Origin of the sequence: Achromobacter marplatensis, from assembly GCF_002209535.1 — a bacterium.
GTDB lineage: Bacteria > Pseudomonadota > Gammaproteobacteria > Burkholderiales > Burkholderiaceae_B > Achromobacter > Achromobacter marplatensis.
Window position 1 is genome coordinate 1 of sequence record NZ_NJIG01000025.1, and the last position, 56,443, is coordinate 56,443.

The window sequence follows — 56,443 nt, forward strand, 5'->3', positions numbered from 1 at the left end:
AACCAGTACCGCCCGCACGAATCGTTGGGTGGCCTCCCGCCGGTGCAATTCATGCCTCGGCTAACCTTCGCTCCGATCGTCTATCAACCAATGTCTACTTGACGGGGGTGCTTACGCAATGGCGCCAGCTCGTTGGCTGATCTGGTCAAGGCCACCGTCATCGACCAGGCCACCGTGCGCGGCGTGGTTGACCGGTTGAAGCAGCGCGAACTGGTCCAGGTGGACCACGACCCGATCGACCGCCGCAAGGTCGTCATCAATCTGACGCCCATCGGGCAGGAACTGGTTGCCCAGATGGAGCCGTTCGCCAAGCAGATCACCGAGAGCACGTACGGCAACCTGAACCCCGCCGAACGCCTGGCGCTGGATTTCCTGCTGACCAAAATGCTCAACGGCGACGAACAGGCATAAGGCCCGTTGGTCGCCGTTCGTCGCCGCTGGTCTTTCTGCCTGGCAATCAGCCAGGCGATCCATCAACCGTAGATCACTCCAGCGCGCGGTTGCGCGACTCCACGTCCACCGACCAGATGGCGACGGCGCCCGCCACCAGCATGCTGGACAGCACGACCAGCGACAGCGTGAAGTGGCTGGTCATGATGGGCGCGATGATGGCCGGCGCAAACAGGCCGCCGAAGCGTGCCACCGCCCCCGCCATGCCCATGCCGCTTGCGCGCAGATCGGTCGGGTAGACCTCGGGCGTGAACGCGTACAAGGCGCCCCACGTACCCAGCAACGAGAAACTCATCAGCAAGGTGGAACCGATCACGACGGCCGGCGACGTGCCCAGGCTGTACAGCATGCACCCTACCGCGCTCAGGATCAGGAAGCCGACCAGCGTGGGCTTGCGGCCCCAGCGTTCCACGCCATAAGCCGACAGCGCAAAGCCGGGCAACTGCACCAGCGCCAGCAGCACCAGGAACTCCTGGCCGCGCATGAAGGCGAAACCTTCGGTGCTGAGCTTGACGGGCAGGTAGACGAAGACGCCGTAGTAAGCGATGGAGATCAGCGCCCATGCCAGGAACAGCCCGATGCTGCGGCGGCGGTAGCTGGCCGAGAACAACGCGAACATGGACTTGTGCACCGGCACTTCCGGCTGCAGGTGGGGCAGATCAACGTCGCGGCGGTTGACCCGCGCCACGCGCTCCAGCACCTTGCGCGCCTGATCCGATTTGCCGTTGCGGTTCAAGTACATCGGCGACTCCGGTATGTAGAAGCGCAGCACCACGCCGATCAAGGCGGGCAGCCCGGTCACGAAGAAGATCACGCGCCAGGCGTCATCGCCCCAGGACGTTGCGGCCAGCGCCAGCAGCGCCAGGAAAATGGTGCCCACGGCCCAGAACGATTCCAGCAGCACCAGCCAGCGGCCGCGACGGTCGCTGGGCAGGAATTCCGCCATCATCGTGTAGTCCACAGGCAGCGTGCCGCCCACGCCGATCCCCGTCAGGAAACGCAGGAACAGCAACCACGTGAACTCCGGCGCGAACGCCGATGCCACGCCGGCGCAGGCGTCGATGACCACGGCGATCATCAAGACCGGACGGCGCCCGATGCGGTCGGCCATCCGGCCGAACACGAACGCGCCGATCAACATGCCGATAAAGAAGAACGTGCCGCTTTGCAATGCCTGCGGCACGGTGATGCCGAAGGTCTTGGCGATCGACGGCGCACTGAAACCGATCGACAGCACCTGCATGGCATCCGCCATCCAGACCAGGCCGAATATCACGAAGAGCCGATACTGGAACTTGCCGACACCTGCCACCTGGATGGCCTTGTCCACTGAAACCAATGAAGCTGACATAGATGAAAAACCCCTTGTTGTGATCAACACAAACTGCTGCACGCGTTGTGGCCGCGCTTCCTTTAGTTCAGCTCCGCGTGCTCGCGCAGCCTGCTAATCGTGTTCGTCGGGTCCGGCCAGGGGTCTTTGCCTGGCGCATGGCGTTCCCGCAAGTAGCCGACCAAATCCGCGATCTGCCTGTCGTCCAGCGCGTCCTTGAAGCCCGGCATGTAGCCCAGCTCGTCGTTGGCTGGGGTCTGGATGCCGTTGAGGATCACCTGGATCAGGTTGTCGGGCGATGCGGCGTGCAAATTGGTGTTCGAGCTCAACAGGGGCTTCACGCCGAACAGCGTGGGGCCGCTGCCGGCCTCATGGCAGACGGCGCACGCGTTCTGATAGACGCGTTCGCCGTTCGCGCGCCGGCCCTGAAGGGAGTGGATCGTGGCAGCGGCAATCGCGGGTTGCGCCGCTGCGTGCGATGCGGGCTGCGCTCCCGACGCTGGTGCCGGCGTGAAATCGGCGGGCGGCTGCGCTACCGTGGCACCCGCCCCTTGCGGCAGGTCCAGCAAATAGGTCGTGATGGCCTTCACGTCGCTGTCGGGCAGTTCGGCCAAGCCGTGGATCACCGGCGCCATCGGCCCGGCCGCCACGCCGTGGCGCGGGGAATATCCCGTGCGCAGATACTGGAACAGTTCGTCTGCCGTCCAGGCGCGCGCGCCGGTGGCCAGCTGGTTCAGGGCGGGCGCGGTCCAGCCCTCGGCCTCGCCGCCGGCCAGGTAGTGCTCGCCCGTCTTCTCCGCGCCCAGACGGTTGCGCGGCGAGTGACAGGCCGCGCAATGGCCGGCACCCTGCACGAGATACGCGCCGCGCAGCCATTGCGCGCTGCGCGACGAATCCGGCGTGAAAGGCGTAGCGTCGTGGAACAGCGCATTCCAGCCCGCCAACAGCGGACGGAAATTGAACGGGAATGCCAGCTGCGTCTTGGGGGGCTCGGCCCGCACGGCGGGCTGCGACATCAGATAGCCGTACAGCGCCTGCATGTCCGCATCGCTCAGCTTGGCGTAGGCCGTGTAGGGGAACGCAGGATACAGCTGCCGCCCGTCCTGGTGCACGCCGTGGCGCATGGCGCGCTCGAACGCGGTGTACGACCAGCGGCCAATGCCGGTGTCGTTATCGGGCGTGATGTTGGTGGTGTAGATCGTGCCGAAGGGCGTATCCAACGCCAGTCCGCCCGCATTGGCTTTGCCGCCGGGCGCGGTGTGGCAGGCGACGCAATCGCCCGCGGCCGCCACCAGACGCCCGCGTTCGATAGCGCGCATTGAATACAGCGACACGTCCGGGCCGGCGGTCAGCGGCAGCGCCGGCTTCATCGGCCACAGCGCGGCGGCCATGCCGGCCAGCCCCGCCATGCCGGCGGCCAGCCACACCCAGCCGCGCGCCAGCGGATTGCGTGTACGCTCGCGACGGCGGTCAGCCAGCGCCAACCGCAACTGCTCGGAATCAAACGGCACCTGCCGCAGCCGCACACCTGTTGCGTCCTGAATGGCATTGGCGATTGCGGCAGCGGCCGGTAGCGTTACGACGCCGTCCAGACCCAGTTGCCCCTGCGTCACCAGACCGTCTGCGGCGGGATCCACGCGGGACAGGTCCTTGGCGCCTTCGCGTCGACTCAATGCGCCGGTCTGTTCGTCCGCGGCGTTGATGGCCGGGCTTGACCAGTCATCAAATGCTGGCGGGCCCGCCAGCAGGCGGCGGGCGTTAGCCAGCAATCGCGGTGTCTGTTGCTCGATTTCGGGCAGGATCGGCGCGCGCTGCGCCGGATGCAGATGTTGGCTATCGTGGCCGGCGACGACGCGTGTCACGTCGACCTGGCCGGTTTGAGGCTGGACGGTGACCTCCGCCACCCAGGCGCTCCACACCATGCGGGCCGTACCGCTCTCATCCACACACTGCACCTGCGCCGTGGCGAAGCCCGTGCCCCGCAACATACCGGGGCGCGGCGCGCCCCCGTCATCCGCTGCAGGCAACCCCGCCTGCTCCACGACCTGACGCGCCAGCGCTCGGCCCTGGCCCTCGGGCAGGTGCTGCAAGCGCCACGCCATCGGATCTTCATCACGGGCCAGCGCCTGCTCATGCCAGAGGCTTTCCTGGGCGAACACCTGGGCCGCGTTCAGCTCGTCGACGCTGGCGCGTAGCGGAACGGATGCCTGCTTACCGGCTTGCACCGCCACATCGCTGTGCACCGTGGGCTGCGCGGCCGCCCGCGCCTGCGCCGGCTGGCTCAACAGGCGCGCCAAGCTGGGGCGCATCGCCCAAGGCGCATCGGCCGCAAATACGGTGGTCAACGCCTGATCGCCATCAGCGCCGGGCGCCATCGCAGCCGGACTTGGAACGGGCTCGATCAAGTCCGCCGCTTGCGGCACGTACAGCACCAGTTCATCAGCCGCCTCGGTGTGGCAGGCCACGCAGACCGGCCGGCCGACCGCTTGCGACAGCAGCGCCGCATCGGCGGCCGCATCCATCAGATCCAGCGGATGCACCACATCTAGCTCGCCGACGAGCGCGTCATCGGCGCCAACAACCGCCAGCCGTATCGTGGCCTCGGGCTGTTGCAGCACGGCAGCCAGCTCGCGTCGCAATATCTGTTGGACAGCCTGCGTGCAGGCCGGCAGCCACACGCTGGTATGCCCGTTCAGGCTCCATGCGGTGACTCGGGAGCCAGGGCTGGGGTCAACTGAAGGAAGCCGCAGGCCGTAGCGGACCTGATCGGCGTCGGGCGGGCCGGAACGCGGGGTCTCGAACGCATGGGCGGCTTGCCAAACGGGCGCGAGATCCGCCGCGGCCTGGCGAGCATACAGCGGCGATACCGCCAAGACGCCCACGAAGTGCATGTGCTGCACCGTTGCCACCACGCCGGCCAGGGTTCGAACCTCGGCCAGGCGCGCGCCCAGCAATTGGCTCCCGCGGTAACGCGTCCCGTCCCACGCCAGTTCAGGCGCACGCAGCGCAATGCCGTGCAACAGATCGGCGGGCAGCGCAGCCGGCAGGCCAGCGTTACCCGACGACGCCGCGCAAGCGTTCGCGCTCATCGGGCGGGCTCTTCCGTGATGGCAGCCGCGCGCAATTGCACGGCCCGCAACGCCGCCTGCATGATTTCCACATGCGTACCGCAGCGGCACAGGTTGTGGTGCAGTTCGCTGCGCAGCGCTTGCTCGGTGGGGCAGGGATTGCGGCGCAACAGGGCCTCCACCGTCATGATCATTCCGTTCAGGCAATAGCCGCACTGCGCCGCCTGGCAGTCGATGAACGCCTGTTGCGTCGGCCCTGGCTGCTGCCGCGTGCCCAGTCCTTCCAGCGTGGTCACTGCCCGCCCCTGCGCCGCCCTGACCGGGATCACGCAAGACCGCGCCGCCACACCGTCAACCAGTACCGTGCACGCACCGCATTCGCCCAGGCCGCAGCCGTACTTCGGGCCGTTCAGCTCAAGGTCATTGCGCAGCACGTGCAGCAGCGCTGTATCGGGCGCTACCGGCACGTCGTACACGCCCCCATTGACCGTCAAACGGATCGGTGGCGGGGCGCTGCTTGGATTGACTGTGGATCCCATGGGCGTGGCGCGTGGCTACAGGTTGAAAGGGTGAAAGGTTGCCGCTACGCGGGCCAGGGATCAAGTCCCTTCTTTTGCCGGGGCCCTTTGTTGCCCGGCGTCGCGGCGCCCATCATGCTGCAGCCCGGGCTTTGGGTTCTACGAGCGGCTCGCTGAACACGTCGTAGCCGAAGCACCACGACGGGTCTTCATTGGTGCGCAACCAGGTGTTGTCGTGCGAAATGCGCTGCACCTTGCTGGCGCGTTCAGCGCGGTTCGCTTCGTACAGCGCAAACGCCAGTTCGTGATTATTCACGCCCACTTCCTTGAAGCACCGCGCCAGCATCGCGCCGTCTTCAATGGCCATGGCTGCGCCCTGTGCCATATGGGGCTTCATCGGATGGCAGGCGTCGCCCAGCAGCACCAGGCGGCCGCGGCTCCACAGCGGCAGCGGATCTCGCTCCAGCAATGACCACTTGGTTACCTCTACCGTAGCGTCGATCAGCGCCTGCACCGTGGGGTGCCAGCCGCTGAAGGCCTCGCGCATTTCGTCCTTGCTGCTGGGCAGCCAGCGGTCGTTCAAGTCCCAGTGTTCTACGGGCACACCGGTGACGTAATAGAGCTCGTCGGCCTTGCCGGTCACGAAGTAGGTCATCATGTGGCGGTCATCGCTCCACCACTTCACGCAGGCATCGAAGGGCAACATGCCGCCCTTGACCTGCGGCGTCGGGAACACCGCGCGGTGCGCCAGATACCCCGCGTATTTCGGCAGTTCCGGCCCCAGCAATTCTTCGCGAATCCGCGAGTTCACGCCGTCGGCGCCGATGACGATGTCGGCCTCTTCCGACGTGCCGTCGGCAAAGTGCATCACCACCACGTCACCCCGGTCTTCCACCTTGGTCAACGACTTGTCGTAGACGACGGCGCTTTTCGGCAGGGCGTCGATCAGCAAGGCGTGGAAGTCGCCCCGATGCACCGTGAGATAGGACGCGCCGTAGTTTTTGACGGCGTAATCGCCCAGCGGAATCTGCGCCAGGATGTCGCCCGTTTGCCAGTGGCGGCTGTACCAGTAGTCGGGATGGGAGCCCTGGGCGTTCAGCGCGTCTTCCACGCCGATGCGACGCAGGATCTTCATGACGTTGGGCCCCACATGGATGCCGGCCCCTAGCCGCGAAAAGCCCGGCGCCTGCTCATAGACGCGGACGTTCAGTCCTTCGTTGAGCAGCAGCGCGGCGGTTGCGGCGCCGCCAAGACCGGCGCCGACGATGGCGATACGGGGGGATGTAGACACGGGGCTTCTCCTTGCTGGATGGTGAATGACTGGATTAGTAGATGCTTGAACACGTTGCCGGCCACCGCCAGGGCGACACCTGCGCACGGCCTTGGATTTGAAAAATTATGAAGTACACACTTCATTTTTAGATATCAAATTTTTCAAAACCCGCGTAAACCCGAAGACAGATCACCAAAATAGTGCATGTTTTTCACAGTATTAGGTGAAAACCACTACGAAAACCAGGTTGGCTATCTGCCTCGCTCTTTGCAAGAATAGAGCGTATACGCTTCTTTTGAATTTATCGGAAACCCTAGTCCCACCCTTTCAAGGCACCTCATGACGAAGAATTTTCGAATCGGCCAGATCGTCCCCAGTTCCAACACGACCATGGAAACCGAAGTCCCCGCGATGCTGCAGGCGCATTCGTCCCTGCGGCCCGAGGACCGCTTCACATTCCATTCCAGCCGGATGCGCATGAAGAAGGTGCAGAAGGAAGAGCTGGCGGCCATGGATGCCGAGAGCGACCGCTGCGCGCTGGAGCTCAGCGATGCGCGAGTCGACGTGCTGGGCTACGCCTGCCTGGTGGCCATCATGGCGATGGGCCGGGGCTACCACCGCGTCTCGCAAAAGCGCCTGTCTGAACGCACCGCCGAAAACGGCGCGGCCGCGCCCGTCATCACCAGCGCCGGGGCCTTGGTTGACGCACTGCACGTCATGGGCGCAAAGAAGATTGCGCTGGTGGCGCCCTACATGGTGCCGCTGACCGAACTGGTCATGGACTACATCGCCGCCGAAGGCTTCGAGATCGTCGACTGGCGTGCCCTGGAAATTCCCGACAACCTTGAGGTGGGCCGCCACGACCCCGCCCGCCTGCCCGGCATCGTCGCCGGCATGAATGTGGCCGACGCCGACGTGATCGTGCTGTCCGCCTGCGTGCAGATGCCGTCGCTGCCCGCCGTGTCGCAGGTCGAAGCCGAAACGGGCAAGCCCGTACTGACGGCCTCCATCGCCACTACCTACGCCATCCTCAAAGCGCTTGGCCTGGACCCCGTGGTGCCCGGCGCAGGCGCCCTGCTCTCCGGCGCCTACCCCTATTCCAGGAACCCGCAATGAGCCACGCAGCCAGCACTTACCCTGCCAGTACCTACCTCTACGGCGGCCACGTCCACGCCAACGGCATCCGCCAGCACTATCTGCGCTACGGCGGTAACACCGGCGAACGCGCCGAACGCCTTGCCGTCATCGTCATCCCCGGCATCACCAGCCCCGCCGTGACGTGGGGTTTCGTGGCCGAACACCTGGGCCGCCAGTTCGATACCTATGTGCTGGACGTGCGCGGACGCGGGCTATCGGCATCCGGGCCCGACCTGGACTACGGCCTGGACGCGCAAGCGGCCGATGTAACGGCCTTTGCCCAGGCGTTGGGGCTGGAGCGCTACGCACTGGTCGGCCACTCCATGGGTGGCCGCATCGCCATTCGTGCTGCCCGCCAACAGCCGCAGGGCCTGGCACGCCTGGTGATCGTGGACCCGCCCGTGTCCGGCCCCGGCCGCCGCGCCTACCCCGCCAATCTGGCCTGGTACGTGGATTCCATCCGCCAGGCCACCCGTGGCATGACCGCCGAAGACATGCGGGCGTTTTGCCCGACGTGGACCGAAGCGCAGCGCCAACTGCGCGCCCAGTGGCTGCACACGTGCCACGAACCCGCCATCGTCCAAAGCTTCGAAGACTTCGGCCGTGACGATATCCACGCCGACCTGCCCGGCATCGCGCTTCCCCTGTTGCTGATGACCGCGGAAAAAGGCGGCGTCGTGGGCGACGACGACGTGGCCGAATGGCAAACCCTCGCGCCACAGACTCAGCACGTGCGCGTGCCCGGCGCGGGTCACATGATCCCCTGGGACAACGAAGCCGGGTTCTACGCCGCCTTCGGCGACTTTCTCGGTCGCCCGGTGGACTGACGCGCCGCCCTCTTTCCCCCAAATCTGCCGACCCAAGGAATCCCCATGTCCGTCAGCGATATCGATCTGATCCACGCCTGGAAGCAGGTGCTTACGCTCTCCCGGCTTGAAGCCGGCCAGATTGTCACGGTGCTTACCGGCGCCGACACGCATCCGCAAACCCTGCGCTGCGCCATCGCCGCCGCCACCGACATGGGCGCCCGGGTCAACCGGCTGGACCTGCCGCCCGTGAATGCCGACAAGTCGATCAGCCGCGACGCCCTGGCCTACCTGGGCACCACGCCGCTGACCGGCAACCCGGCTGCCATTGCGGCGCTTACGGCCAGCGATCTGGTGCTGGATCTGATGACGCTGCTGTTCTCGCCGGAACAGCACGAGATCCTGCAGACCGGCACCAAGATCCTGCTGGCGATCGAACCGCCAGAAGTGCTGTGCCGGCTGGTGCCCACCGAGGCGGACCGCACCCGCGTGCAGGCCGCCGCCCGCCAGATCGAGGCGGCGCGCCAGATGCACATTACTTCCAAGGCCGGCACCGACCTGCGCTGCCAACTGGGGGAATTTCCGGCGATCTCGGAATACGGCTTCGTCGACCAACCCGGCCGCTGGGACCATTGGCCCAGCGGCTTCGTGCTGACCTGGCCCAACGAAGGCCAAAGCGAAGGGCGCGTGATACTGGACCGCGGAGACATCCTGCTGCCCATGAAAGACTACGTAACCGAGCCGATCGAGCTCGTCATTGAAAAAGGCTACGTCACGCGCATCAACGGCGGGTTGCAGGCCGACATCCTCAAGGAATACATGGCCGCCTACGAAGACCCCGAGGCCTATGCGGTGTCTCACATCGGCTGGGGCCTGCAACCGCGCGCGCAGTGGTCCATGCTGGCCCACTACAACAAGGAAGCCCACATCGGCATGGACGCCCGCGCTTTCGAAGGCAACTTCCTGTGGTCCATGGGCCCCAACAACGAAGCCGGCGGCAGCCGCAATACCGCCTGCCATATCGACATCCCGATGCGCCACTGCAGCGTCGCGCTGGATGATCAGCCTGTCGTAGTCAACGGCGTCGTGCAGGACGAACCGGGATTGGCCCGCGCCGCCCGCCGTAAGGAAGACAAATGAACGCAACCGTCCAGACCATCCCCTCCCAAGGCGCTTCCGGCGACATTTCCGCCTATTCGCGCCAAGGCTTCGGCACGCCGCTGCCGCTCAAGGCCCCCTTCGGGCTGCTGATCGTCGACTTCGTCAACGGCTTTGCCGATCCGGCGGTGCTGGGCGGCGGCAACATCCCCGAGGCCATCGCGCAGACCCGCCACCTGCTGGCGCACGCCCGCGCACAGGGGTGGCCGGTGGCGCACAGCCGCATCGTCTTTTCCGACGACGACGCCGACAGCAACATCTTCTGCCTGAAGGTGCCCGCGATGCTGGCCCTGAAGGAACACAGCAGGAACAGCGCCATCGTGCCGGAACTGGCCCCGGCTGCGGGCGAATACGTGGTGCGCAAGAGCACCCCGTCCGCCTTCTTCGGCACCATGCTGGCGCCGTGGCTCGCGCAGCGCGGCGTGCAGACCCTGCTGGTTGCCGGCTGCGTCACCAGCGGCTGCGTGCGGGCCAGCGTGGTGGACGCGATGCAGGCGGGTTTCCGGCCGCTGGTCGTGTCCGACTGCTGCGGCGACCGCGCCTTGGGGCCGCACGACGCCAACCTGTTCGACATGGCGCAGAAGTACGCCGCCGTCATGCCCCTGGCCCAGGCCATCTCCGATACCGACGCCCTGGCGCAAACCCCGCTGTCTGGCGCCAGGTAATGCCGGCATAATCATTCCCCTGGCCCGAATGCCCTCTGCCCCATGACCCTGCCTCAGCCTCAAGCATTGGTTGGCACGCTGCTCGCCCACCCCGACGCGCTGCTGGTCGTGCGCGAGCCGTCGGCGCCCCCGCGCCCTGCGCCGGGCCAACCCGGGACCGCGACCGACTACGTCCAGGCAACGCCGGAAATCTTCATCGCGTTACTGGGCGGCACCGGACTGCCCCCCGAAGGATCAGACCCTTCCGGCTGGCGCGTGCTTGCCTTCAACGGCCACGTGGATCTGGGTACGGGCATCAAGACCTCGTTGGCCCAGATCGTCGCCGAAGAACTGGATGTTCCGATGGCACGCCTGGAGATGGTGCTGGGCCACACCAACGCCGCCCCCAACCAGGGGCCGACGATCGCCAGCGCCAGCATCCAGATATCGGCGGTTCCCTTGCGGCGCGCCGCCGCTCAGGCCCGAGAGCATCTGCTTGCCATGGCAGCGCAACAGTGGAACCTGCCGCGCGATGCGCTACGGGTGCGCGACGGCGTGATCCGGCCCCGGGACGACAGCGACTCGCGTCAACTGCACTACGGCCAGCTGGTGCGCGGCCAACACACGCGGCTGACGTTGGCGGCGCCCGACCAGCCCGTCCGCCTGAAACCCGCCGAAGACTATCGGATCGTCGGGCAAGGCGTAGCCCGGGTCGATATCCCGGCCAAGGCCGCCGGCGAACTCAGCTTCGTGCACGACGTGCGCGTGCCCGGCATGCGCCACGGGCGCGTCATCCGCCCGCCTCACCCGGGACGCGACGCCGGCGACTTCATCGGCCGCTGCCTGATCGATCTGGACCTTGAATCCGTCGCCCACCTGCCCGGTAACGTGCAGGTCGTGGCGCAAGGCGACTTCATCGGCGTGGTGGCGGATCGCGAAGAACAGGCCATCGCCGCGATGCGGGCGCTGAAGGTTCGCTGGAAGCCGGTGCCGCCCGCACCCCGCCTGGACAATCTTGCCGAGGCCATTCGCGCCCAGCCCGCGCGCGCCCGGCCGCTGATCGAAGACGGCGATGTCGACACCGCATGCGCCGACGCCGCCACGCACCTGCGCCGCAGCTACGTCTGGCCCTACCAGATGCATGCCTCCATCGGCCCCTCGTGCGCCGTCGCCGACTTCCGAGACGGCCGCCTGACGGTCTGGACCGGTTCGCAGAATCCGCACATGCTGCGCACCGATCTCGACCGCCTGCTGAAACTGGGCGAAGGCCAGATAGAACTGATCCGGCTGGAGGCCGCCGGCTGCTACGGGCGCAATTGCGCCGATGACGTCTGCGCCGACGCGGCGTTGCTGTCGATCGCGGTGGGCGCTCCGGTGCGCGTGCAGCTCACCCGCGAACAGGAGCATCAGTGGGAACCCAAGGGCACCGGCCAGCTGATGGACGTGGGCGCCGCGATCAATGCCAACGGCGATCTGCTGGCCTACGACTTCGCGGTGCGATACCCCTCCAATGACGCGCCCATCCTGGCGCTGCTACTGACGGGTGCGATCTCTACCGAACCGCGCACACTGGAAATGGGCGACCGCACGGCGGCACCGCCCTATCGCTATCAGAACCGGCGCGTCGTCTGCCACGACATGGCGCCTTTGGTGCGCGCATCGTGGCTGCGCGGCGTGTCGGCGCTGCCCAATTCGTTCGCGCATGAATGCATGATCGACGAACTCGCCCACGCCGCCGGCGCGGATCCTGTGGAGTACCGCCTTCGGCATCTGGATGATGCGCGCGCCGTCGCGCTGATCGACGCCACGGCCCAGCGCGCAGGCTGGCGTCCCTTCACGCCAGGCAGCCGCGGCACACCCGACGCCGACGGCCAGTTGCATGGGCGCGGTGTCGCTTACGCCCGCTACGTGCACAGCAAGTTCCCCGGATTCGGCGCCGCGTGGGCGGCGTGGGTCATCGACCTGCGCGTTGACCCGGCCAGCGGCCGCATCACCGTCGAGCGCATCGTCGTCGGCCAAGACACGGGCATGATCGTCAACCCCGACGGCGTGCGCCACCAGATCCACGGCAACGTGAACCAGACGCTAAGCCGCAGCCTGCTGGAAAAAGTGGATTTCGATACCGCGGGCGTGGCCAGCCGCGAATGGGGCGGCTACCCCATCATCGGCTTCAAGGACTTGCCGCCCATCGACGTGCTGCTGATGCCGCGCCAGGACGAACCGCCCATGGGCGCGGGCGAGTCCGCCTCCGTTCCGGGCCCCGCCGCCATCGCGAACGCCCTCTTCGACGCCACGGGGCAGCGCTTCTATGAAGCGCCCTTTACGCCCGACGCAGTACGCTCCGTGCTGGCTCAGCAAGCTCAGACGCTATCGAGCTGAGACCGGTCTACTTGCGCCGCCGCCGATTGCGCAGCCCGAATTTCCTCAAGGAAAACGGGCGCGCACAGACCTGCGATTATCGCCGCCAGGTCATGATCGGCCTCGTCATAGGCATGGCGGCCGGCCAGCAAATTCAGTGAACCGATCACCCGGCCTTCGTGGCGCACCGGAATATTCAACGCCGATTGCAGGCCGCGATCGATCAGCATCGGCGCTTCCGAAAACACCGAGCGCACATCGTCTTCGTTACTGGCCACGTACAACCGCCCCTGCTCCAGCACATGGCGCGACCAGGGGCCGTTTCCCGTCGCCTTGAAGCCGCCCAGGGGGCTGATGCTTTCATCAGACGTGTACAGCCGCTTCATCAGACGGTGTTCCTCCAGGTACAGCAGCGCGGTGAAGAGCCGGTGCCCGAAGGCTGCTTCCAGCAATCCGGACACCACGTCCCACTGCGCCTGGCGGCCACTCGCCAGCCCCAAGGCACGCGCGTACCCGGCCCAAGGCGAAAACACGGATGCGGGCGTCATGCGTTGATCTCCTCAAGCACCACGCCGCGCGTGTTCTTGCCGAAGAACAGGATGCCCAGGCCGCCGACCAGCAGAATCGCCGTCATCATCGCGAATACCCCCGCAAAGCCCAGCACCGGATACGCCACGCCCACGATGGTCGGCGAAGCGATCGAGCCGATCCGTGCGAAGGCGGAGGCCGCGCCCATGCCGGTCGCCCGGATCGACGTAGGATAGATTTCAGCCGTGTAGGTGTACTGGCCCGCGATCACGCCATTCATGCCGAAGGACAGCAGCATGCTCAACATGATGATCTGATGTTCGCCGCTGGCCAGCGCCAGGCCCAGCGCCGACAGGCACGACAGCAGCATGTAGATCAGGATCGTGTACTTGCGGCCGATCTTGTCGTTGAAGTACGCGGCCGAGAAATAGCCCGGAATCTGCGACAGGTAGATCAGGATGGTGTACGAGAAGCTCTTGGTGATGGTGAAGCCGCGTTCGACCAGCAGGCTGGGAATCCACACCAGGAAGGCGTAGTAGCAGAACAGCACGGTGATCCAGAACACCCAGACCAACACGGTCGTGCCCAGATACGTCTTCGAAAACAGCGAGGCCAGCTTCGCCATTGCGCCTTGGGGCTCGGCGGCAGCGGAAGCGGCCTTGCGGGTGGCAATCGGCGTGGGCAGCGGACGGCCCAGCTTTTGCTGCACTTCGGCTTCGATCGCCGAGCAGATGCGGTCGGCTTCGGCGGTCTGCCCGGTATGCTCAAGCCAACGGGGCGACTCGAACAGCGACTTGCGCCACCACAGCAGGAACACGACGGGCACCGACGCAATGATCATGATCCAGCGCCAGCCGTCATCGCTCAACGGCACGATGAAATAGCCCAGCAAGGCCGACAGCACGAAGCCAAACGAGAAGAAGCCGGCCAGCGCGCCGGTGAAACGGCCGCGGTACTTGCTGCTGACGAACTCCGCCAGATACGGCGCGATGATGGCGCCTTCCGCGCCCATGCCGATGCCTGCGATCATGCGCAGGATGTAGAACTCGTGATAGTTGCGGGCGAAGGCGTTGAAGAACGTCGCCACGCAGAACAACAGCAGCGCCCACATCATGATCTTCTTGCGGCCGTAGCGGTCGCCCAGAATCCCCGAGAACAGCGCGCCGACCAGGAAGCCCACGTAGGTGCTGCTGGCGATCCAGCCGATCTGGCCGGTCGACAGGCCCCACTGCACGCGCAGCGAGGGGATGATGAAGGCGATGATGCCGGCGTCCAGCGCTTCAAAGGCAAGCCCCAGGCCGCCGATCATCAGCAGCCTGAAATGGAAGCTTGAGAACGGCAGCCGCTCCAGGCGGTCTGATACGGAATACATGGTGGAGATTTCCGGAGAAAGGGGAATAAGAGAACGTCAGCAGGCGTTCTTGTGCAGCAGGCCGCGGTTCATGATCAGCTTGATCGAATCGGGTTGGGTCAAGAGCGCGATGTCGTCCAGCGGGTTGCCGTCAACAAGCAGCAGGTCGGCGTAAGCCCCTACGCAGACCTCGCCCAGCAAGCCTTCCTGGTTCAGGATTTCGGCGCCAATCAGCGTCGCTTGCTGGATGACCTTGGCATTGCCCAGCACGCGGCTGCGCAGCACCAGCTCGTCCGCCTGCATGTAGTGGGTTTCGCCCAGCAGATCGCTGCCGTAACCCATCTTGACGCCCACTTCGTCCAGGATCTCAAGCGCCTTCAGCCCGTGCGTGCGCACCGTGGCGATCTTCTTCACGGAGTCCAGCGGCAAGCCATAGCGCTCGCCGTCGTTGGCCAGGCCTTCATAGGTGATCAGCGTGGGCACCATGTAGGCGCCATGCTCTTTCATGACCAGCGCCGCCTCGCGGTCGACCAGGTTGCCGTGTTCGATGGTGCGCACACCGCAGCGCACGGCGCGCGAGATCGCGCGCGGCGTGTAGGCATGTGCCATTACGTAGGTATTGGCGTTGCTGGCCTCTTCCACGATGGCAATCAGTTCCGCCTCGGAGAATCCCAGGTTCTGGATCGGATCGTTGGGCGAAGCCACGCCGCCCGAGGCCATGACCTTGATCTGCGTTGCGCCCTTCAGGATTTCTTCGCGCACCGCCAGGCGGCAGTTGTCCACGCCATCGACCACGCGGCCGATGTTGCCGATCTTGACCGAGCACGGGCAAGGATCAAGTTCATCGTTGCGTTGACGGAAATCGCCGTGCCCACCGGTCTGCGACAGCGCCTTGCCCGAGCAGAACAGGCGCGGCCCGTCGATCACCCCGTCCAGCACCGCCTGCGCCAGCGCCCAGTCCGCCCCGCCCGCATCGCGCACGGAGGTAAAGCCCCGGTCCAGCATGCCCTGCATGATCGGCAAGGCGCGCAGCAGCGCCAATGCGTTCGGCAAGGCCGCCACACGGCCCAGATTGAACGACGAGGCCACCACATGCACGTGGCAATCGATCATGCCGGGCATCAAGGTCATGCCCTTGGCGTCCACCACCTCGGCATCGGGCACCGCGATATCGTCCGCACTGATGCGCGAGATCATCCCGTCCTCGATCAGCACGTTCGCCGCGGCCTCAAGGGCCAACGATCGGGTATTCAAAATCTTGCAATTCTTGACAACAACCGGCTTCATAAATAAATCACGCTATCCGTTCGACATGCAGGAAATTCAGCATGGCGAACTCTACCGGTACAATCCAAACGTCCGATACCGGGTCTCCCCTTAGGCGTCCGACACAAAATTGAACAGCCTTATGAGCATTACTCATACCCCCTATGAGACGTCGCTGCCCCACCCTTTCTGAGTTGAATGCGTTCACCGCGGCGGCCCGTCATCTGTCGTTTTCGAAGGCGGGCAAAGAGTTGTTCGTCACGCAAAGCGCCATCAGCCGGCACATCGCCACGCTGGAAAGCTACCTGGGGCACGCGCTGTTCATCCGCGCCACCAACGGGCTGCAACTGACCCGCATGGGCGCCACCTACCTGAGCCTGATCCGTCCCGCGCTGCACACGCTGGAAAGCGCCACGTCGCAGGTCATGGCCACGCAGCAGTCCGCCAAATCGCTGAACGTATCGGCCGCGCCCACCTTCGCGGCGCAATGGCTGTTTCCCCGGTTAAAGACGTTCCGGGACGTCAACCCGGACATCTCCATCAATTTCGTCCGCTACAGCGTGGCCGATTACAAAAGCACCGAACTGGATTTCGATGCGTCAATCCAATATGGCTATGGGGATTGGCATGACGGGGACGCCATGTACCTGACCGGCCGGGAAACGCGGCTGGTCTGCTCACCGGAATATCTGGAACAGCATCCGATAAGCAGCCTGGAAGACATCAAGCGATGCACGCTGCTGCAGCACATTGAAATTCCGCTGTCGTGGGAATACTGGTTTTCAACGTATATCGGCGATTATGACCGCGCACGATTCGGGCCCGGGTTCAATCTGTTTTCGATGATTATCCAGGCGGCCTCGTCGGGGTTTGGCGTCGCGCTGATGCCGCACTGCCTGATCGAAAAAGAGCTGGCGACCGGACAACTGGTCGACATCTTCGACCGCACGTTCGAGAGTCCCCTTGGCTACTACCTGTGCGCGCCCAACTGGCGCAGCAATATGGAAAGCTATGACCGGCTGAGCCAATGGCTGTCGCATGAGTGCTTTCATGGCGGGCACACCGACCTGCAAGATGGAAAGCCCGCGACCGGTAAAAGCGGCGACGCCGAATGCCGTTATTGCGACGCAAATTCCGCTTAGTGGATTTAACGGGAATTCCCTGATATTCCCGTTTCGACCCCGTAGCTACCATTCCGCGCACATCCGCCCACCGGCGGACGAATACCATGCGCATTCAGCGCGGAGACACCATGAAAGCACTCAAACATGTTGCGGCAGGCACCGCCTTATTCCTCTCGTCCTGGGCCGCTGCCAACGCCGGCGTGACTTTCGACAGCGTGAAGAACAAGGGCTTCGTCCAATGCGGCGTCTCCACCGGCGTCGCGGGCTTCTCCGTGAACGACAGCAAGGGCGGTTGGATCGGCCTGGACGTCGACCTGTGCCGCGCGCTGGCCATCACCATGTTTGGCGATGCTTCCAAATCCAAGATCATGGCGGTCAGCGCCGTGCAACGTTTCACCGCGCTGCAGTCCGGTGAAGTGGACGTCCTGCCCCGCAACACGACCTTGTCGTTGACGCGCGACACCACCCTGGGCCTGATCGGCGTCGGCGTGAATTACTACGACAGCCAGGGCATCATGGTGAACAAGTCCCTGAACGTGAAAAGCGCCAAGGAACTGGACGGCGCGACGGTGTGCGTGCAGCCGGGCACGACCACCGAGCTGAACCTGTCTGACTGGTTCCGCTCGCAGAACATTGTCTTCAAGCCGGTGGTCGTGGAGCGTCTGGACGAGATCATCCGCGCCTTCGCGGTGGGACGCTGCGACGCGTTCACCGGCGATAAGTCGCAGCTGGCCGCAGCCCGCACCAACCTGGAGAACCCGGAAAAGTACGACATTCTTCCGGAGAACTTCTCGAAGGAACCGCTGGGCCCCATGGTGCGCCAAGGCGACGAGCAATGGTTCAACGTGGTCCGCTGGACCATGTTCGCCATGCTGGAAGCGGAAGAGTACGGCATCACGTCGAAGAACGTGGACGAGATGCTGAAAAGCACCAACCCCAACGTGCAGCGCCTGCTGGGTGTCACCCCGGGCATGGGCAAGAACCTGGGGGTGGATGACAAGTGGGCCTACAACATCATCAAGCACATCGGCAACTACGGCGAAAGCTTCGAGAAGAACCTGGGCCCCAGCAGCCCCTTGAAGCTGCCGCGCGGCTTGAACGCGTCTTATCGCGATGGCGGCCTGATGTACGGCTGGCCGGTGCGCTAAGCGTCAGGAATCAGGCCTGAACGGCCGGCGGGTGCCCAGCGCGCCCGCCGGCCGCTTGCATTGGGCGAAGGCGTTGTCGGAATCGTTACACTGGCGTCTGACTCCAGCGACATTTCTGCTCGCGCCTTTACCTCCCCGATGACGACAAGCTCCCCCTCCATCCAGTTCTTCCCTGCAGGATTTGTTCCCACCGAAGAACAGAAAAAGATCCAGGCTTCGCGCAACCGCACGAGCCTTGTGATCGCCAACGCGGGGGCTGCCAAGACCACCACGCTGGCCCTGCGCATCGGGGAGTCGCTGGCCCGGGGATTAGCGCCTGAAGACATTCTTGCCCTGACCTTCACCGACGAAGCCCGGCAGGTCCTGCAGGCGCGTTTGGTCGAAGTGAGCATCGCCTACAACACCGCGAAGCGGATTCCCGTCCAAACCGTTGAAACGTTTGCCCAGCAGGTCCTGTCCCGCATCGAGGACGCCAAGCCGGAACTACTGCCGTCCACCCGTGAACAGCAAAGCTATGCGCTGTCCGTGCTGGAGAACGTGGCGCGCAACCACCCGCAGTATGCGGACATGCTGGATATCCGCACCCACAACACCGCCGTCAGCCAATTCCTGGACAACTTGCTGAAGCTGAAAGCAACGATGATGCTGGCGCCAGACGGCGAGGATGATCCCGAATATGCGGCAGAGACGTTGGGGCTGCCGCTGACGGATTATCTGTGGGCCATCGAATACGAGAAGCAACGCGTTGACGTGTTCGGCTATGTGGACGCCCGCGGCTTTTTCGATGCCACCTACGACCTGGCGCGCCTGCTGCGGTCAAGCCCCGACGCCCGCCACGACCTGCCCCGCTACAAACTGGTGGTGTGCGACGAATTGCATGACATGAACGAAGCCTCGTTCTGCATTGTCGAAGCCCTGGTCAGCCTGGACACCACCTATTTCGTCGGCGTGGGCGACAAAGACCAGGTCATTTATTCGCACCTGGGCGCAGACGAAGCGTTCCTGCAATATCGCATCGCCTCCAGCTTCCCCGACTGCGCCAGCTTCCCGCTGACGATGACGTACCGCCACGGGCCGCATCTGGCCTACGCCATGGAAGCGTTCAAGCACAAGCCCGTCGATTCAAATCTTCCGGTGCGCACGGATATCCACGAACTGTCCTACGCCAACACGCCCGGCGCGTGCGGCGCCGAAGTCGTCAAAGCGGTTATTCGATGGAAGCAGGACGGCAAGAAGCTGGAGAACTGCTGCATCCTGTTCCGCGACGCCCACCAGTCCATCGAAATAGAAAACGCGCTGATGAACGCCGGCCTGCAATACCGCACGCTGACAATGAACAGCTACCTGTTGCGCGAAGAAATCCTGTTCCTGCGCGGCATGATCGCCATTGCGCTGGACGACTTCCACCACGTTGCGTCGCCGACTACGCGAGAGGCCATCGTGGAAGCGCTGGCGACCTTTGCAGAGGTTCCGCTGACCCCGGAAGAGCTAAGCGAGGCCAAATCCACCCTGGCCAAAGAACCGTCGGCGTTGAAGCACTTTTTCGACGGCCAGATTCAACGCGTCGGCAGCGTCTCCGCCCGCACCCACATTGCGGATGCCGTGTCATTCCTGCGCGGCCTGTCCGTGGACTCGCCTGCCCACACGGCGCTGGAGAAAGTCTGCGACATCATGGACATGGATAAATTGGCCAAGCGCCTGTATGTCCACCCCTATGAAGCCTCGGTCGTCACCAAGTCCGTCAGCGGATTCCTCACCTCGGCACGAAACTCGGGAAAGACGCTGAACCAGTTTTCCGAATGGATTGGCGCGGCGGAAGCGTTCGTTGGCGCCCGGCCTGGGAAGAACGCGGTGTTGATGGACTGCATCGTGAATGTGAAGGGCAAGGAATTCGACCATGTCGTCCTGCCGTTCCTGGACGCGGGCGAGTTTCCGAATCCGCTGCGGGAACTGGGGGAAGAAGAGAATCTGTTCTATGTCGCGGCGACACGGACGAAAGCGCGCTTGACGCTGGTTTCGTCGGAAGAAGCGGCGCGGCGGAGCGTGTTCGTTGACCGGATGCAGCTGGCGGCGATTCAGAAGCGCGCGGACACCGCGCTACGCCGGAATATGGCCGCGCCGGCGCAGGCGGTGGGTCATCGGGATCTTCGCGTCGCCTATGAGAACAAGGACGTGGTGAAGGCGTTGGGGGCACAGTGGGATAAGACCAGGAAGGTCTGGTATGTGCCTAGCGGGTTGGATTTGGAGCCCTTCAAGCCGTGGCTGGCGGATTAATCAAGCGACGGCGGCGGGCCCCGCGGAATCTGCAGTCAATAGCGCCAAGGATCTATCACGTTGATGCCGCAGTCGGCAAAATCCTTGACGTTACGTGTCGCCAGGCTCGCCCCCCGCGATCGAGCAATCCCAGCGATCATCGCATCAAACTGGCTAACCGGCTTGCCCATCGCTCGGTGCTCGGCAGCGATCTCTGCATACGCATCTGCGGCCTCACCATCAAAGTTGAGAACCTGCCCCGCCAGATCTGACGCAAAGATCGCCAGAACCGCTCGCAGAAGCGCATCCCGGCGCTGTCGCTCAGGCAGCAACCTGACTCCGTAGAGCAATTCGCCACGGCTGATCGTCGTCGCAAACAACGCCGTTCGCGGCTGCGTCTCAAGCCAGTCGACCACACGGGGATCGGGCTCTGGCCGAAGAATCTCCGAAATGACGTTCGTATCCAGCAGGATCATGCGCCCAGCTCCGGAGGCGTGCGTAGGGGTTCACGCGCTGGAAGATCCAGCTCAAGCCCTCCCAACGGCGCGACACGCGCCCGGATCGCCCCGACGAGCGAAAGGCCACGGGGAGGCTCAGCGGACAGAGCGGCGCGGAGAATGTCGCGGGCCTCGTCTTCCATCGAACGCCCGTGCTGCGCCGCCTGCACCCGGAGCCGGGCCTTGAGCTGGTCATCGATGTTGCGGATCGTCATGGTCGCCACGAAAGCCTCCATTAGTCAATGACTGCATTTTAATCATTGACTAATGTAGGCGCAACGCCAGGGGGACTTGGTCTGCCCGTATCAGGCAGAAACACAGGCAACAGGCAGCGACCCGCCCAGAGAGGCCGGATTCCCCGTTTATGATTGCAGGGTAGCGAGCAACGCCGAATGCGTTACTCTCCCCTCCCCCAATCATTCCCCGCAAGGAGCCCTCATGGCACAAGCCTCCGCCCGTCACATCCTCGTTTCCACCGAAGCCAAGTGCAACGAACTCAAGACCGCCATTGAAAACGGCGCTGATTTCGCCCAAGTCGCCAAGGAAAACTCCAGCTGCCCGTCGAGCCGTGACGGTGGCAACCTGGGCACGTTCGGCCCGGGCCAGATGGTCAAGGAATTCGATACCGTCGTGTTCAGCGCCCCGGTTGGCGTGGTCCAGGGCCCGGTGAAGACCCAGTTCGGTTATCACCTGGTTGAAGTGACCAGCCGCAAGGACTAAGTCCCGCTGCTGCCGGCAAAAAGGCCGCCGCCAGGGGAAACCCGGCGGCGGCCTTTTTTTGTGCGGATTCGCAGTCGTAGGATGGGTGTAGCGCGAGAGAATCCAGCCACCCGTACCAGCGCACATCGCGCGTAACCCATCAGGCAGCGTTGCCATGCTTAGGCGTTCCAGCCATGACGCCGGCGCGGCTTGATGGGTTGCGCGCGTTCGGCATTGATGTGCTTGGGGCGGATTTCTCGCGCTACACCCATCCTACATGTTTGGTGTGCCGCCGATCGCGCGAGTCAACAACCCGCTGGCGCGCCCCTCATTCCTTCCCCGTCATCACCATGTGCGCCAGGGCATCTGCATTCAGCCCGGCCACGTCGCGTTCGATGACCTTCACGCCGCTCTTCAGGATCGCCACGCGGTCCGCCAGCGCCACCACGTCGGCCATGTTGTGGCTGATGAGGATGACGGTGCGCCCTTCTTCCCGCAGCTTGCGCACCAGATTCAGCACCAGCGCCGTTTCCTTGACGCCCAATGCCGCGGTGGGTTCATCCATGATGACGACGCGCGCGTCCCAGCGCAGCGCGCGTGCGATGGCGACGGCCTGGCGTTGGCCGCCGGACATGCGTTCGACCGGGCGGTCCATGTCTTCAATGGGCACGGACAGGCGTTGCAGGTAGCCGCGTGCGTCCAGGGCCATGCGGCGCTTGTCCAGGACGCTGAATGGCCCCACCCGGCGCACCAGTTCGGCGCCCATGAAGACGTTTTCCCAGATGGACAAGCGCGGCGCCAGGGCCAGGTCCTGATAGATCGTCGCGATGCCTTGCACCAGCGCGTCGTGAGGGGATCCGAACACGACCTTCTGGCCGTTCAGGCTCAGCTCGCCGCCCGTGGGTTCTTGCGCGCCGGAGATGATGCGGATCAGCGTGGACTTGCCTGCGCCGTTGTCGCCGCAAATGGCCATGACGCGGCCTTCGGGCACGTCCAGATCGACGCCCTTCAGGGCCTCGACCGCCCCATAGGACTTGCGGATCTGGCGTAGCGACAGCGCGGCGGTCATGGTGGTCAGGGCGGTCACGGCAATTACTTGGCGGCGGGTTGCAGGAATTTCTGGACGTTGGTGGCGTCGACCAGCACCGAATCCATGAACAGGTACGGGCCGGCGGCGACGGTCTCTTTGGGCTCCTTCTTCACCACGATGCGATCGACGGAATCGATGGCGCTTGCGCCCAGCTGTTCGAACGGGATCATCATGGTGGCGGTGATCAGGCTGTTGGGGTCGGCGATGCGGCGGTAGGTTTCCGGGCCGCCGTCGACCGACACCAAGGTGATGTCGCCCTTCTTCATGCCCTGGGATTGCAGCAGGTCGTCGATGACGTAGGCCTGGCCGTCAAACGAGGCCCAGACGCCCTTGAACTGGCCTTGATGGCGCAGGAACAAGGCCTGCATGCCGTTGCGCACGTCGTCGCGCCAGCTTTGCGTGCGGGCCATGCTGAACTTGGCCAGGTCTTTGACGGCGGTGTTTTCCGTCAGGACGGCGTCCAGCATCTTGCCGCGGATGCGGGTACCGGAGTTGCCGTCGAAGCGGGCGGACAGGATGTTGCCCTGGTAGCCCATCTTGCCCAGCAGATACAGCACCGACTGCGCGCCGGTGGCATATTCATTGACTTCGACGTCGAACAGCATGTGCGGGCTGGCGCCGGACATCACGCCCACGATTGGGATGCCCTTCTCTTTGGCGGCTTGCAGCTGGGCGTCGGTTTCCACGGGTTTGCCCATGGCGACGACGATGGCGTCGACCTTTTTGTTGACCAGCGTGTCCAGCTGTTCGGCCAGTTTAGGCAGCGAGCCTTCGGCGTTCAGTTGGGTAACGGTCCAGCCTTTGGCGCGGGCGGCTTCGGCCGCGGCGTTGGCGACGCGGGCGTGCGTTTCGGACGACATCTGAAAGGCGACGATGCCGACGTCAAAGGCGTAGGCAGCGCTGGCCACCAGCGATTGCAGGGCGAATGCGCTGGCAAGCAGCGTGCGCTTCAAGGTTTTGGTCATGGTGGTTTCCCCTTCGGATCAGAATTTGAAGGCCGCTTTCTTCAGGACGGCCGATGACACCGCGACGGACGCGATCATGATGAAACCCAGCACGATGTCCTGCACGTAGTACGGCGCGCCCATCAGCACCAGGCCGTTGCCCAGCACCTTCAGGATCAGCGCAGCGACGAGCGTGCCAGGGATGTTGGCGTGGCCAGGGTTGAACATGGTCATGCCCAGCAAGACGGCGGCGATCGCGTACAGGAAGTAGTCGCCGGCCATGTTGGGCGCGGCGGACGACAGGCTGGATGTCAGCAACACGGCGGCCAGCCCTGCGCACAGGCCGGACAGAGCCAGGCCGATGCTTTTCATGGCGCGGATGTTGATGCCGGCCAGCCGCGCGGATTCCCCGGCTTCGCCGGTGGCGGTCATGCGGGCGCCGGTGCGGGTCCATTTGATCAGGAAGTAGGCGACCAGCACCGCGCCCAGCATCCACAGCACCAAGGCGGGAATGCCAAAGGGCTTGGCGCGAGCCAGGTCCGTGAAGGTTGCAGGCCAGCGGCCGACGTAGGACACGCCGTCGGTCAGCATGAAGGCGAAGCCGCGTGCCATGGCGGCCATGCCTAGGGTGGCGATCAAGGACGGGACGCGCAGGCGGGTGACGGCGATGCCGTTGACCAGGCCGCAAAGCAGGCCGACGCCCAGGCCCGCCGCGATGGCGATCAACACCGGCTGCCCCGTGTGCACCAGGGCGCCGGTGACGACGGCCGCCAGACTGGCGACGTCGGCCACTGACAGGTCCAGTTCGGCGGTCACCAGCGCCAGCGTGAAGCCGATGGCAATGATGGCCAGGAAGCTGGTTTCCTTGGCGATGTTCAACAGATTGTTCGGTGCCGCGAAATTCGGGGCGGCGATTGCGAAGAAGCCCACCAGGACCAATCCCGCGATTGCCGTGCCGTACTTTTCCAGGATGCCGCGCATCGACTCAACCCTTGCTGCGTTGGTATTCGTTGTAGTGCAAGGGTTATCCACCGCCTGCCGGGCGTTCGCGCCCTGATGGCGTAGGAGTTTATACCCCGACGGTGCGGCAAGGGGCTGCCAGGCCGCGCAAGCGCACCTAGGGTTTTTACGGCAACCGCATCCCGGCCAGCGCGTGCGACACCGGCGTCAGCGCTGCTTCCGCCGCGCGGAACTGGGCGTATAGCTGACGGTAAGCGGCGCTGCGGTCAGCCTGGGGTTCGTAGCGGTGCGCCGTGCGGACCAGCGCGTCCTGCGCCTGGGAGAAGCTGCCGTAGTGGCCCAGCGCCGTCCAGCCGGCTACGGCCGCACCGACGACACCGGGTTGTTCCGCTTGGCCGACGACGACGGCGCGTTCGCAGATGTCGGCCTTGACCTGGCACCACTGCGGGCTGGACGCGGCGCCGCCGCCAAAGCGGATTTCCCCCACCGGCGCGCCCAGGGCGGCCTCGGCGCGCTCCAGGACGGTGCGGTTCAGGAAGGCCACGCCCTCCAGCACGGCCCACGCCAGGTCGCCTGCGCCATGCCGCCGGTTCAGGCCAAGGAATGCCCCGCGCAGGTGCGGGTCCCAGTACGGGACGCGCTCGCCCTGCAGGTACGGCAGGAACAAGGCGGGTTGCGGGTCGCGCGGCGCATTCAACAAAGCGTCCATGGCGGTGCCCACGCCCGCCATGCCCTCGGCGCCCAGGCGGCCCAGCAGCGGCAACAGCCAGGCTACCGTGTCCGCGCCGTTCTGGCCTGGGCCGCCAATCTGGTGGTGGCCGCTGCCCCAGTCCACGGTCATCAGGCCCTGGGCCTGCACGGGCTCGGCGCCCACCGCGCCAAAGACTTCGGTGGTGCCCGATATGTTGTAGGCGTAGCCCGAGCGCAGCGCGCCCAGGCCGGCCACCGCAGCCCAGGTGTCGTTCGCGCAGGCGACGACGCTGCGGCCTGCCAAACGGGCCAGGGCGCCCGGCAGGCCGGCTTGCACGGGCCCGACAATATCCAGGGGGCTCAGCAAGGGGGGCACCCAGGCGGGATCGGCGCCCAGGGCCGTCAGCAGATCAGGCCCGGTCGCGTGCCCCCGGGCAGCAGCAGCCAAACGCGCCATCGACACGGTATCGCTGGCCGCCGTGCCCGTCAGGCGGAAGTTCAGGTAGTCCTTGGGTTCCAGCACGACCCGCACCCGCGCCGCATGCTGCGGTTCGGCGCGCAGCAGCCACGCCAGCCGCGCCCAAGGGTGGAAGGCGTTGATCTGCCGGCTTTCGGGATGGCCGGACGGCATGGCCGCCAGCCATTCGGCCACATCCGCGGCAGTGCGTGTGTCGCGCCAGGTGATGGCTGGGCGAATGGCGGCGCCTTGCGCGTCGACGAAGACCTGGGTGCGCGTGACGCCGCAAATGGCAATCGCCTGCACGGCGTCGAAGGCAGCGCCGGCCTGGGTGGCCAAGGTGTCGGACAGGGATTGCAGGCCGCGCCACCAGGCATCGGCGTCGATGTCGTCCCAACCCGGATGCGGCCCGGCGCCTGCGGGGCTATCGATGGCGCAGGAATGGGCAATGCCGCCGCATTCATCCACCAGCGCCGCGCGAAAGCGCGTACCGCCCAGGTCCACCGCCAGGACGTATCCGCTGCGGGGCGTTTGAGGGGAAGACGGGGAAGGAAGCGGGCGGTCGGACATAGCGGCCGATTGTATTTCAGCCTGCTGTTCCAAAGTCGCCCGCATCAAGTATTCTCGGCAGACGCCACCCGGCGTGTTGCAAGTTGCCCAAGCGTTACCCCTTCAACAAGAACGGAGACGACGATGAGCGGTTACTTTGTACTGAAGCGCAGCGGGACGCAGTTCATGTTCAATCTGCACGCGGGTAATCACGAGGTGATCCTGACCAGCGAGCAATACACGACCAAGGCCTCGGCCGAAGGCGGCATTGCCGCGGTGCAGAAATATTCCGCCGACGAGGCGCGCTACATGCGCAAGACGGCGAAAGACGGCTCGCACTACTTCACGCTGGTGGCGGCGAACGGCGAATCGGTCGGGCGCAGCGAAATGTATTCGACGGCCCAGGCGCGAGACAAAGGCATCGAATCCGTCAAGACGAACGGCCCCAAGTCGCCGACCAAAGACCAGACCTGAGTGCGTTTTCGATTACGGCCGCCGCCCGCCCTGGGTGGCGGCTTTTTATCGGGCCGCGCCAGCCCGGCGCATCCACGTTGCGCCGCAGCACCGTAAAGCCTATCAGTTGATAATTTCTGTTCAGGTGACAAGGCCAGGACCGTGCGACAGAATGGGCCGCACCCGGAGGAGACAGCCGGGGCCCATAAGAAAACACGAATCGTCCAAGGCCCATGAAGAAACGCAAAAACAATGTGATCATCACCTGCGCCATTACTGGCTCGGTGCACACGCCGTCGATGTCGCCGTACCTGCCGGTGACGCCCGACCAGATCGCGCAATCGGCGCTGGAAGCCGCCGAGGCCGGCGCGGCAATCGTGCATCTGCATGCGCGCGATCCCCAGACCGGCCGGCCCACGCAGGACCCCGCGCTGTACGCGCAGTTCCTGCCGCGCATCAAGGCGGCCAGCGATGTGGTCATCAACATCACCACCGGCGGTTCGCCCGTGCTGCCGGTCAGCGAACGCATGCTGCCCGCCACCACGTTCAAGCCCGAAGTGGCATCGTTGAACATGGGGTCGATGAACTTCGGCATGTATGAATTGCTGGAACGCTTCAAGGAATTCAAGCACGACTGGGAACGCCCGTATCTGGAAGGCAGCAACGACCTGATTTTCAAGAACACGTTCAAGGACATCGAGCACATCCTCAGGTCCTGCAACGACAACGGCACGCGTTTCGAGATCGAGTGCTACGACATCGGCCATCTGTACACGGCCGCGCACTTCGTGGACAAGGGCCTGCTGAAGCCGCCCTTCCTGATCCAGTCCGTCTTCGGCATCCGCGGCGGCATCGGCACCCACCCCGAAGACGTGATGATGATGCGCCGCACGGCCGACCGCCTGTTCGGCGACGACTACCGGTGGTCGGTGCTGGCCGCGGGACGCAAGCAGACGCCGCTGGCCACCCAGGCCGCCACGATGGGCGGTTACGTGCGCGTGGGCCTGGAAGATTCGCTGTGGGATGGGCCGGGCGAACTGGCGCATTCGAACGCCGACCAGGTGCGGCGCATCCGCCGCATTCTGGAAGACCTGTCGCTCACCATCGCTACGCCTGACGACGCGCGCGACATCCTGCAGCTCAAAGGCCGGGACAACGTCGCGTTCTGACGCGTCACCGGAACCACACCAAAACCCTCGCGGGGAGACATCATGAAAAAGACCTTGAATGCGGCCGTGGCCGCCGTATTGCTGAGCCTGGGCGGCGCGGCCAGCGCCGATGACGGCGTGATCCGCATCGGCTTCATCACCGACATGTCGGGCTTGTCGGCGGACGCCGACGGCCCCGGCGGCGCCGAGGCCATCAAGATGGCGGTGGCGGACATGGGCGGCGCCGTGGCGGGCAAGAAGATCGAGGTGCTGGTGGCCGACCACCAGAACCGCGCCGACATCGCCTCGTCCCGCGCCCGGGAATGGCTGGACCAGAAAGGCGTCGACATGCTGATCGCCGGCGCCAACTCCGCGGCCGCGCTTGCGATGGCGAAGGTGGCCGAAGAGAAGAAGACGCCCTTCTTCGTCGTCAGCGCGGGGGCTTCCGAATTGACCAATGCGCAATGCACGCCCTACACGGTGCATTACGTGTACGACACGGTGTCACTGTCGCGCGGCACGGCCCGCGCGATGCTGAAGGAAGGCAACAAGGACTGGTTCTTCCTGACGGTGGACCACGCCTTTGGCCACGCGCTGGAGCGCGACGCGTCGGCGGTCGTGCAGGCCGACGGCGGCCAGGTGAAGGGCCGCGTGCGGCACCCGTTGAACTCGGCGGACTTCTCGTCGTTCATCCTGCAGGCGCAGGCATCGGGCGCGACGGTGCTGGGGCTGGCCAATTCAGCCAACGACACCAGCAACGCCGTCAAGGCCGCGGCGGAATTCGGCCTGACGCCCAAAATGAAGATCGCTGGCCTGCTGGTGCTGATCACCGACATCCACGCGCTTGGCCTAGCGGCGGCCCAAGACATGTACCTGACGACGGCGTGGTACTGGGATCAGGACGATGCGTCGCGAAAGTGGGCTGCGCGCTTTGAAGAACGCATGAAGAAGAAGCCGTCCATGCTGCAGGCGGGTGACTACTCCGTGACGACCACCTATCTGAAGGCGGTGCAGGCCACCGGCACCACCGACGGCGACACGATCATGAAGTGGCTGAAGGCCAACCCCGTGAACGACTTCTTCGCCAAGGACGCGCACATCCGTGCCGACGGCCTGATGGTGCACGACATGTACCTGATGCAGGTGAAAAAACCGTCCGAATCCAAGGGGCCGTGGGACTACTACAAGCTGATCGCGCAGATTCCCGGCGACCAGATCTACACGTCGCCGCAGGAATCCACCTGCCGCCTGATGAAACCCTGATCCGAACGCATCCCGGGAAAACCACATGAACCAGCAAGACCTTACCGCCCTGCCGGTGGACCTGAGCGGCCGCCGCGTCATCATCACCGCCGGCGCGGCAGGCATCGGCGCGGCCCTGGCCGACGCCTTTGCCGACCGCGGCGCCCGCGTCCACCTGTGCGACGTGGACCAGAACGCGCTTACGTCCAGCCGCCACGCTAATCTCCATGCCGACGTCAGCCGGCGCGAAGACATCGACCGCTACATGGAGACCGCCCTGGCGCATCTGGGCGGCCTGGACGTGCTGGTCAACAACGCCGGCATCGCCGGCCCCACGGCGGGCATCACCGACATCCAGCCCGATGACCTGAGCGCGACGCTGGACATCAACCTGGCCTCGCAATTCCACACCGTGCGGCATGCGGTGCCCGCGCTGCGCCAAGCGGGCGGCGGGGCCATCATCAACATCAGTTCGGTGGCCGGCCGCATGGGCATCCCCATGCGCACGCCGTACGCCGCGTCCAAATGGGGCGTGGTCGGGCTGACGCGGTCGCTGGCGGTGGAACTGGGCGGCTATGGCATCCGGGTGAACGCGCTGCTGCCCGGGCTGGTGGCGGGCCCCCGCATCGACCGCGTGATCGCCGCCCGCGCCCGCAACATGGGCCTGACGGTCAAGGAAGAAACCGAGCTGGAACTGGCCGGCGTCAGTCTGCGCCAATTCGTGCGTGCCGCCGATATCGCAAACATGGCGCTGTTCCTGGCCAGCCCTTACGGCGCGATGGTCAGCGGCCAGGCCATCAGCATCGACGGCGACCTGCAATCGCTGCCGTGGCAACCGCCGGCCGCCTGACGCGCGTCAAAAGTGCGGCGCGCTAGCCGATCAGCTGGATCGTGTCCGCATAGACGCCGGTGCGGCGCGCCTGGGCGGTAGCATGCAACGCGCCCAGCAGCCGCCCGGTCAGTTCCTGGTTCTGCGCATCCTTACGAGTGATCAGCACGAATTCAAACCACTGCCGCGACGCCAGCGGCAGCGCCACCAGATCGGGGTAGACCAGCGTGATATCGGAGGCCGACAGCGCGTTGACCAGACTGATCCCCTTCATCGCCCGCACGGTGCCCGGCACCAGGGTCATGTGCGCCTGCATGGCGAAATCCAGCTGCGTGGTGTCGCCGGTGTCGCCCTGCGCCACCACGTAGTCGGACCACAGCGGCTTGACGAAGGTGTCCGGCGCGATATCCGCCACGGCGACTACGCGACGCTTGGCCAGCGGATGATCCCGGTGCGCAATCGCCATGACATCGGTACGCAGGAAAGGCGTGAAGTTCAGCCGCGGGCTGTCTTGCCCGACCGCACCCAGGCCGAAGTCTGCCCGCATGGTCTCCACCGCGCTGATTACCTGCACTGAGGATTCCACGTCGACCGAGAACGGCCGCTTGCCGTGTTCGTCCAGGTAGCGCTTGACGGCCTCAGGCGCATAGCTCAGCGCCAACGCCGGCGACGACGCGATACGCAAGCCACGGCTACCGAACTGCTCAATGCTGTGCAAGGCTTCGTCGATGCGCACCAGCTCGTCCAGCACGAACTTGGCTTCGGTGTACAGGTACTGCCCTGCCTCGGTGGGCCGCAAGGTCTTGTGCGAGCGGTCGAACAGCTGCACGCCCGTGGCGCTTTCCAGGCGCGAGACCGCATGGCTGATCGCCGGCTGCGTCAGGTGCATCACCTGCGCCGCCTGGCGGGTCGACCCGGTCATGACGACCGTATAGAAGATACGCAGATCGTGGATATTGAAGTTGCGCTTCATGCCCGTGACTCCTCCCCATGGGAAAGGCGGCCGGATTTGCGCCCGCCGCCCTCCGGAGCCCGATTCTAGGCTGTGCGCGCCGATGCGCCTATTGCGGCACCCGCTCTATTTCCGGCGACACCCACTTGCCCTCCAGCAGTTCCGGCTTGGGCCAGTAGTACCGCATCGTCACCATGAACGGGCCTTCCGGCGCGGGCAGCCAGTTGGACTCCTTGGCCTTGCCGGGAGATTGCGCCTGGATATACAGCGTAAGCCCGCCATCGGCGTCCTTCTTCAGGGACGGCAGCATGGGCGAGTTGATCAGGTAGCGGTTGATGGGATTGGGCGCCAGCAACTGTTCGGGCAGCCGATACATGGTCATGGACCAGAACGCGTTGACCGGCGGCAGGCTGCGCGGCGCGAAGCGCAGCGTATAGGCGTACTTGCCGTCCAGTTCCTGGCCGCGGCTGTCTTTTTCCAGGACCGGATACAGCGCCTCTTCGCGGCTGTTGGCCCCGATGCCGACTTGCGTGCCGGTGGCGCGCGTCAGGTAGTCGTTCTTCAGCTTGCTACGGTCGCCGAACAGCGTATCGGTCTTGCCGCCGAGCGCGGCACGGTTCTTGTCGATGTCGTTCTGCGCCGTGTGCATGCCTTCCTGCAAGGCGCGGCGCAAGGCGGGATTCAGGGCGTCGGCCTTGTAGGGTTGGCCCGGTTTCAAGCCGATGCTGGCGAAGCGTTCGCGCAGCCATTTCTCGGTGGGATGCGTGGGCGCGAACTGCAGCAGGAAGGCCAGCTGGTTGTAGAACTCCAGCGACGTGCGCATCTCGCCGGGCGGCACTGGCGGGATCCACTCGACGGCCGGCGGCGCGGGTGGGGCCGGGCGCTTGGCGAAGGCCGACAAGGGCTGGATCTTGTAGCGGGCCTGGATGCGCTTGACGTTCTCGAGGTCGGCCGGGTTGAACATCTGGGTGCGGCCCACCATGTTCACCAGTTCGGTTTCCGACTTGATCACCTTGGTGATGCCGGGGGGCACCTTGCCCGTCCAACGGGGGCCGGCGATCAGGAAATTCCCGCCGCCATTGCCCGTGCTGCGGCTGCCGATGTAGGCGAAGTTGTACGTGTACAGGTCCATCAGCTGCAGGACGAAGTACCGGCGCTTTTCCATCGGCGGCACGGAAATCACGACCGGTTCGGCGCGCAGGTCCAGGATGGCGAACGAGTATGGCGTATCGGAGTTGGGCGTGACGAAGGCCGTGTCTTCGGGGGTGAAGACGCGCGCGATGTTGTTCACCGTATTGAACGGCCCCTTGTACTGCGGGTTGTTCTTGTCGATGCTGAACGCGTACATGGTCTGGTAGCTGGCGACCATGGGCGTGCCGTACAGGTAGGCCTCGCGGGCGATGCTGCGCGCCTGCTGCCCGGTGACGCCGTGGATGCCGACCGATTGCGACCCCGTGGCCTCGTCCGGCGATGTGAAGCTGCAGCCGGCCAAGCCGCCTGCCAGCAGCGTCGCCATGAACCACCGGGCGGGCACGCCGCGAAGGGCGGTGGAAAATCCAGTGCTACTCTGGCGGTCGCGCATGGTTGGCTCCAACACGTTGGGGATGTTGGCAACGCCCTGGTGGCGGCAGCGTCGCGGGCTAAGCAGAAATTCCGGGACAGATTCTGGCATATTTCCCGGCGATGAAGAAGAACCGGTACCCCACAACTAGGACCGGTTCGCACAGGAACAACATTTCAGGCATGGATACGCAGAATAGCAATACGGGTGGCGACGGCGAATCAGGCGCAAACCTGCGAGCATCGTCGTACTACGTGCTGCAAGCCACGCACTGCTGCGCCCAGTGTGGCGAATCCACACCCGTGTTCGCGCTGGCGGTGCCGCCCGATCACGAAAGCACGGAAGCCGACATCGAGCTGGACGAAGACGGCGACAGCACCGGGCTGGACCCCATGGCGTTCCACGAATGGCTGTTCGGCCCGGAGCAATGGCAGCGCATCGAAGGGCCCGTGCTGTTGTCGCAGGTTGGCATCCTGTCGGCGCCGGTCGTGCGAACCTTGAAGGCGCTGGCGCCCACCGTCCGCCAAAACCCGGACCGCAACGGCCAGTGGACCAATTTCTGCGAACACTGCGGCAGCCCTGTTTGGGAAGGGGCGCTGTACCCGACGCCGGGCCAGCCCTTCTGCCCCAAGGACGACGCCGCGGCCGCGCAAATCACGGTGCATGCGGTGGATGAACCGCTGTCGGCGTTTACCGCCATGTGCTGGACGGATGGCTACCGCAACAAATGGCCCCTGTTCAAGCGCCTGGGCGTGGTGTGCAGCGAAGCGGAATGATCGCCGCGGCCTTTACCCAGCGCCTGTGAAGCGGGTTATTGCGTAGCCGCTTCCAGCGCCACCTCGGTCAGGTCTTCCAGGCGTTGCAAAGGGATCTCCACGATAGCGCTTTCCGTTGCTCGCGCGTCGGTGGTCAGATGCTGGATCAGGTCCACCGTGGTGGATCGCCGCGTCAACATCAGGCAGGTCACTTCCCCATCGACGACGCGGGTCGCGTGCCAGCAACCCGGCCGCATGCAGATGCCTTGGCCTTGCGGCACGCGAAAAGCCGCCAGCGTCGCCAGGTCCGGGCTGCCGTCGGCGGCGCTTTTGGCGACCACCTGGATGATCTGGCCGGTCAGCGGCACGATGGCCTGCTGCGTCAATAGATGCTTTTCCAGGCTCGCGATTTCCACGGATGGGCTGCGGTAGTTGACCCACAGCAATTCGGCGTCGCCGCCCGCCCCCGTGTTGAACACGTGTTCCTGCCAGAAATCCGTGGCCGGGTTGGAGAATAGCGGCACGCCATTGCCGTCCGGCATGGGCTTGCCCAGCATCCAGCCGTAAGCCGAGAAAGCCTGCGGCGTCAGATCATTGACTATCAGCTGCGTGTTGCTTGTCATGCGGACCCTTGTGGTGGCTTCGGAGGCGTGCTGCGCTTGGGGAATTCGGCGTCGTAGTCGAAATCGCCGCGCGCGATGGCCTCCAGGATGGCCGCCCGGCGATCGGCGGCCCGTTTCAGGTTGGCGGCCGTGGGCTTGACGCGGATGCGTTCAACGCAGTGCCTGCCGTCATAGAAGAAGCCGATCTCGATGGACGATTCGGACGCGGGCCTGACCCCATCGAACCCCTGGCTCATCGCCTTTCCCGTTGTGGTTGCTGATGGGCGACATGATATCGCTTCAAGATGACGCGCTGAAACCGGCGCGAAAGCCCGAGCCAAATCCGGGCCGCCTCGTTACTATGGCCCCAAACCCGCAACTCAAGCCTCCCCACACAAGGATGCGCACCATGGCTACCGATCTGTCGTCGCATTACGTCTTGCTGGACGCCACCGGCACCGCTTCCACCGTCAACGGCGGGGACGCGTTCTGGTCCCAGTCCCCCGATGAGCTGGACCGTTTCGGCCGCGGCTGGCTGGTGTCCGAGTACGCCTTCTCCAAGGATTGGCCGCAGTGGGAGATGCACCCCGAAGCCGACGAGATCGTGCGCCTGATGTCAGGCGCGGCCGAGCTGCACCTGGAATGGCCGACGGCCATCCAGACGGTGAAGATGCTGGACGGCGACGCGTACGTGATCCCGAAAGGCGTGTGGCACACCGTTAAGGTGATCGAGCCCTGTCGCATGCTGCACATCACCATGGGCGCGGGCACGCAGCACCGCGCCCTGTAGCCTCAGCCAGGCGCGGCGACGGGACGCGCCCGCGTGAGCTCGCGGTCGTCTATCGGCCAGTGCAGCAGGGCCGACAGGACGCCCAGCGCCATCGCCCCCATCCAGATCAGGTCATAGGACCGGGTGGCTTCGAACACGATGCCGCCCAACCACACGCCCAGGAACGAACCCAGCTGATGGCCGAAGAACACGAAGCCGAACAGCGTGGTCAGGTAGCGCACGCCGAAGACCTGCGCAATCAACCCGTTGGTCAGCGGCACGGTGCCCAGCCACACGAAGCCCATGACGGCCGCGAACGCGTAAACCGTCCAGGTCGATAGCGGCAGCAACAGGAACAGCGCGATGGCGGCGGTGCGCACCAGATAGATGCCGGCCAGCAGGTATTTACGTCGATGCCGCGCCCCCAGGATGCCGCAGACATACGTGCCCGCGACGTTGGTCAGCGCAATGATTGCCAACGCCCCCACGGCGTCGGTCGCGCGCAGGCCTTTGTCCATCAGGTAGGCAGGCAGGTGCGTGCCGATGAACGCCAATTGGAAACCGCAAGCCAGAAAACCCAGGTTCAACAACCAGAACCCGGGCTGCACGAAGGCTTCGCGGATGGATGCCCGCAGCGACAGGCCTGCATCCGGCGCCGCCGGATCGTGCCCGGCACGGGCCGGTTCGCGCAAGGGCCGGGCCAACGGCAGCACAATCGCCAGCAGCAATGCAAACACCAGCAAGGCGTTCACCCAGCCCCAGCCTGCGATCAGCCACTGCGCCGCCGGCACCATGGTGAACTGGCCCAGCCCGCCCACGGCGCCCGCCACGCCCAGCGCCCAGCCGCGGCGTTCGGGCGGCACCAGGCGGCTCAGCGCGCCGTAGATGACTGCGAACGCGGTGCCGGACAGCGCAATGCCGATGCACACGCCCGCCGTCAGCAGGAAGGCCGCCGGCGTCGCGGCGTAGGCCATGCCGGCCAGGCCCAGCGCGTAGAACGCGAGTCCTACGACGATGACCTTGGCCGACCCGTAGCGGTCGGCCACCATGCCGGTGAAGGGTTGCGCGATGCCCCAGGTCAGGTTCTGGATGGCCATCGCCATGGCGAAGGTTTCGCGGCTCCAGCCCCGGTCCATCGATACCGGCAAGAGAAACAGGCCCTGCACGTGGCGTACGCCCAGGGCCAGGCCCATGACGATGCCGCCTGCAAGCACCAGCAGCCACAGCCGCGAGACATCCGGGGAAGACGGGGCAAGCGGGGACGGCATGGCGGTTCTCCTGTCGGACGCGACGCCTTGCGATCAAGGGCGCCTGGCGTCCATTACAGAAGAGCCGCGTCCGCGCATCAACTGATTATTTTTTGTCCGCTGCATGCTCAGCAGGAATGTGACCGGACCGCGCGGACGCAGGCGCGCGGACCGAAAACACCGATCCCTTGCCCGGTGTGGACCGCAACTGGAGGTCAAAACCCAGCAGCCCCGTCAGCCGCCGCACGATCGCCAGCCCCAACCCCAAGCCCAGGCCCTGCCCCGCGGGCGCGTCGCCCACGCGCGTGAATTCATTGAAGACGGCCTCTTGCGCGTCCGGCGCGATGCCCACGCCCGTGTCCCACACCTGAATCAGCGCGCCACCGGCCCGCGGACGGGCGCACAGCAACACCCCGCCTTGGGGCGTGTACGAGAGCGCGTTGCTCAACAGGTTGTGCAGGATGCGGCGCAACAGGGTGGGATCGGTCTCCAGCACCAGAGGCGTGGGCAGGACAGACAGCCGCAACCCTTGCGCCTGCGCCTGCGGCTCGAAGTCCTGCCGGATCTCGTCGAACAGCGCGTCCAGGCTGACGGGGCGGCGCTCGATGCGCAGCAGGTGCGCGTCCATACGGGACACGTCCAGCAAGCCGTCCAACAGACGGTTCAGGCTGGCCAGGACGGTTTGCTGGCGTTGCGCAACGTGCAACACGTCTTTCGGGCTGGCGTCGCCCTGCTGGGCGCGGCTGGCCAGGATGTCGGTGAACAGGCTCAATGCATGGACCGGTTGACGCAGATCGTGCCCGGCGGCCGCCAGGAAGCGCGTCTTGGCCTGGTCGGCGGCGGCCACGCGGTCGCGTTCGCGCTGCAGGTCGCCGATCAGGCCCAGGTTCTCGAACCGCAGCGACACCGTGGTCTTCAGGCTGCGGTAGGTGATGGCGCTGAAATACATGTTCACGCCCAGCAGGCAGAACGCGAAGGCGGCGTAGACCAGATGCAGCGCGTCGCCCTGGAGCAGGCAGGCCACAGTGAACGGCGCCAGCATGCCCAGCGCAGATCCCACGTAGGCTGGCGGGTAGGCCGACAGCGACGGCACCGCGCCGCTGCACATGCCGGCCAGCATCACGCAGCCGAACGCCAGCATCATGTCGTCGTGCGAGAGCACCGCGGCCAGTCCAGCCAGCCCCCAGAACAAGCCCGACAGCCATGACAGCACGCAGAACGCCGACACCCAGCGCGGCACGTCCGCGGAGGCGACCTGGCGCCGCAGGAACCGGCGGTTCACGACCACCCGCAAGGCGGTGAGCAGGTACAACGCGGCGGCCCACGCGGCCAACAGCCAGACCGGCACGCTGGCGCGCATCACATAGGCGACGGGGATCACGATGGCAAAGTTGGCGAACAGCACGCCGTAGGATTGGCGGTATAGCAACCGGGCCAGTTCGGCGCGATGCGAGGCATCGTGTCCGGGGGTGGACGGCAGGGCGGATGGGGATAGCGCGGCTGGGGCGGTCATGCGCCTGATGGGTCCCTGAAATGACGCATCATTTTGACACAACTATGCCCCCCCTTCCCGCTCGTCATGCCCTCGGGCGGCACGTCTGGCCCGCCGTATTAACGTTTTCTTTTCTATCGTTACATTTGTCGCTTCATTGACTGCTACTGCTGGTTACAGTGCTGCCTTCGCATCATTTTGACAGGCACCTGACATGTGGCACGTCCGGCTTGGCGTATTCCTACCCGCGGCTTCGACCCGCGCCCTCGCAGAATGAGGGCCGCGTTCAAGCCCCTGACGCTGGCCCTGGCGTTTGCCTTGCCCGGCATCCCCGGCACGGCGCAGGCCGACTCCTGGATTGACCGGTGCACCACCACCTACTACGGCCAGGGGTCCGACACCTATTGCCACCAGGCCTTCAGCGAAGGTTTCGCGGCCGTGCTGATCGGAAATCGCGCCGACGACAGCGGCACCTGGGGCTACATCGACAAACAAGGCCGCATGGCCATCGCCCCCGCCTACTCTGACGCCAAGCCATTCCAGAACGGCCTGGCCGCAGTCAGCCAGGGCGATCGTTGGGGCTATATCGACACCAAGGGCCAGTGGGTCATCAAGCCGCGCTTCGGCATGGCGTCGGGTTTTAACGCCGAAGGCACCGCCTTGGCCGAAGAAGACGATCGCGATGTGCTGATCGACCGTCAGGGCAAGGTCGTCAAGGCCTTCGAACTGGGCACGCGCACCTGGGGTTTCCAGCCGGGTCAGAAGCTGGCGTCGATGGAAGTGCCCACGCCGCCGCGCCTGTTCAATATCGCCACGGGCAAGGCCGCGACCTTGCCGCCCGGGGTGATGACGCTTGGCGCCCCGACGGATGGCTATCTGCCCGCCCAGTTGCGCGAAACCCGCTACAACGGCTGGTGGGGCCTGCTGGACGACAACGGCCGTTGGGCGGTGCCGCCGGACGTCCTGCGTTCGCAGGAAGCGCCGATGCGCGACGGCGACGTGCTGGCCGTGCGCCGCGACAATCGATGGGAATTTGTCGATGCGCGCGGCAACTCGCTGTCGACGGCGCGGTACGAACGCGTGCAGTGGGTGGCGTCCGGGCTGTGGCTGGTCAAGCCCGAAAACGGCAAAGCGGCCTTGCTGGACGGCAAGTTCCAGACCCTGCACACCTTCTCGCAGCCCTATGTGGGTCTGCAGGAACGGGATGGCTGGCGCTATCTGCCCGATACGACCTTGACGCTGCTGATCAGCCCGGGCGGGAAGATTGAGAAATTGGCGTTGCGCGATGGCCGCGTCGAGATCAATCAGGGGCGCGCCTGGGTCTACGGCGCCTCGGCCGCGCCGGCGGCAACGCCCGAGGGCGATGCCGCGCAGTCCGATACCCATGCGACGGGCCTGTCGGACGCCGTGAAAGAAGCCGCCCCGGAAGAAGCCGAGGCCGCCGACGCCGCGACCGTTGCCGAAGCAGCCGACGCCGCCGGCAATGCCCCCACCGCGGAGCCGGTCGCCGATGCCGCCGCGACCGTCATGACGGACGTCGCGACGCCGGCTCCTGATGCCACCGCCGCCGCAGAATCCGCCTCCGTGGCAGACGTGGCCTCTGTGGCCGCCGCCGACGCGACCGTGTCGCCACTCTTGGTCGAAGACGACGATCAGACGACGTCCATGGCGCCCGCAGGCCCTGAAGTCCTGGTCCAGGTCTACGGCCCGGACGGCAAGCCGCTGCTTGATGCCGCCACGACCGCGCAATTGGCCGAGTTGCAGATCAGCGCCTTCTCGCCCGGCAAGTCGGCGTTGCGCGGGCAGGCGGCAACGGGCATGCCGTTGGCGTTGCTGCGCACCGGGGACTACCAGCAACCGCCGTCCATCCTGACGGCCGACGGCAAAATCGTCTCGAATCCGGAATGGGATGCCATCGAGAGCTACAACGTGACGATGCCGCTGATCGTGCGGACCACCGGCGGCAAATTCGGCGCCATCGACGGCAAGGGAAATTGGGCCGTGCGACCCCAGTTCAGCGGTATCCGCAACTTCAGCGGCCCCTACACGTGGGCCCGCAAGCCGGGGATGCAGCGCGACGATGCCATCTTGATCGATGCGCGCGGCAAGACCGTGCCGATCCCCGAAGCCGTCGCGGCCGACTCCGGCCGGCTGGACGGCGAACTGCTGTTCTACCGCACGCCTGATGAAAACCGCGCGCGCCGCTGGGGCCTCTGGAACATCCGCCTGGGCGCGCCGGCGCTGAAACCGGTTTACGAACAGATCGAGGAATTCGAAGACGATTGGGCCCGCGTCCAGGCTGACGGCCGTTGGGGCATCGTCAACCGCGAAGGCCAGTGGATCGTGCGCCCCACGCACGAAAGCGCCTACAGGATGGATTACCTGGGCAACGGCATCACGCTGGTGGACGACCCCGAGGCCAAGGCCAGCGCCAACCGTTACTCGGACAGCCCATACCGAATGGTCAACCTGCGCACGGGCAAGGCCAGCGACACCATCTACGGCAAACCCGCCAAGATCAAGGACGGGCGCTATATCGGCGAAGTGGCCGACGGCAGCGCCGTGCTGTTCGACACGCAAGGCCACGCCACCCGCCTGTCGGACGGCAAGCCCGAGAGCAAAGAGCAATACGGCGACTGGATCATCGTGCGCCATGACGAACGGGAGGGCGCGATCGATGCCCGCGGCAACATGGCGATTCCCGCCTTGTATGGCGAATTCAATCCGTTCTTCGTGCAGCCCGAAGGCCTGGCGCGCGTCAACCTGGCAACGGGCTACCGCGTGATCGACCAAAGTGGCAAGACGGTGCTGGAAAAGCGCGGCGACGGCATCCCGTTGGCATCGATGCAACGCCTGCTGTTCTCGGACGATTCGGAATCCAGCGCCATCATGACCGACCTGCAGGGCCGTGAAATCACGCGCTTTGCGGGCCGTTATTCCGTGGAGTACAGCCGCGCCAGCGAAGGCGTGGTGCCCTACAGCGACGGCGGCGGCAAGCAGGGCTTCGTGAACGCCAACGGCAAGCGCGTCGTGGGCACGCATTTCAGCGAACTGGGCCCGATGAAAGACGGCCTGGCGCGCGCACGTCGCCTGGAACGCACCGGCAAGCTGTACGGCTACATCGACCTTACCGGGCGCTATGCGATCCCGCCCGCCTTCACGTGGGCCGGTGATTTCCAGGACGGGCGCGCCATGGTCCGCCGCGACGGGCTGGTGGAATTCATCGATACGCGCGGCAAGGCGGCCGCCACGTTCGGCGTGCTGTGCGACAAGGTGGTGATCTTCGACGCGGAGGAAAAGCAGACATGGCCCCCCGAGGCGCTGACCTGCCTTGAAGCCACGGACCCGCCGCCCCCCGCCCTCGACAACGCCAAAGCAGAATAACCATGACGTCACGCGTGATCCGCACCACCCGACTCGCCTGCGCCATTGCCGCGCTGGGCGCCTCCCTGTCTGCGCATGCGCAGACCGGCCACATGTATTGCCTGGACGAAGGCAGCTACCGCTCCGACGCCTACACCGACGACATCTCCGGCGTCAGCCCCTACGCGAACGGCTGCATCCGCGCCCTGTCTGACGGGCGCGCCGCCGTACTGCTGCCCTCGGCCCTGGAAAACATCAACCGCGTTCCCATGGACCAGTCGCTGCGTCGTCATGCCTGGGGCTTTCTGGACCAGAACGGCCGACTGGCCATTCGCCCGCTCTTTGAAGATGTGCGCGATTTCCGCCACGGCCTGGCCGCCGTGCAGTGGAAAGGCAAATGGGGGTTTATCGATACGCGAGGCCGCATGGCGGTGCCGCCGCGGTATGACAGCGTCCAGGACTACGCCGAAATCGGCCTGGCGGTCGCCACGCTGGACGGACGCCAGCAACTGATCGACCGCCAGGGTGAACCCGTGGGCGAACCGCTGGACGCCGGCATCCAGGACCTGTTTCTGGCCGACGGCGTGCCGGCGCGGGCCGCCGTGCAGTACAAGCAGGAATTCCGCGGCATCAATGGCGAACGCCGCTTCGCCAAGCCCGGCGTCACCATCACGCAAGCCTACGGCCAGGGGCTGTACATCGCGATCAACGACGAACGCCGTTACGGCGTGGTGGACGGCGATTGGAACTGGGTAGTCGAACCCACCTACGAAGACATCCTGACGCAACGCGACGGCAGACCCGCCGTGGCCTTCGGCCGCGATGGCGCCGTGCTGATCGGCGCCGACGGCAAGGTGAGCGGACTGGACCAGGGCTACGGCAGCATGCAGCCTGTGGGCCGTGCGTTCTGGAGCGCCGAACTGGACCGCAGCAAAGGCTATGCCGTGCTGGACGCGACGGGCACGCTAGTCACGACCATGAAGCCCGACGAGGCGCAAGCCTCCCAGCGCTTTCAAGACACCATCGTCTACCCCTCCGGCGAGACGCTCATGGCCCTGGTGCCGGGTCAGCCCGCCCCCATCAAGCTGGGCGCGGCGTTGTCGCCCGCCAGGAACGAAGAGGGCTTTGTGTTGTTCTCCGATCAAACCGGCACGCCCGCCGGCCTCTTGACGCCCAAGGGCGTCTGGCTCAATGGCGACACGGCGCCCGCCTGGCTGCGCGAGGCCGGATCGATGGAAGTGCGCCAGGGCAGGCTGTGGGTCAAGAAGCGAGAAGGCAGATTGCTCAATGTGGTGGATGCCGACGGCCACGTACTGCTCAATCCCGAGGCGGTTGAAGCGGCGCAGTACACGGAACTGAGGGCCGTGCCGTTGAACATGCCGGGCGGGCCGCTGGCCATGCTGGGCCAGTCACATTGCCAATGCGGCCCGTCCGGCGCCGGCCTGTTGCTGGCCGACGGCACGCTGGTGAGCGACCCGTCGTGGACGGACCTGATTGCACTGGATGATGTCGACGACCGCGAGAGCGACCCCGAACCCGAGGCCGGCGACGATGTCCTGAAACCCGATCAGTTGCGCTTTGCCGCCGAGACCGACCGCGGCCTGCAGCTGCTGGACGCCCAGGGCCGGCCGATGAGCCTGCCGGTGCAGCAGCATATCGGCAATTTCCGCCACGGCTATGCACTGGTTTACGCCGATGGCGTCAACCGGATGATCGACCGCGACGGCAAGACCTACGACCTGCCTGACGTTTTCCAGACGCAAATCGTGGCGCCGGGCGTGGTCCGATACCTGAAGACCGCCGGCGCCGATGCCCGGTGGGGTCTGTACGACTTTGTGGCCAAGAAGGAACTGGCCGCGCCCGCCTTCCGCAAGATCGGCCACTTCCAGAACGGCCAGGCGGTGGCGTCACTGGGCGCGGATCGCGTGGGCGTGATCGACCAGCAGGGGCAATGGGTCTTGCCGGCAAGCCATTACGGCATCGCGCGCGTCAATAACAAGCTGTGGCGGGTGATGCAGGCCGGCGGGCAGGGTGAAGACTACGAACGCCCCGCCGCCGTCTTCAATGCCCAGGGCCGCGCGCTGACGTCGTTCCAACGCCTTCTGCAGGTATCCGCCGAGGAGGGAGGCTCCATTACCGCCGCGGGCGAAAACCACCGCTGGATCGTAGCGGCCGACGGCTCCGGCGTGCAGGACCTGCAAGACGCCACCTATTCCCGCATTGGCGACTGGCTGGAGATCCGCCGGGCCGTGCGCTATGGCTATCTGGATGCCCAGGGCGCATGGCAGATCGGCCCCATGGCGGCGGTCGGCTCGGTCTTCCAAGGCTCGCCCGCCCGCGCGCTGGCCGCGGATGACGCAAGCACGCGTCTGATCGACACCACGGGCAAGACCGTCGCCACCCTGCCCGCCGGCGACTGGCGCTGGCCGCAGGGCTCGGCCTTGCTGCTTCGCCACTATGTTGCCAACGGCAAGGCCATGACGGATTACGTGGGCCTGGACGGCAAGGCGCGCATCAAGGTGGAAGGCACGGGATCCGCCTATTCGGAAGGCCGCGCGGTGACGCAACTGTCCACCAGCGCAGTGCGTGCCGTCGACGGCAAGGGCGCGTTGAACGGCCCCGCGTTCGACGCGCTGGGCGCCTTGCATGACGGCCTGGCGCCCGCCCGCACAGAGCGCAACTTCGGCTACGTGGACGGCGCGGGCAAGTTCGTCATCCCGACCGACTACAACGCAGTCACGCCGTTTGCGGACCAGCGTGCGGTGGTCTCCACGATGGAGCTGTCGAAGATCATCGACCCCGCCGGCAACGCGTTGGCACGCGTCGAAATGGTGTGCGGCATGCGCACGCTTTACGGCAGCGCCGGCCAGCGCCTGTGGCCGCTGTCCTTGCCGGCGCGCTGCCGCCGCTAAGCCGTCTTGCCGCTGGACGCCTATTGCGCGTCCAGCGCCAGGTAGCGCTGGGTCTGCACGATGGCTTCGCGTTCCTTGAAGCTCGTCAGGCGATCGGCCAGCGCGCTGCTGTCGCCGGTCTGCTTGATGGCGGCCAGCGTGGCCTGCATGGCATGGATGGCGGCGCGCTGCAGGTCCGACGGAATGATGGCCAGGCGATAGCCCATCGCGGCCAAGTCGGGCAGCGGCACCAGCGGCGTCTTGCCGCCATAGAACATGTTGATGAGCTTCAGGCCCGGCAGGCGCTCGGCGATGGCGCGGATCTGCTCCAGCGTTTCGGGCGCTTCCACGAACACCATGTCCGCGCCCGCTTTCACGTAGCGTTCGGCACGCGCAATCGCCGCATCAAACCCTTCCACCGCAATCGCATCCGTGCGCGCGATGACCAGTGCGTCGGCGTCCGACAGCGTCTGGCGCGCGATGTGCACCTTGCGGCACATCTCGTCCGTGTCCACAAGGCTCTTGTCGTCCAGATGGCCGCAGCGCTTGGGAAAGGACTGGTCTTCGATATGGAAGGCGGCGACACCCGCGCGCTCCATGATGCGCACGGTGCGTTCCACGTTGGCCGATCCGCCGAAACCGGTGTCTGCGTCCGCCACGACCGGCAGGCCGCTGGCGTCGACGATCTTCTCGACCCGATCCATCACTTCGGTGAAGCTCAAGAGGCCGATATCCGGATAGCCTGCCGCACGCGCGATGGCGCCGCCACTGGCGTAGACGGCGTTGAATCCCGCGGCGGCCACCAGCCGGGCCGACATGCCGTCATAGGCGCCGGGCGCCACGACGATGTCGCGGGCCAGGTGCTGGCGCAACAGGGTGCTGGGTTTGACGGGAGCATTCATGGCGGTTCCTTGATGAAGATGCGTCGATGTATGCATCATCGGCTGGCCGCAATAGAATGTCCAATATATGGAAAATTGATAATCAGTACTTTTCAGGTATCAATATGGAACTGCGCCATTTGCGCTATTTCGTCGTGACCGCCGAGGCGCAGCATTTCACGCGTGCGGCCGAACTGCTGGGCATGGCGCAGCCCCCGCTCAGCCAGCAGATCCGCCAGCTGGAGCAAGAGGTCGGCACGCCGCTGTTTGACCGCACGGGCCGCGGCGTCGCGCTGAACGACGCCGGCCGCGCATTCCTGGTGTGCGCGCAAGACATCCTGCAACGCGCGCAGGCCGCCGTGCAGACGGCGCAACGCGCCGCGCGTGGCGAGGTCGGCGAACTGACCCTGGGTTTCACCGAATCCGCGTCGTTCAACGGTGTCGTGACGGAGCTGATCCGCCAATACCGGCAACAGTATCCCGATGTGGAAATGACCCTGTCGCAAGGCGATAGCGAGACGCTGGTGGCGCAGCTGCGCGAAGGCGCGATCGACGCCGCCTTCGTGCGCCCGCCCTTTGCGCTGGACGGCGGGTTGACGTTCACGCAGTTGGCGGAAGAACCGCTGGTGGTGGCCCTGCCGCTGGGCCATGCGCTGGCGCGAAAGAAGCGGCTGGCGCCCGCGGACCTGACGCAGGAACGCTTCATCCTGTATTCGCGCAAGTCGGGGTACGGGCTCAGCGCGGACATCATGGCGGCATGCCGGCAGCACGGCCTGAATCCGTTGATCGGCCAACGCGCGCCGCAGCTGTCGTCGGCGGTGAACCTGGTGGCGGCAGGCATGGGCGTGGCGGTGGTGCCGGCGTCATTGCGCCACCTGCGCCCCGACGGCGTGGTCTACCGCCCTTTCGCGCTGGACTGGCCGCGCGCGGTGCTGGGGCTGGCGGTGCGTCAGGACAGGCCGGGCGGCAAGGTGGAAAACCTGCTTCGGCTGGCCGGCGGCCGCGCCTAGAACCGGCGCGCCGCGGCGCTTAGTCTTCGTGCGACTCGTGCACGGCCACGGCGCCGCGCTTCCAATAGCTGGCTGCGCGGATGCGGGCCTTGTCGGTGCCATGCTGCGACACCATGATTTCACGCACGGCCTTGGCCACGGCGGATTCGGCCGCCACCCACACATAGCCTTCGCCGGGCGGCAAGGTCAGTTCCCGCGCCGCTTCCAGCAACAAGGTGCTGTAGCCCGGCGCCGTGCCATCGCGATGCAGCCAGCGCACGGACGTCTGCGCAGCCGAGGGCAGCGGGATCTGGTTGGCGGCGGACGGCACCTCGATCAGAACGAACGCCTGCGCGGCGGCGGGCAGTTCCTCGAGGCGGCGGGCGATGGCGGGCAGCGCCGTTTCGTCGCCGATCAGCACATGCCAATCAAACCCCTTGGGCACCACGAAAGAACCGCGCGGGCCGCCGATGCCCAGCGTCTGGCCGGGCGCGGCCTGCTCGGCCCAGGTGGACGCAGGGCCATCGCCGTGCAGCACGAATTCAATGACAAGCTCGCGGCGTGCCGCATCGAAACTGCGGGGGGTGTAGTCGCGCGCGGCGGGCTTGGGCGCGCCTTCAGGGAACTTGACGCCATCCGGGCCGACGGTGGGCAATGCCAGCGGCTGCGTCGGGTCGGCGGGGAAAAAGAGCTTCACATGGTCGTCAAACGACGCGGACACGAAGTCCGCGAGGTCGTCGCCGGTGAAGGTGATGCGGGCCAGCAGGCCGGCAACGCGCTCGATGCGCGCAACGGTCAGCACGCGCATCTTCAGGTTGTGGCGCACGCGCTCCACGTTCAAATCGCTACGGGTCATTAAAACTCCAGTGTCAGGGGAACGGGTCAAGCACAGGGCTTGCCGTTGATCTCGTCGGTGGCACGCGCCAGGATGGCGGCGATGCGCCGTTGCTCGGTGGGCGACGCGTCGGTGCGGTCCAGCAGCGCCTGCCGGATGGCCTGGCGCGCCTCGACGAACTCCGGCAGCCAGCCGGTACGCACGTCTTCGCCTTCAGGGCCCAGGCTGCGGGGCTCGCCGCTCCAGGCCTGGCGCATCCAGTCCATCTTGCGGGCAATGTGCTTGAAACGATTGAACATCAGGGTCAGGCGGCTGCGGTTCGCTTCCAGATGCGCCTTGCCCGGCTCCGCCAGGTGATAGCGCTTCTTGGCGCCCTCTTGTTCCACCGTGGCGTAGCCCAGCTCTTCCAGATAGGTCAACGCGGGGTAAACCATCCCCGGGCTGGGCGTATAGAAGCCGTTGCTGAGCGTGCCCAGCGCCTTGATGAGTTCATAGCCGTGGCTCGGGCTTTGCTCAAGCAGGCCCAGCAGCATCAGCTGCAGGTCGTCAGCCGACACGCGGCGTCCCCGCGTGAACCCGCGCCCGTCGCCGCCGAAACCGTCGGCGTCGCCCCGGCCGTCGGGCGGACCCGAGAACCAGTCGCCGCTAGAGGCGGCATGGCGGGGGTGATGGGGATGGTGGGCGTGATGCCCATGGTGGCCGTGGTGGCCGTGATGCTCATGGTGAAAATGGGAATGGCGCATGGATTCGCTCTTAAGATGTATCTTTAGATATATATCTTACGATACACCCGCAAAAAACCCGACGTCAAGCGCGGCGTTCCACCCGCCCCGCATCGGGCGTCACTCCAACCCGATCCGCCTGGCGCCCTCTCTGAACAAGACCTGCACCTCGGGCGTCAGGCGGAACGCAGCCAGGAGGTCACCCACGCGGTAGGCGGGATGCGACTTGCGGATCAACGGCAGGAAGCCCAGCGCTTCGTCCACCCGGTCAGCGATGGCCAGGCAATGGGCGGCGATCGCCAGGATGTGCACGTGGGCATTGGGACGCATCGCGGCCTTGAGCGCCCAGTCGGCAGCCTCCTCGATCCGTCCCAACCGGACCAGCGCCAGCGCGCGGACGGCCAGCATGCCGAACATCAGGGGGTCGAAGGGACTCAGATGGCGCGAATGGTCCGCCGACCCGATGGCCGCCAGGGCGTCCCCTGATTGGCAATGGACAAACCCCAACGAGTAATGCCCCAGGGCGAAATTGGGGCTCAGATCGACGGCACGCTGTAATTCCGCCAGCGATGGGTCCTGAGTGCCGCGCAGCCACAGTGCGCGGCCCATGGCCCAATGTGCCGCGGGGTCGCGGTCGTCGGCGATCAGGCCTTGACCGGCGGTCTTGAACGCCAGGTCCATCGCGGGCTGCTGCTCGCCCCAGCGCTGGAACGCGTCCTGCCAGTGGGTAAACGACAGCCCCGCGTAGGCCCGGGAATACGTGGGGTCCAGCCGCACCGCCATCTGGAAAAAATGTCGCGCCAGCGCGTTGTCCGCCTGGTTGAACCGGTACATGTGCCACAGGCCGCGGTGATGGGCCGACCACGCGTCCAACGAATTCGGCGGCGTGAGAATGGCCCGGTTGCGCTCGGCGGATTCGACCTCGATTTCGATCGACGCGACGATCCGGTTGCCGATCTCGTCCAGTGCGACGAATGCGTCGTCCAGCGCATGGTCGAAGGTCTCTGCCCACACGATGCGCGCCGTCCGCGATTCGACGAGCGCCACGTCCACGATGATCCGCTTGGCGTGCCGGCGCAGCGAGCCGCTCACCACGAAGTCCACATTCAGCGTCCGGCCGGCCTCTTCCGGCCCCACGCTGCGCTGGTCCAGGGCGAAGACCGTCCCCTGCGCGATGACGAACAGGCTGCGCAGCTTGGCCAACCGGGTGATGATGTCGTAGGCCAACCCGTCCCCCAACCCGCCCCGCACGCCGCTGCGCGCCGCGGCGTTCGTAAATGGCATGACCGCGATCGAGGCCCGTCCGGTTCTTTCCCTGCCGCCGTCGGACGAGTCGGCAATCGGTGCCTTCGCGGCGTCAGCCGCCGGTTCCGGCGAGCCGCCGGGCGATAGCCGAAGCTGCCGCCAGGCATCGCGCAGGGGCCGCCAATCCAGCCCCTCGTCCTCGAAGGCGCGTATCGCGGCAGCCAGGTGTTCTTCTCCCTCGCGAAGCCGCCCCCGGTCGCTTAGCGACTGCAGCATCAACGCGTGTGCGCGCCGGTCGTACGGGGCCAACCGCAACCAATTGTCCAGGCAGCCGTAGCGCTCTTCGGACTCGGTTGGCAGGCACGCGGCCAGGTGCTCCAGCACCACCGCCTGGCAGGCTCTCAATCGCCGCCGTTGCGCCACCATCCAGCTATCGAAGACCGGGCACGCCCTGAGCTGCAGGCCATCCAGGAACTCGCCCGCGAATAGCGCCGCCAGCCGGCGCAGCCTATCCACGCCCACACTACTGATGCCCTGCCGCATCGCCTGCTCGATATCCAGGACGTCGACAAGGCAGTCGTGCAAATCGAGCGCCACCGTCTCTGGCGTTGCCTGAATTCGTCGGCGGTCGGGCTCGTCAAGCAAGGTTCTTGCCTTGCTGAGACACCAGCGCAGTTCGCCTCGGGGATCGTTCGGAACGTCCCAAAGCAGCTCGCACAGATGCGTGCGCGTCACGGCATGCGGAGCAAGCGCAAGATAGGCGATCAACGCGCGGAGCTTGCGCGAGGGTGGCAACGCCAAGGCGGCGTCCCCCCGCAAGATCGCCATCGACCCAAGCATGTGGATACGAATGGCGGCGGCATCCTGGGGAAAATCCGGGTGCCTTGCCGCCGCAGATTCCACGCCGGCTACCACGGTCCGCTCCACGCACGGGAACTACGGTTGACTCCGGATCGCACGACACGCACCTGCCTTCGCGCCCTTGTCTGTGATGCCGCTCGGCGCCGGCGATGTCCGCTGTCGCTTTCCCCCCGTACTAATGGAGACAGACCATGTCCATATCCGCCACCGCCGTTGCGCAACCTCAAGCCGCCGCGCAGCCCGATCTGGCCGCCCTGAAGACCCGCCAGCAAGCCACCTGGTCTTCCGGAGACTATGCCGTCGTCGGCACCACGTTGCAGATCGTCGGCGAGCAGCTGTGCGAATCCCTCGACGTCCGCGCCGGACAGAAAGTGCTTGATGTCGCAGCTGGCAACGGCAACGCCTCGCTGGCCGCGGCCCGCCGCTGGTGCGAGGTGGTCGCCACCGACTACGTGCCCGCGCTGCTGGGACGCGCCCGTGAACGCGCCGCGGCCGAACGACTGAAGGTCGAATTCCAGGAAGCCGATGCCGAGGCCCTGCCCTTTGCACCCGCCAGCTTCGACGCCGTCGTTTCCACCTTCGGCGTGATGTTCACGGCCGATCACGACAAGGCCGCCGCCGAACTGGTCCGCGTCTGCCGCCCAGGTGGCAAGATCGGCATGGCCAACTGGACGCCCGAGGGCTTCATCGGCCAAATCTTCAAGACCATCGGCAAGCACCTGCCCCCGCCGGCCGGCGTCAAATCGCCCGCGCTGTGGGGCACCCGGGCGCGCATCGACGAGATGTTCGGCGCCCACGCCTCCGCCATCCAGGCCGAACCCCGCCACTTCGTGTTCCGCTATCGTTCGCCCGAACATTGGCTGCAGGTCTTCAAGACCTATTACGGGCCGCTTCTTAAAGCGTTTGCTGCGTTGGAACCTGCGGCGCAAGCCGCCCTGGAAAGCGATCTGATAGCGCAAATAGACCGGTTCAATCGCTCTAGCGACGCCGGGATGGTGGTGCCCAGTGAATACCTTGAGATCGTGATCACGCGCCGATAGCCGGGCGGCGATCCCAGACCCCTTACCGCCGGGGTCATTCGGGCAGGCAGCAAGCAGTAGATGGTCCATGGCGCGACGCCTTTACGCCCTTCCGCGCACGGAGCGGGACGAACGACGCGAAGCAGTGACATGCAAAGCTGGCACGCGGGCTGCGGCCCGGGCCAGGCCGGGACTGATCCTCTGCCTGAAATCATACGCCTGTCGGCGGCGGCTGGCGCAAGCCTGCTGCCGTCAGGCGCCGCGTTCGAATCCCCCAGCCGCGATCCGGCGCAATGTCTCATTATTCAGGCCGATTTGTCTCGCCTCGCCCGGTAATGCGGCTTCTGCCATGAGGCCCAGTGTAAATTCGCCAACGATTTCACTCGAGGCGACTCGGGCGGCTCGAGCGTTCGCAGGTTGCCTCGCCGGGCCATCTCCTGAAGGCAAAGATCGTAGGTGCATCCCGGAATGCGTAGCGGCTTCGGAAAGGGCGGAGCCTACGTGAAGCCGGGGTATGAAGTCACCTTCAATCGATCAAGAGGCCTACATGTCATTTTCATCCGTGTCCCGCATCGTCGCCCTGACGCTCGCAACGTTTGGCACTGCGCATGCGCAATCCCCCGATGCGACGACACCGGTTGGCGTCGACAACTTTGTCCGTGCCGAGTCCGATCTCTACATGGGAAAAATGGTGGCGGATGGAGGTGTCGGACGCTTTATCCACAGCCGCGCACCGGTCGCCATCGACGCACAGAACGTCATCCGCATGAATCGCGACACGCTCTACTCCGAAGCCGTGTTCGATCTGGATGCAGGCCCCGTCACGATCACGCTGCCCGAAGCCGGTGCACGATTCATGTCGATGCAGATCGTCGATGAAGACCATTACGTACCCGCCGTTTTCTACGGTGCCGGCGCCCATACCCTGAGCAAGGCGGACATCGGCACGCGCTATGTCTTTGTCGCGATCCGCACGCTGGTCGACCCCGCAGACAAGAAGGATCTTGAGCAGGTGCACGCCCTGCAGGATGCCATCAAGGTCAGCCAGGCCAAGGCGGGAGAATTCGTCGTGCCGAAGTGGGATCAGGCCAGCCAGAAAAAGATGCGCGACGCCCTGCTGGTGCTGGGCGAGACGGTCCCCAACTACAACCAGGCCTTTGGCCCGAAGGGCACGGTCGACCCAATCCAGCACTTGATTGGCACCGCCACGGGTTGGGGTGGAAATCCCGCCAAGGACGCCATCTACCTTACCGGCGTGGCGCCCAAAAACGATGGAAAAACCGTTTATCGGCTGAACGTAAAGGAAGTCCCGGTGAAGAGCTTCTGGTCGGTCAGCGTGTACAACGCCGACGGCTACTTCCAGAAGAACCCGTACGACGCCTATTCGTTGAACAACCTCACCGCGCAACAAAAGGCTGACGGGTCGATCGACATCCAGTTCGGCGGATGCGACGGGAAGATCGCCAATTGCCTGCCCACCACGCCGGGTTGGAACTACACGGTCAGGCTTTATCAGCCAAGCGAGGAAATCCTGAACGGCAAATGGCGCTTTCCGGAGCCGACACCGCAGCCCTAACCTCCGTTCGGTCGCGCAGCCCAAGCCGACACCCGCGTTTGTGCAACATGGACGCGGGTACACTGGCCACTTGGCCGGCCATGGGCTTGCGACTTAAGGCGAGACGTCAACATGACTTGCTCAGAAACGTTCATCTCCACCGACGCAATAGAGCATTCGCTGCGTGACGAGTACTGGCGTGAAGTCACGCGCCCGTTCTGCGATACGACGCTCGATCCGACAACGGGTTCGGCAACGTTGGAAGGCACCATGCGGATCCGCCACCTGGGCGGATTGACGCTGGGCTCAACGACCTTCAACGCGCAGCGCTACAAGCGGGACAAGGCCACGATTGCCCGCAGCGGGCTGGATCATTACCTTGTTCATGTCGTGGCGGCGGGTTCCATCCACGGCGACTTTGACGGCCGCGACGTCCTGGCGGCCCCCGGCGGGATCTGCATCATCGACCTGGCCCGCCCTTATGCATGCAGCGTGGAAGCCGGCGAGCGAGTGGCGACGACCATCCCCCGCGCCGGCATCGATAAGCTGCTGGGGCCCCGCGACGTGCACGGATTCGTCCTTGACCCCGGGCTTCCGATGACGCGCCTGCTTGCGGACTACCTTCGCGGTTTCCACGCGGTGGCAGGCCAGCTGTCCACCAGTGAGGACGGCGCGGCACAAGAAGCCCTTACCACGCTGCTCTCGGCAGGCCTGTCGAACACCGCGCCCGTCGACGATGGCCCGCAATCCGTGCTGGGTCAGGCAATGCGGGCGCGAGCCCTTGCCTATATTGATCGCCACCTTGCAGATCCCGAGCTGGGCCCGGACCTGCTCGTGCAACGATTCAGAGTCTCGCGCGCCCATCTGTATCGCGTATTTTCCGACCTGGGCGGCATCGCCCAGGTGATCAAGACACGGCGCCTGGACGCGGCCTACGCCTTCCTCGTCGATCCACGGCGCCCCGCACGACCGATGAGCCAGATCGCCGCTGACTTCGGCTTTCGCAATACCGGGCGCTTTCGCCAGGCATTTCTTGCGCGCTTTGGCTTAGCCCCTGAAGACGCCAGCGGCCAAAGCCCCCACGCGGCGTCGCCGCTCGACAGCGACAATTTTCTATCGACCCATTTCGCGGCGCACAGCCATCGGCCCGACGTCGCGTAAGGCGCCTGCGCTTCAGAACTGGTAAGCCAGACCCACAATGGGGCCCTGCTGGACGACGTTGTAGACGAAGCCGTTCCGATTGAAATTGACGCCCAGCGCACGGTAGCCCAGCACTGCCGACAGATTGGACTTGAACTGATAGCCAATCGCGGCCGTGGCGTCCCAGTCCAGCCGGGCTTGTCCGGCGCCGATCACGCCCCAGCCGGTCAGATACCAGTGATCGTTCAACGCGTATTGGCCGCGCACGCCGGCAACCGCATCAATCCACGTCGCGCTGTCGCTTCGACGGTTGCCGCCAAGCACCCCACCCTTCAGGGAAATCGTGGTGCTGGCGTGCCAGAGCCGCCCGCCGCCGATCACGTCAAGGTGCCCTCGGTCGCTTTCAAGCACGCTGTAACCCGCGCCCAAAAAACCGGTGAATGTCTTGGAGGAAACATCGACCTTTCGACTCAGGAGGCCGTATTGGGTATTGCCGCCGCCGGAGAGCTGCGCATACATGACGTCCCCGACCACGCTGAACCGCTTGTACCGCGCCTCGGCAGCGCCCATGAACGCCAGATCCGTCTCGCTGATGATGTCGCTGAAACTGGAATTCAGTTTCACCGGCGGCCGCCCGAACTGCCCGACTTTTCCATTGATGCCAGACGCCCAGACATAGGGACTCACGCTGACCTGCCACGTGTCGGCGGCATCGCCAGAGTTCTTCTGCAGAAGCGGGCTGATCGGCAGCGTGCTGTCAGCAAAGGATACGTTGCAGGTCCCGACCAGCGCGCTCAACAGGATAAGCGGCGTAAAACACAGTTTCATGGTGACTCGATGATGCGGCGTCTTTGGAATGCGTAAGCGAATCGAAAATGGCGTCACTGTTCGGCCAGCGCAGCTTCCTCTGCCTTGCATTCGATGCTGGGCGCCGGTTGCTTGGCTTTGGCGGCTTCCACTTCCTTGCGGGCCGCAGCCAGATCGGCACGAAACTCGTCATAGTTCTGCAACAGGGCAACCGTTGCCGCGCCCATCGTGCGGCCGGCATCCACATCGCTTTGCCAATGCGCGTTGCAGATCACGCGGCTTTGCCCGAACGCCAGGCCGCGCTTGAATATTGTGTTGGCGCGATCAGGATTGATTTCGGCCAGGACCAAGGCCCAAGCCCAGCCCGCCGCCGTATGGCCAGACGGGTATGAGCCATCCGTGCGCAACAGCGTTTCCTGCTCGGGGAAGCACGTTCCTTCGTTGTGGACGACAAACGGGCGAACCCGGTTATAGGTGTTCTTGACGCCATAGGTAGACAGGCCTGCATCGGTCAGCACCTTCTGCATCAAGCGATACAGGTGCGGCGTTTGCGCCTCGGTGATGTCCACGCCCATCGCGCACGAGAAATTCTTGGCCGGCTGCGGAAACTGCAGGTCTGCGTCCAGGCGGGCTTGCGCGGCGCGCGCGCCACCGCGCAGCGGGATGGTTGCCTTCCGTGCCTCTTCGTCGCGCGCGAACGCGGCGCTGTCCGCGGCAGGTGGCGGCCCAAGCAGATCGAGGCTGTTGGGCAGGTTCTCTTTGGGGATATAGCCCGGCGCCAACTCGAAGTGCGGGTCCGTAACTGCCGGGTCTGCTGCGCCGTCTGCCGCGTACGACAGCGCGTGGGTCATGCCCAAGAGAGCAAGCGAAACGCGGGCTGCCTTACTGCGTATTGTGCGAAGCATATACATCGATACCGTCAGTTGAATTTGCTGGACCCTCCAACCCGAGACGCTTGGTTTACCCAAGCGTCGCGTGAAGGAAATCGTGGGCGAATTTACACTGCGGGACCGGACGGGAAACGTCAAATGCGCCGAGGTGAGACGGATTGGCGGGAATAATGAGACATTGCTAGGAATACGGCAATGGAGCTGATCATGTCGAACGAACTGCGCATCTGACGTCCACGTCATTGGGTCGAGCATAGACGTCGCCTGGCAGCGATCTGATCACGCGGGAACCAATGAAAATGGCCGCGGGCGTTTTTCCCGCGGCCATTTTTTTTGTGCGGCGCTCAGTGCGCTGATGCAAGCCTTCTCGAAGGGGTGTAAAGCGCAAGCTTTCCCACCATGCAGCCCAGCACGAGCAGCGCGGCATACACCAACAGCGTCACTGCAGCCGCCACATTGGATTCGGCAACACGAATCAGTTGGTTCCATGACATCGCCCTAATGGCCAAAAATCCCATGCCTACACCCAGCACCTGAGCCAGCCAGAAGGCCAGCGTGCCGTGGGCAAGCGCACGTCCTTGGCGCGCAGCGCCGATGGGGTGCTGCAGGATTTTCAGACAGACCTGCGTGCACAGCACCAGGATGATGACGGGCAGGATCAGGTAGCCCAGCGCGTATTCCAGCCAGCCTACGCTCATCGCCTGCGCTTGCAAGTAGCTGCCCAAGGCGATGCATACACTCAATTGCCAGCCCAATATCATCAGCCCCGAGTTCCAGGCGGCGTGACGCTGTTCATACGCCGGGCCACCCGCCAAGCCCGCAGGCTGCACTGTCCGCGTAGCGATGCGCACGACGAGATATGCGCCAAGGATTTCCAGGGCAATGGCCAAGGCACTGATAAACAGGCCCAAAGTAATGAATTGGCCCGCCGGACCGGCGTGCACCATGATGTATTGCATGAGTACGTTACGCAGGTAAACCGTAGCCACCGACACCGCCAACAAGAGGATCAACAGCAAGGCGACGAAGGTGCCAAAGAGCTTGCGGGGTTCGTCCACGGCCTGCGTATTCTTCTGCCGCAGCCAGCGATGCATGGTGCCCCATACCGTCAAGCCGATAAAGACGGCCGATGTTGCAATGGTGGTCAGCAACGGCATCAAGAATTGCGGCTGGCTGTAGATCTCGCGCAGTTGCGCCGACTCGGGTAGCCAAAATACCGAGTAGCTTTGCGCCAGCGCTGCGTAGGCCACGCGGACGACGACGGCGGTCAAAGCCAGACGCCAGGCAAGTGAGGAGGGAAAGGGAGTGGGTTCGATCATCGGCGTTGCACGAACAGTGTCGGGAAATAACGGCAGTCGAAATAATTCGGGATCGAACATAGCACGGCGATGCGGACCGTCATGCAGGAGGTTGGCGGGGGGTGGCATTTGTAATGCTGCTAAATGTTACGTCGGATTGCTAGGGGAAAACCCAAGATTGATTGGTCGCAGGCAAACTCAAATCGCCGCTACAAACCGATATGCCTGACGCCCAATTTACGGGGCCCGCCGCCAGGCCAAAAGGCTGTCGGAAACGAAATTTCACGACATCCATTTTTTATTACTGATTCGGCCCGCCCAGCAAATATGTTCATGCCGCCTGCGGTGATACAAAGCCAAGGCATCGGCATTTGGATGAACCAATCACGTCCCGGACACCCGAAGGGTACAAGAGCACATATTGGTTTATAGGCCGCGTTACGTACTTTCCGCCAAGCTGAACTTAGGAGTTTTGAACGTGCAATTCCACGCGACGAACAGGCGTCAGATCGCGCTTTGCCTCGGTATTGTGCTTGTATGCGGAACGATGTCGGTTTCGTCTGAGGCAGCTGGCGCCAGCTCCAATTTGAAATGGTCCA

Annotated in this window: 48 protein-coding genes and 1 pseudogene (1 of these 49 cut by a window edge); 23 read left to right on the forward strand and 26 right to left on the reverse strand. The window is 65.1% G+C overall.

Annotated features, from left to right (window positions below):
• Positions 1 to 117: 117 nt before the first annotated feature.
• Positions 118 to 411 (forward strand): annotated as a pseudogene (locus CEY09_RS29525) (MarR family winged helix-turn-helix transcriptional regulator); the annotation flags it as partial.
• Positions 412 to 484: 73 nt separating this feature from the next.
• Here CEY09_RS29525 and CEY09_RS29530 read toward each other — a convergent pair.
• From CEY09_RS29530 to CEY09_RS29545, 4 genes are all read right to left on the reverse strand, one after another.
• Positions 485 to 1,801, reverse strand: a complete 1,317-nt coding sequence (locus tag CEY09_RS29530) for an MFS transporter (protein WP_035212280.1) — start codon at positions 1,799 to 1,801, stop codon at positions 485 to 487.
• Positions 1,802 to 1,863: 62 nt separating this feature from the next.
• Positions 1,864 to 4,869, reverse strand: coding sequence for a cytochrome c (locus CEY09_RS29535; protein WP_088591331.1), 3,006 nt, complete (start codon positions 4,867 to 4,869; stop codon positions 1,864 to 1,866).
• Positions 4,866 to 5,387: a (2Fe-2S)-binding protein gene (locus tag CEY09_RS29540; protein ID WP_088591332.1), complete on the reverse strand. Its 522-nt coding sequence runs from the start codon at positions 5,385 to 5,387 to the stop codon at positions 4,866 to 4,868. The genes CEY09_RS29535 and CEY09_RS29540 overlap by 4 nt, the downstream gene beginning before the upstream one ends.
• Before the next feature lie 112 nt (positions 5,388 to 5,499).
• Entirely contained in the window at positions 5,500 to 6,657 is a 1,158-nt protein-coding gene (locus CEY09_RS29545) for an FAD-dependent monooxygenase (RefSeq protein WP_006222426.1), read from the reverse strand.
• Between the two features lie 321 nt (positions 6,658 to 6,978).
• Between CEY09_RS29545 and CEY09_RS29550 the strand changes: the two genes are divergently transcribed.
• The 5 genes from CEY09_RS29550 to CEY09_RS29570 are packed head-to-tail and all read left to right on the forward strand — an operon-like array spanning position 6,979 to position 12,763.
• A complete protein-coding gene (locus CEY09_RS29550) occupies positions 6,979 to 7,755 on the forward strand; it encodes a maleate cis-trans isomerase family protein (protein WP_006222427.1) in 777 nt (258 codons plus the stop codon).
• A complete protein-coding gene (locus CEY09_RS29555) occupies positions 7,752 to 8,603 on the forward strand; it encodes an alpha/beta fold hydrolase (RefSeq protein WP_088591333.1) in 852 nt (283 codons plus the stop codon). The genes CEY09_RS29550 and CEY09_RS29555 overlap by 4 nt, the downstream gene beginning before the upstream one ends.
• A 45-nt stretch (positions 8,604 to 8,648) precedes the next feature.
• Positions 8,649 to 9,722, forward strand: a complete 1,074-nt coding sequence (locus CEY09_RS29560; RefSeq protein WP_088591334.1) for a 2,5-dihydroxypyridine 5,6-dioxygenase NicX family protein — start codon at positions 8,649 to 8,651, stop codon at positions 9,720 to 9,722.
• Positions 9,719 to 10,405 carry an isochorismatase family protein gene (locus CEY09_RS29565; protein WP_088591335.1) on the forward strand — a complete coding sequence of 229 codons (687 nt, stop codon included), beginning with the start codon at positions 9,719 to 9,721 and terminating at the stop codon, positions 10,403 to 10,405. The genes CEY09_RS29560 and CEY09_RS29565 overlap by 4 nt, the downstream gene beginning before the upstream one ends.
• Positions 10,406 to 10,447: 42 nt before the next feature.
• Positions 10,448 to 12,763 carry a xanthine dehydrogenase family protein molybdopterin-binding subunit gene (locus CEY09_RS29570; protein WP_088591336.1) on the forward strand — a complete coding sequence of 772 codons (2,316 nt, stop codon included), beginning with the start codon at positions 10,448 to 10,450 and terminating at the stop codon, positions 12,761 to 12,763.
• Here the strand turns inward: CEY09_RS29570 and CEY09_RS29575 are convergent.
• From CEY09_RS29575 to CEY09_RS29585, 3 genes are read right to left on the reverse strand one after another with little or no spacing between them, the layout of a single operon-like run.
• Positions 12,745 to 13,290 carry a GAF domain-containing protein gene (locus CEY09_RS29575; protein ID WP_088591337.1) on the reverse strand — a complete coding sequence of 182 codons (546 nt, stop codon included), beginning with the start codon at positions 13,288 to 13,290 and terminating at the stop codon, positions 12,745 to 12,747. The genes CEY09_RS29570 and CEY09_RS29575 overlap by 19 nt on opposite strands.
• Positions 13,287 to 14,642: an MFS transporter gene (locus tag CEY09_RS29580; protein WP_088591338.1), complete on the reverse strand. Its 1,356-nt coding sequence runs from the start codon at positions 14,640 to 14,642 to the stop codon at positions 13,287 to 13,289. Before CEY09_RS29580 ends, CEY09_RS29575 begins: the two co-directional genes overlap by 4 nt.
• 36 nt (positions 14,643 to 14,678) lie before the next feature.
• Entirely contained in the window at positions 14,679 to 15,908 is a 1,230-nt protein-coding gene (locus CEY09_RS29585; RefSeq protein WP_035212284.1) for a metal-dependent hydrolase family protein, read from the reverse strand.
• 173 nt (positions 15,909 to 16,081) lie between these two features.
• Here CEY09_RS29585 and CEY09_RS29590 point away from each other — a divergent pair, with 173 nt between their 5' ends.
• From CEY09_RS29590 to CEY09_RS29600, 3 genes are all read left to right on the forward strand, one after another.
• Positions 16,082 to 17,029 (forward strand): LysR substrate-binding domain-containing protein, encoded by a 948-nt coding sequence (locus CEY09_RS29590; protein WP_088591339.1) that lies wholly within the window; start codon positions 16,082 to 16,084, stop codon positions 17,027 to 17,029.
• Between the two features lie 110 nt (positions 17,030 to 17,139).
• The gene (locus CEY09_RS29595) at positions 17,140 to 18,159 is read left to right on the forward strand and encodes an amino acid ABC transporter substrate-binding protein (RefSeq protein WP_035212286.1); all 1,020 of its coding nucleotides are present in this window, start codon (positions 17,140 to 17,142) and stop codon (positions 18,157 to 18,159) included.
• Between the two features lie 138 nt (positions 18,160 to 18,297).
• A complete protein-coding gene (locus CEY09_RS29600; RefSeq protein WP_088591340.1) occupies positions 18,298 to 20,433 on the forward strand; it encodes an ATP-dependent helicase in 2,136 nt (711 codons plus the stop codon).
• A 35-nt stretch (positions 20,434 to 20,468) separates the two neighbouring features.
• Here CEY09_RS29600 and CEY09_RS29605 read toward each other — a convergent pair whose 3' ends face one another.
• Both CEY09_RS29605 and CEY09_RS29610 read right to left on the reverse strand, forming a co-directional pair.
• Positions 20,469 to 20,888 (reverse strand): type II toxin-antitoxin system VapC family toxin, encoded by a 420-nt coding sequence (locus tag CEY09_RS29605; protein WP_088591341.1) that lies wholly within the window; start codon positions 20,886 to 20,888, stop codon positions 20,469 to 20,471.
• Positions 20,885 to 21,133 (reverse strand): FitA-like ribbon-helix-helix domain-containing protein, encoded by a 249-nt coding sequence (locus tag CEY09_RS29610; protein WP_167390186.1) that lies wholly within the window; start codon positions 21,131 to 21,133, stop codon positions 20,885 to 20,887. Before CEY09_RS29610 ends, CEY09_RS29605 begins: the two co-directional genes overlap by 4 nt.
• A gap of 214 nt (positions 21,134 to 21,347) precedes the next feature.
• On the opposite strand from CEY09_RS29610, the gene CEY09_RS29615 reads away from it, so the two are divergent.
• Positions 21,348 to 21,629 (forward strand): peptidylprolyl isomerase, encoded by a 282-nt coding sequence (locus CEY09_RS29615; protein WP_006222441.1) that lies wholly within the window; start codon positions 21,348 to 21,350, stop codon positions 21,627 to 21,629.
• 307 nt (positions 21,630 to 21,936) lie between these two features.
• Here CEY09_RS29615 and CEY09_RS29620 read toward each other — a convergent pair whose 3' ends face one another.
• The 4 genes from CEY09_RS29620 to CEY09_RS29635 all read right to left on the reverse strand — a co-directional run bounded on the left by CEY09_RS29620 (position 21,937) and on the right by CEY09_RS29635 (position 26,319).
• Positions 21,937 to 22,677, reverse strand: a complete 741-nt coding sequence (locus CEY09_RS29620) for an ATP-binding cassette domain-containing protein (RefSeq protein ID WP_035212389.1) — start codon at positions 22,675 to 22,677, stop codon at positions 21,937 to 21,939.
• Between the two features lie 23 nt (positions 22,678 to 22,700).
• Positions 22,701 to 23,663: a sugar ABC transporter substrate-binding protein gene (locus CEY09_RS29625; RefSeq protein WP_088591342.1), complete on the reverse strand. Its 963-nt coding sequence runs from the start codon at positions 23,661 to 23,663 to the stop codon at positions 22,701 to 22,703.
• Positions 23,664 to 23,681: 18 nt separating this feature from the next.
• Complete coding sequence (locus CEY09_RS29630) at positions 23,682 to 24,623, reverse strand: ABC transporter permease (RefSeq protein WP_006222444.1); 942 nt, start codon at positions 24,621 to 24,623, stop codon at positions 23,682 to 23,684.
• 145 nt (positions 24,624 to 24,768) lie between these two features.
• Entirely contained in the window at positions 24,769 to 26,319 is a 1,551-nt protein-coding gene (locus tag CEY09_RS29635; protein ID WP_088591343.1) for a xylulokinase, read from the reverse strand.
• Between the two features lie 123 nt (positions 26,320 to 26,442).
• Between CEY09_RS29635 and CEY09_RS29640 the strand changes: the two genes are divergently transcribed.
• The 4 genes from CEY09_RS29640 to CEY09_RS29655 all read left to right on the forward strand — a co-directional run bounded on the left by CEY09_RS29640 (position 26,443) and on the right by CEY09_RS29655 (position 29,991).
• On the forward strand, positions 26,443 to 26,772 hold the full coding sequence (locus CEY09_RS29640; protein WP_006222446.1) for a YegP family protein: 330 nt from the start codon (positions 26,443 to 26,445) through the stop codon (positions 26,770 to 26,772).
• A gap of 212 nt (positions 26,773 to 26,984) precedes the next feature.
• Positions 26,985 to 27,920, forward strand: coding sequence for a 3,5-dioxohexanoate:acetyl-CoA acetone transferase (kce, locus tag CEY09_RS29645; RefSeq protein WP_006222447.1), 936 nt, complete (start codon positions 26,985 to 26,987; stop codon positions 27,918 to 27,920).
• Between the two features lie 42 nt (positions 27,921 to 27,962).
• Positions 27,963 to 29,162 carry an ABC transporter substrate-binding protein gene (locus tag CEY09_RS29650; protein WP_006222448.1) on the forward strand — a complete coding sequence of 400 codons (1,200 nt, stop codon included), beginning with the start codon at positions 27,963 to 27,965 and terminating at the stop codon, positions 29,160 to 29,162.
• A gap of 25 nt (positions 29,163 to 29,187) precedes the next feature.
• Entirely contained in the window at positions 29,188 to 29,991 is an 804-nt protein-coding gene (locus CEY09_RS29655; protein ID WP_088591344.1) for an SDR family oxidoreductase, read from the forward strand.
• Between the two features lie 22 nt (positions 29,992 to 30,013).
• Here the strand turns inward: CEY09_RS29655 and CEY09_RS29660 are convergent, their stop codons facing one another.
• Both CEY09_RS29660 and CEY09_RS29665 read right to left on the reverse strand, forming a co-directional pair.
• Positions 30,014 to 30,943, reverse strand: a complete 930-nt coding sequence (locus CEY09_RS29660; RefSeq protein ID WP_088591345.1) for a LysR family transcriptional regulator — start codon at positions 30,941 to 30,943, stop codon at positions 30,014 to 30,016.
• Between the two features lie 88 nt (positions 30,944 to 31,031).
• Positions 31,032 to 32,504, reverse strand: a complete 1,473-nt coding sequence (locus CEY09_RS29665) for a DUF1254 domain-containing protein (RefSeq protein WP_088591346.1) — start codon at positions 32,502 to 32,504, stop codon at positions 31,032 to 31,034.
• A gap of 161 nt (positions 32,505 to 32,665) precedes the next feature.
• Between CEY09_RS29665 and CEY09_RS29670 the strand changes: the two genes are divergently transcribed.
• On the forward strand, positions 32,666 to 33,259 hold the full coding sequence (locus tag CEY09_RS29670) for a hypothetical protein (RefSeq protein ID WP_088591347.1): 594 nt from the start codon (positions 32,666 to 32,668) through the stop codon (positions 33,257 to 33,259).
• Positions 33,260 to 33,294: 35 nt separating this feature from the next.
• Here CEY09_RS29670 and CEY09_RS29675 read toward each other — a convergent pair whose 3' ends face one another.
• Complete coding sequence (locus tag CEY09_RS29675) at positions 33,295 to 33,861, reverse strand: ureidoglycolate lyase (RefSeq protein WP_088591348.1); 567 nt, start codon at positions 33,859 to 33,861, stop codon at positions 33,295 to 33,297.
• Positions 33,858 to 34,097: an Arm DNA-binding domain-containing protein gene (locus CEY09_RS29680; protein WP_088591349.1), complete on the reverse strand. Its 240-nt coding sequence runs from the start codon at positions 34,095 to 34,097 to the stop codon at positions 33,858 to 33,860. Before CEY09_RS29680 ends, CEY09_RS29675 begins: the two co-directional genes overlap by 4 nt.
• Positions 34,098 to 34,249: 152 nt before the next feature.
• On the opposite strand from CEY09_RS29680, the gene CEY09_RS29685 reads away from it, so the two are divergent.
• Complete coding sequence (locus tag CEY09_RS29685) at positions 34,250 to 34,630, forward strand: cupin domain-containing protein (protein ID WP_088591350.1); 381 nt, start codon at positions 34,250 to 34,252, stop codon at positions 34,628 to 34,630.
• Between the two features lie 2 nt (positions 34,631 to 34,632).
• Here the strand turns inward: CEY09_RS29685 and CEY09_RS29690 are convergent, their stop codons facing one another.
• Both CEY09_RS29690 and CEY09_RS29695 read right to left on the reverse strand, forming a co-directional pair.
• Positions 34,633 to 35,877, reverse strand: a complete 1,245-nt coding sequence (locus tag CEY09_RS29690; RefSeq protein WP_088591351.1) for an MFS transporter — start codon at positions 35,875 to 35,877, stop codon at positions 34,633 to 34,635.
• An 85-nt stretch (positions 35,878 to 35,962) separates the two neighbouring features.
• On the reverse strand, positions 35,963 to 37,369 hold the full coding sequence (locus tag CEY09_RS29695) for a sensor histidine kinase (protein ID WP_088591352.1): 1,407 nt from the start codon (positions 37,367 to 37,369) through the stop codon (positions 35,963 to 35,965).
• A 252-nt stretch (positions 37,370 to 37,621) separates the two neighbouring features.
• Here CEY09_RS29695 and CEY09_RS29700 point away from each other — a divergent pair, with 252 nt between their 5' ends.
• Together CEY09_RS29700 and CEY09_RS29705 are read left to right on the forward strand one after the other, a co-directional pair.
• Positions 37,622 to 40,732, forward strand: coding sequence for a WG repeat-containing protein (locus tag CEY09_RS29700; protein ID WP_088591353.1), 3,111 nt, complete (start codon positions 37,622 to 37,624; stop codon positions 40,730 to 40,732).
• A 2-nt stretch (positions 40,733 to 40,734) separates the two neighbouring features.
• On the forward strand, positions 40,735 to 43,623 hold the full coding sequence (locus tag CEY09_RS29705; protein WP_088591354.1) for a WG repeat-containing protein: 2,889 nt from the start codon (positions 40,735 to 40,737) through the stop codon (positions 43,621 to 43,623).
• 20 nt (positions 43,624 to 43,643) lie between these two features.
• Here the strand turns inward: CEY09_RS29705 and CEY09_RS29710 are convergent, their stop codons facing one another.
• A complete protein-coding gene (locus CEY09_RS29710) occupies positions 43,644 to 44,504 on the reverse strand; it encodes an isocitrate lyase/PEP mutase family protein (RefSeq protein WP_006222460.1) in 861 nt (286 codons plus the stop codon).
• A gap of 104 nt (positions 44,505 to 44,608) precedes the next feature.
• On the opposite strand from CEY09_RS29710, the gene CEY09_RS29715 reads away from it, so the two are divergent.
• On the forward strand, positions 44,609 to 45,493 hold the full coding sequence (locus CEY09_RS29715) for a LysR family transcriptional regulator (RefSeq protein WP_088591355.1): 885 nt from the start codon (positions 44,609 to 44,611) through the stop codon (positions 45,491 to 45,493).
• Between the two features lie 19 nt (positions 45,494 to 45,512).
• Here the strand turns inward: CEY09_RS29715 and CEY09_RS29720 are convergent, their stop codons facing one another.
• The 3 genes from CEY09_RS29720 to CEY09_RS29730 all read right to left on the reverse strand — a co-directional run bounded on the left by CEY09_RS29720 (position 45,513) and on the right by CEY09_RS29730 (position 49,189).
• Positions 45,513 to 46,328 (reverse strand): siderophore-interacting protein, encoded by an 816-nt coding sequence (locus CEY09_RS29720; protein ID WP_088591356.1) that lies wholly within the window; start codon positions 46,326 to 46,328, stop codon positions 45,513 to 45,515.
• A 26-nt stretch (positions 46,329 to 46,354) separates the two neighbouring features.
• Entirely contained in the window at positions 46,355 to 47,050 is a 696-nt protein-coding gene (locus CEY09_RS29725; RefSeq protein WP_234818428.1) for a PadR family transcriptional regulator, read from the reverse strand.
• 99 nt (positions 47,051 to 47,149) lie between these two features.
• Complete coding sequence (locus CEY09_RS29730; protein ID WP_167390187.1) at positions 47,150 to 49,189, reverse strand: transcriptional regulator; 2,040 nt, start codon at positions 49,187 to 49,189, stop codon at positions 47,150 to 47,152.
• Between the two features lie 137 nt (positions 49,190 to 49,326).
• On the opposite strand from CEY09_RS29730, the gene CEY09_RS29735 reads away from it, so the two are divergent.
• The 3 genes from CEY09_RS29735 (at position 49,327) to CEY09_RS29745 (ending at position 52,870) form a co-directional block, all read left to right on the forward strand.
• Complete coding sequence (locus tag CEY09_RS29735) at positions 49,327 to 50,175, forward strand: class I SAM-dependent methyltransferase (protein ID WP_088591358.1); 849 nt, start codon at positions 49,327 to 49,329, stop codon at positions 50,173 to 50,175.
• 526 nt (positions 50,176 to 50,701) lie between these two features.
• Complete coding sequence (locus tag CEY09_RS29740) at positions 50,702 to 51,730, forward strand: DUF1254 domain-containing protein (protein ID WP_088591375.1); 1,029 nt, start codon at positions 50,702 to 50,704, stop codon at positions 51,728 to 51,730.
• Positions 51,731 to 51,841: 111 nt separating this feature from the next.
• Positions 51,842 to 52,870: an AraC-like ligand-binding domain-containing protein gene (locus CEY09_RS29745; protein WP_088591359.1), complete on the forward strand. Its 1,029-nt coding sequence runs from the start codon at positions 51,842 to 51,844 to the stop codon at positions 52,868 to 52,870.
• 12 nt (positions 52,871 to 52,882) lie between these two features.
• On the opposite strand, the gene CEY09_RS29750 is transcribed toward CEY09_RS29745, so the two are convergent.
• The 3 genes from CEY09_RS29750 to CEY09_RS29760 form a co-directional block, all read right to left on the reverse strand.
• Positions 52,883 to 53,677: a hypothetical protein gene (locus tag CEY09_RS29750; protein WP_088591360.1), complete on the reverse strand. Its 795-nt coding sequence runs from the start codon at positions 53,675 to 53,677 to the stop codon at positions 52,883 to 52,885.
• A gap of 53 nt (positions 53,678 to 53,730) precedes the next feature.
• Positions 53,731 to 54,507 (reverse strand): acid phosphatase, encoded by a 777-nt coding sequence (locus CEY09_RS29755; RefSeq protein WP_234818429.1) that lies wholly within the window; start codon positions 54,505 to 54,507, stop codon positions 53,731 to 53,733.
• A gap of 383 nt (positions 54,508 to 54,890) precedes the next feature.
• Positions 54,891 to 55,925 (reverse strand): hypothetical protein, encoded by a 1,035-nt coding sequence (locus CEY09_RS29760; protein ID WP_234818430.1) that lies wholly within the window; start codon positions 55,923 to 55,925, stop codon positions 54,891 to 54,893.
• 397 nt (positions 55,926 to 56,322) lie between these two features.
• Here CEY09_RS29760 and CEY09_RS32075 point away from each other — a divergent pair, with 397 nt between their 5' ends.
• A protein-coding gene (locus CEY09_RS32075; RefSeq protein ID WP_143219588.1) for a hypothetical protein crosses the window boundary here: on the forward strand, positions 56,323 to 56,443 show its beginning. 410 nt of this gene lie beyond the right edge of the window; 121 of the gene's 531 nt are visible here — the first part of the coding sequence; it begins with the start codon at positions 56,323 to 56,325; its stop codon lies off the right edge, out of view.

What these genes read in the sequence shown, in the direction of transcription:
- CEY09_RS29630 (WP_006222444.1), bottom strand. Translation starts at nt 24,623, where the DNA reads ATGCGCGGCATCCTGGAAAAGTACGGCACGGCAATCGCGGGATTGGTC.
- CEY09_RS29725 (WP_234818428.1), bottom strand. Translation starts at nt 47,050, where the DNA reads ATGCGCCATTCCCATTTTCACCATGAGCATCACGGCCACCACGGCCAC.
- CEY09_RS29745 (WP_088591359.1), top strand. Translation starts at nt 51,842, where the DNA reads ATGACTTGCTCAGAAACGTTCATCTCCACCGACGCAATAGAGCATTCG.
- CEY09_RS29660 (WP_088591345.1), bottom strand. Translation starts at nt 30,943, where the DNA reads ATGAAGCGCAACTTCAATATCCACGATCTGCGTATCTTCTATACGGTC.
- CEY09_RS29735 (WP_088591358.1), top strand. Translation starts at nt 49,327, where the DNA reads ATGTCCATATCCGCCACCGCCGTTGCGCAACCTCAAGCCGCCGCGCAG.
- kce (WP_006222447.1), top strand. Translation starts at nt 26,985, where the DNA reads ATGAAGAAACGCAAAAACAATGTGATCATCACCTGCGCCATTACTGGC.
- CEY09_RS29535 (WP_088591331.1), bottom strand. Translation starts at nt 4,869, where the DNA reads ATGAGCGCGAACGCTTGCGCGGCGTCGTCGGGTAACGCTGGCCTGCCG.
- CEY09_RS29605 (WP_088591341.1), bottom strand. Translation starts at nt 20,888, where the DNA reads ATGATCCTGCTGGATACGAACGTCATTTCGGAGATTCTTCGGCCAGAG.
- CEY09_RS29625 (WP_088591342.1), bottom strand. Translation starts at nt 23,663, where the DNA reads ATGACCAAAACCTTGAAGCGCACGCTGCTTGCCAGCGCATTCGCCCTG.
- CEY09_RS29690 (WP_088591351.1), bottom strand. Translation starts at nt 35,877, where the DNA reads ATGCCGTCCCCGCTTGCCCCGTCTTCCCCGGATGTCTCGCGGCTGTGG.
- CEY09_RS29700 (WP_088591353.1), top strand. Translation starts at nt 37,622, where the DNA reads ATGAGGGCCGCGTTCAAGCCCCTGACGCTGGCCCTGGCGTTTGCCTTG.
- CEY09_RS29585 (WP_035212284.1), bottom strand. Translation starts at nt 15,908, where the DNA reads ATGAAGCCGGTTGTTGTCAAGAATTGCAAGATTTTGAATACCCGATCG.
- CEY09_RS29650 (WP_006222448.1), top strand. Translation starts at nt 27,963, where the DNA reads ATGAAAAAGACCTTGAATGCGGCCGTGGCCGCCGTATTGCTGAGCCTG.
- CEY09_RS29635 (WP_088591343.1), bottom strand. Translation starts at nt 26,319, where the DNA reads ATGTCCGACCGCCCGCTTCCTTCCCCGTCTTCCCCTCAAACGCCCCGC.
- CEY09_RS29720 (WP_088591356.1), bottom strand. Translation starts at nt 46,328, where the DNA reads ATGACCCGTAGCGATTTGAACGTGGAGCGCGTGCGCCACAACCTGAAG.
- CEY09_RS29750 (WP_088591360.1), bottom strand. Translation starts at nt 53,677, where the DNA reads ATGAAACTGTGTTTTACGCCGCTTATCCTGTTGAGCGCGCTGGTCGGG.
- CEY09_RS29570 (WP_088591336.1), top strand. Translation starts at nt 10,448, where the DNA reads ATGACCCTGCCTCAGCCTCAAGCATTGGTTGGCACGCTGCTCGCCCAC.
- CEY09_RS29615 (WP_006222441.1), top strand. Translation starts at nt 21,348, where the DNA reads ATGGCACAAGCCTCCGCCCGTCACATCCTCGTTTCCACCGAAGCCAAG.
- CEY09_RS29760 (WP_234818430.1), bottom strand. Translation starts at nt 55,925, where the DNA reads ATGTTCGATCCCGAATTATTTCGACTGCCGTTATTTCCCGACACTGTT.
- CEY09_RS29595 (WP_035212286.1), top strand. Translation starts at nt 17,140, where the DNA reads ATGAAAGCACTCAAACATGTTGCGGCAGGCACCGCCTTATTCCTCTCG.
- CEY09_RS29560 (WP_088591334.1), top strand. Translation starts at nt 8,649, where the DNA reads ATGTCCGTCAGCGATATCGATCTGATCCACGCCTGGAAGCAGGTGCTT.
- CEY09_RS29565 (WP_088591335.1), top strand. Translation starts at nt 9,719, where the DNA reads ATGAACGCAACCGTCCAGACCATCCCCTCCCAAGGCGCTTCCGGCGAC.
- CEY09_RS29675 (WP_088591348.1), bottom strand. Translation starts at nt 33,861, where the DNA reads ATGACAAGCAACACGCAGCTGATAGTCAATGATCTGACGCCGCAGGCT.
- CEY09_RS29580 (WP_088591338.1), bottom strand. Translation starts at nt 14,642, where the DNA reads ATGTATTCCGTATCAGACCGCCTGGAGCGGCTGCCGTTCTCAAGCTTC.
- CEY09_RS29685 (WP_088591350.1), top strand. Translation starts at nt 34,250, where the DNA reads ATGGCTACCGATCTGTCGTCGCATTACGTCTTGCTGGACGCCACCGGC.
- CEY09_RS29540 (WP_088591332.1), bottom strand. Translation starts at nt 5,387, where the DNA reads ATGGGATCCACAGTCAATCCAAGCAGCGCCCCGCCACCGATCCGTTTG.
- CEY09_RS29680 (WP_088591349.1), bottom strand. Translation starts at nt 34,097, where the DNA reads ATGAGCCAGGGGTTCGATGGGGTCAGGCCCGCGTCCGAATCGTCCATC.
- CEY09_RS29620 (WP_035212389.1), bottom strand. Translation starts at nt 22,677, where the DNA reads ATGACCGCCGCGCTGTCGCTACGCCAGATCCGCAAGTCCTATGGGGCG.
- CEY09_RS29555 (WP_088591333.1), top strand. Translation starts at nt 7,752, where the DNA reads ATGAGCCACGCAGCCAGCACTTACCCTGCCAGTACCTACCTCTACGGC.
- CEY09_RS29670 (WP_088591347.1), top strand. Translation starts at nt 32,666, where the DNA reads ATGGATACGCAGAATAGCAATACGGGTGGCGACGGCGAATCAGGCGCA.
- CEY09_RS29740 (WP_088591375.1), top strand. Translation starts at nt 50,702, where the DNA reads ATGTCATTTTCATCCGTGTCCCGCATCGTCGCCCTGACGCTCGCAACG.
- CEY09_RS29755 (WP_234818429.1), bottom strand. Translation starts at nt 54,507, where the DNA reads ATGACCCACGCGCTGTCGTACGCGGCAGACGGCGCAGCAGACCCGGCA.
- CEY09_RS29575 (WP_088591337.1), bottom strand. Translation starts at nt 13,290, where the DNA reads ATGACGCCCGCATCCGTGTTTTCGCCTTGGGCCGGGTACGCGCGTGCC.
- CEY09_RS29695 (WP_088591352.1), bottom strand. Translation starts at nt 37,369, where the DNA reads ATGACCGCCCCAGCCGCGCTATCCCCATCCGCCCTGCCGTCCACCCCC.
- CEY09_RS29715 (WP_088591355.1), top strand. Translation starts at nt 44,609, where the DNA reads ATGGAACTGCGCCATTTGCGCTATTTCGTCGTGACCGCCGAGGCGCAG.
- CEY09_RS29550 (WP_006222427.1), top strand. Translation starts at nt 6,979, where the DNA reads ATGACGAAGAATTTTCGAATCGGCCAGATCGTCCCCAGTTCCAACACG.
- CEY09_RS29705 (WP_088591354.1), top strand. Translation starts at nt 40,735, where the DNA reads ATGACGTCACGCGTGATCCGCACCACCCGACTCGCCTGCGCCATTGCC.
- CEY09_RS29655 (WP_088591344.1), top strand. Translation starts at nt 29,188, where the DNA reads ATGAACCAGCAAGACCTTACCGCCCTGCCGGTGGACCTGAGCGGCCGC.
- CEY09_RS29600 (WP_088591340.1), top strand. Translation starts at nt 18,298, where the DNA reads ATGACGACAAGCTCCCCCTCCATCCAGTTCTTCCCTGCAGGATTTGTT.
- CEY09_RS29710 (WP_006222460.1), bottom strand. Translation starts at nt 44,504, where the DNA reads ATGAATGCTCCCGTCAAACCCAGCACCCTGTTGCGCCAGCACCTGGCC.
- CEY09_RS29665 (WP_088591346.1), bottom strand. Translation starts at nt 32,504, where the DNA reads ATGCGCGACCGCCAGAGTAGCACTGGATTTTCCACCGCCCTTCGCGGC.
- CEY09_RS29640 (WP_006222446.1), top strand. Translation starts at nt 26,443, where the DNA reads ATGAGCGGTTACTTTGTACTGAAGCGCAGCGGGACGCAGTTCATGTTC.
- CEY09_RS29530 (WP_035212280.1), bottom strand. Translation starts at nt 1,801, where the DNA reads ATGTCAGCTTCATTGGTTTCAGTGGACAAGGCCATCCAGGTGGCAGGT.